We start from the raw sequence: 55,326 nt of genomic DNA on the forward strand, positions 1-55,326 counted from the left end.
CGAAGGTCGAGCGAGCTGGGCGATGGCCCGACGGTCACCGGTGCACTCGAACCAACATCAGCTCGAGTGAGACAAGGGTGCACCAATGAGCGAGCGGATCGTCGAGCTGGCGCTGGCCCACGGCCGGGAGATGACGGTCGACCAGGCCCGGCGGATGGCCGGCAACGCCCTCGACCTGATCGTCTACGTGACCGTCGAGGACGAGACCGCGATCGGCGGGCGCAAGCACCGGTTCGTCTCCCACGTGGAGGAGGTGATCGGGGTCGGCGAGGCCAACCGGATCGTCACCACCTCCGTCTTCGGCCCCGGCCCGGACGGCCGGGCCGTCCCCCGCCACCTGCCGGAACGCATCCGCGACCAGCTGCTGCGGGTCGGCTACGACGCCCGGCTGCTGACCCGCTTCATCGAGGCCGGCACCGGCGCGTGGTGCCGCCCCCGGCACAGCCGACTCGGCCCGGCGGTGCGCCGGTGAGCGCGAGGAGTGAGCCGGGGTTGCGAGCCCCGCAGTCGCGAACGGAGACGGTCCGGTGAGCGCGAGGAGTGAGCCGGGGTTGCGAGCCCCGCAGTCGCGAACGGAGACGGTCCGGTGACGAACGTCGAGCTGATCGCCGTCGTCTCCGGGGCGGCCTGCGTCGCCGGGCTGGTGCTGGCCGTGGTCGCGCTGGTCGGCACCCGGGCGCCCGCCCGTAGACCGCCAGGGGCCGGGCACGGGCTGCGCCGGCTCTGGCTCGGCACGGGCGCGGGCCGCCGCGAGCGGCGGGCGTACCGGCTCCGGCTGGCCGTGGCGGTGGCGGCCGGCGCGCTGGCCTTCCTGCTCACCGGGCTGCCGGTGGTGGGGCTGATCGTGGCGGTGGCCGTGCCCGGGGTGCCCTGGCTCTTCTCGGTGGGCCGGGCCGAGGAGCTGACGATCGCCCGGATCGAGGCGGTCGGCGAATGGACCCGCCGGCTGAAGGACGTCTCCGCCACCGGACAGGGCCTCCAGCAGTCGATCATCGGGACCATCGCCTCCGTCCCGGAGGAGATCCAGGAGGAGGTACGGCTGCTCGCCGCCCGCCTCCAGGCCGGCTGGACGGCCCGCACCGCGCTGCTCGCCTTCGCCGACGAGATCGGCGACCCGGTCTGCGACCAGGTGGTGGCCGCGCTGATCCTGCACCTGACCGACCGGGGCGAACGCCTCGGCGACGTGCTCGGCTCGATCGCCTCGGCCGCCGCCGCCGAGGTCGCCACCCGGCGCGAGGTGGAGGCCAAGCGCACCCAGCCCCGGTTCGCGGTCCGCTTCCTCACCGGGATGACCCTGGCCGTGCTGGCGTACGGGCTGTTGAACACCGAGTACGTCCGCCCGTACGGCACCGTGTTCGGGCAGCTGGTGATGGCGGTGCTCGGCGCGGCCTTCGTCGGGCTGCTGGTCTGGGTGCGGTCGATGAGCCAGCCCCCGCCGCCGGCCCGCTTCCTTCCCGCCCCCGACCCGGAGGAGGCGATCGCGTGATCGTCAACTGGCACCTCGCGATCGCCGTGCTCGGCGGGGCCACGGTGGGGCTGGGCCTGTTCCTGGCGGTCCGGGAGGCGTTGCCGGCCGCCCCGGCGCTCGGCCCCGCGCTGCGCCGGCTGCACCAGCCCCCGGGCACCGTCGCCCCGAGCCGGGGCCCGGACTGGTTGGGCGGATTCTCCCGCTGGCTGAGCCCGCCGCACCGGCAGCTCGCCCTGATCGACCAGACCCCCGAGCAGTACGCCCTGTCGGTGCTGGTCTCCGCCCTGATCGGGCTGGCCACGCCGACCGTGCTGGGGGCGGTGCTCTTTCTGGGCGGGGTGCGGCCGCCGGTGCTCGTACCGGTGCTGGGCAGCATCGGGATGGCGCTGGTCTGCGGGCTGCTGGCCCACCGCGCGGTGCTGGCGAGGGCGGACGCGGCGCGGGACGAGTTCCGCGCGGCCGTCTGCACCTACCTGGACCTGGTGGCGTTGCAGCTGTCCGCGGCGCACGGCCCGGTGCAGTCGCTGGAGCGGGCGGCGGCGGTCTGCGACGGCTGGGTCTTCGACCGGATCCGCGAGTCGCTGCGGATCGCGCAGATGCAGATGCACTCGCCGTGGGACGAGCTTCAGGAGCTGGCCGAGCGGATCGGCATCCCGGAGTTGGGCGACGTCGGGGCGATCATGCGCTCCTCCGGCAGCGAGGGCGCGCAGGTCCACGAGACCCTGCGCAGTCGCGCCGACTCGCTGCGGGACCAGATCCGCACCGACAACCTGACCCGCGCCGAGGGGGTGACCAGCCGGCTGGACATCCCCGGTTCGCTGCTGGTCTTCGTCCTGCTCGGTTTCATGCTCTACCCGTTCGTCGCCCGCCTCTAGGTCCGCACCCCGACAAGGAGCACGCCATGCAACTGATCACCTACCTGCACGTCACGCTGGCCGCACGGTTCGCGGAACTGCGCCGCGAGGGGGACCGGGGCGACAGCCCGGTGCCGACCGCGGTGATCATCTTCGGCCTGGTCGCGGCGGCCATCGCGGTCACCGGTCTGGTGATGACGCGGGCCACCGACTGGATGAGCAGCGTCCCGACCGCGCCGTGATGCTCGCCCTGCATCCCGCGGTGCGGGCCGCGCGGCGACGGCTCGCCGCCGGCGATACGGATCGGGGCGCGAACCCGGTCGAGCTGGCCGTCGTGATGCCGGCGGTTCTGGTGCTGCTCTTCGCCTCGGTCCAGGTGGCCGCCTGGTTCGTCGCCCGGTCCACCGCGCTGAACGCCGCGCAGAGCGGGGTGAACGCGCAGCGGGTGCTCCAGGCGCCGGCCGGGGCGGGCGAGGCCCGGGCCACCCGGTTCCTCGGCGCCGCCGGTGACTGGCTCGTCGGCTGGGACAGCCCTGGGCCGACCTGCGTCACCGGGGCCACCGAGGTCACCTGCACGGTCACCGGCCGGTCCCTGTCGATCATCCCGGGCGTCAGCTTCCGGGTACGGCAGAACGCGCACGGCACCGTCGAACGCTGGTCCAACCCGTGAGCGCCGCCGGGGACCGCCGCGCCCGGGGCTCGGTCTCCATCGAGGTGGCCGTGCTCGCCCCGGCGTTCATCGCGCTGATCGTGCTGGCCGGGGTGACCGGGCGGACCGCGATCGCCGACGAGGCGGTCGAGGCGGCCGCGCACGACGCCGCCCGGGCCGCCTCGATCTCCCGGGACGCCGGTACCGCCCGCGACGCGGCCCGCGACGCCGCCCACCGCCAGCTCGACTGGCGGCGCCTGAACTGCACCGGCGCGCCCCGGATGACCTTCAGCGGCTCGGTACGCGGCCGGTCGACCAGCTTCGACGCGGCGTACCGCAGCCCGGCCGGGCAACCGGCGAGCGTGACCGTCTCGGTGACCTGCGTGGTGTCCCACCGCAACCTGCGGCTGCCGGCGCTGCCCGGAATGCCCCTGCACACCACCGCCTCGGCGACCTTCACCTCCCCGCTGGACCGCTACCGGAGCCGGGGATGACCGCCCGTCGGGTGGGCCGCGACGAGGGGCGGGTCAGCCTGTTCCTGGCCGTCGCCATGACCGGCGTGCTCGCGGTCATCGGCGTCGCGTACGACGGCGCCGGTCAGCTCCGCTCGCTGCAACGCGCCGACGACCTCGCCGCCGAGGCGGCCCGCAGCGGCGGACAGGCCGTCGACCGGGCCCGCGCGATCGAGGGCGGTCCGAAGGAGATCGACGAGGTCGAGGCCCGGGCGGCGGTCCGCGACTACCTGTCCGCGGCGGGCGCGACCGGGCACTCGGTGAGCTTCCCGGTGGTCGGTGGCGAGAAGCAGATCCGGGTACGCGTCACCGTCACCTACCGCCGGCACCTGCTCGGCTTCTTCGGCATGGACGACACCGTCACCGTCTCGGGTGAGGCCACCGCGCGGGCGCTCACCGGGGCACCGTAGGAAGGGAAGGTCGCCATGACCGCACCGCGTGGTTCCGCCGTTCGGCGGACCGGCCAGTTGCTCACCGGGTTCGGTTCGCTGGTCGTACTGGTCGCGCTGCTGGTGGGCGCGCCGGTGGCGCTGCTCGCCTTCGCCGGCAATCCGCTGCCCGATCAGCTGCCCACCCTGTCGGAGGTGGGCGCGGCGCTGATCAGCCGGGACGACGGTCGGCTGTTCCTGCGGGCGCTGGCGGTCGTCGGCTGGTTCGGCTGGGCGACGTTCGCCTTCTCCGTACTGGTGGAGCTGGGGGCGCAGGCGGCACGGCGGCCGGCGCCCCGGCTGCCCGGGATCAGCCGGCAGCAGCGGGCGGCAGCAGCGCTGGTCGGGGCGATCGCGCTGATCATCGCGGCGAGCCCGGCGGCCAACGCGGCGGCGGCCATGACGTACCCGGCGACCGCCACCGGACACCCGGCGACCAGCGCGGCGGCGCTGCCGGCGGCGACGGGCGCGACGGTCGCCTTCGCGGCGCCGCACAACGGGCCGGCGGGTGCGGTGCCGGTGGGCAGCGGCGCCGACGCGGCCCGACCACAGCCGGCGACCGTACCGCCGGTGTACCGGGTGGCGAAGGGCGACTACCTGGGCGAGGTGGCCGAACGCTTCCTGGACGACTTCGACCGCTACCGGGAGGTGGCCCGCGTCAACCGGCTGGCGGACCCGGACCGGATCCGGCCGGGCCAGCTGATCAAGCTGCCGGCGCGGGCGGACGACGGCGGGGCGCGGAAGCACGCCACCGGCCGGCTGGTGGCGGGCCCCTCGACCCCGCGCAAGCCGTCGCCGCATCCCCCGGCCCCGTCCCCCACCGCGCCGAAGGGGTCGCCGGGGAGCACCGGGTCGCCGGTCCCCGACGAGCGGGTCGGGCCAGGCACGCCCGCCGGGCAGGTCGGACCGGCCGCCCCGGGCGGGAACGGCGGGTCGCCGACGCCGGGCCAGCCCGCGCCGCAGACGGTGCCGCCACAGGTGGAGCGGCCGGCGGGGATGCCGCCGGCGATGGCCGCCGGGGCGTCCCGGGCCACCGACGACGACGGGATGAACCGGCCGTTGGCCGTCTCCGCGGTGCTCGCCGTGGCGAGCATCGTCGGCGCGCAGATCGGTGCGGTGCTCGGGCTGCGCGGCCGCCCTTCCCGGGCCGCCGCGGCCGCCCGCGCGCTGGCCTCCGGCCGCCACCGCCGCGACTGACCCCGGGTACGCGCCGATTCCCGGGCATGCCGCCGACGGGGCGGGCGCGCGCAAGGGCCTGAGCGGCGCGAACGCGGGTCAGGGCAGCTTGGTCTGGAGGACTCCGTTGACCACCCGGGTCGGCAGGAGCTGCTGGTCGTTGGCGGACGGGCCGTGCACGACCTCGCCGCCGTTGAGCCGGAACGTGGAGCCGTGCCAGGGGCAGACCACGCAGGCGTGGCCGTCGATCTCCTGCACCTCGCCCTCGCCGAGCGGGCCGCTCTGGTGCGGGCAGCGTTCCAGCATCACGGTGATCTCGTCGCCGTGCCGGTAGAGGATCACCGAGACGTCGTCCACCTCGCGGGTGATCAGCTCGCGCTGTGGCAGCGTGGCCAGGTCGCCGATCGGCTTCCACTCGTCGGCCATCAGATGCAGCTCGGAGATGCTCTGGCTGACCTGCGCACCCTGCTTGTACGCCAGGTGCCCGCCGATGTACGCCCCGGCGCTGGCCGCGCTCAGCCCCAGGTACGCCAGCGCCCGCCCCATGCCGTCCCGGCCGCGTAGCCGGGCGGCGAGCGAGCCGGCGTAGAGCGCCAGCCCGACGGAGTTGGCGGCAGCGTGCACCAGCCCGACCCGGCGCTGGTCCCGGGCGAGGGCGGCCCAGTCGTTCAGCCCGGCGACGGCGGCCGGGACGGCACTCACCGTGCCGACCGCGATCAGGGTGGCCGCGGCCCGGCGCTGGCCGGGCAGCAGGTCCAGCACGGCGGCGCTCATCCATGCGCCCACCGGCACCTGCACCATCGCGGGGTGCAGCGGATGGCCCAGCCAGACGCCGTGCAGCAGGTCACGGACCCGCTGCGGGCGCAGAGTCGACTGGACGGCCCGCTGGAGCCGGTCACCGACCCGGTCCAGCGCGGCGTTCTGCTCGATCTTGTTCATCAGCGCTCGCACGCTCCCCCACTTCCCGGCAGGAGCGGGCGCAAACCGGGCGGCGGGTACGAATTCCGCCACCCGGTCGACGTCAGCGCCAGTCGTCGACCTTCGGGTGCAGGGTGGCGCTGCGGAAGAGGTCGTCCAGGTTCCCGCCGAGGGCCCGCAGGGTGGCCTTGTCGTGGGCAGCCAGCTCCACGTACAGACCCTGGACGCCGTACACCTGGAGGGTGGCACCACCATCCATGGCCGAGCGGCGGCGGGCGGGGTGGCCGTCCAGGGTCGAGTCCGGGTCGCCGGCACCGAGTTGTCGCCGGAGTGCAAGCCCGCGGCATCACGTGCACGGTCAGCGGCCAGTCGCCGTACTTCGTGCGCCTACCGGCGCCGTACGAGACGTCCACGTTCCAGGTGCCGTCCGCTGCTGTGCCGACCACGTAGGCCATCGGCTTCAGGCTGGCCGGGAAACTGGCGAAGTGGACCGGCAGCCGGACCGGTGCCTGCACGCCGTACCGCACGTCGAGGGCGATTCGGCGGGCGAGCGCCCTGGGGTCGCTGCCCTCGGATGCGCCCTGCACGGTCAGCTCGGCCCAGGTGTCCGGGGCATACTCCCAGCGCAGCGCCGCGCCCCGGGGATCGGAAGCGAGCGTGTTCCATCGCGCCGTCCGGCCGTTCACCGGCTCGGCGGGTTCCAGACCCGCGGAGCCGCCCCTGGCGACGGGCACGGCGAAATCGCTGGGCGCGTCGAACGCGATGTCGTGGCCCGCCGACACGATCCGCAGGTCGACCATCGCGCCGCCCCTGCGATCGGGTGAGGCGACGTCCACCAACGGGGACGCGTTCAGGGCGAGCTGGGCGGTCCCGGTCGCGACCATCCGACCGGTCAGGCCGGCAGGGAGCCAACCGAAGTCGGCGTACTGCCGCGCGGGGTCGAAGGCGGCCGGGGCGCGGGCGGGCATCGGCGCGGCGGACGGGGACGGCGTGATCGCGGGGGTGACCGGCGCCGGCCGGTCCGGCCGGCCGAGCAGCGCCGGAGCGGCGGCCAGGACCGCGACCACCGCGAGCCCGGCGGTGGCCGTCGCGGCGACCCGGCGCCGCCGCACCTGCCGGCGCCCGTCGCGTACGGCCCGGTGCAGGTCCACGGCGGACGGCGGGAGCGGCACGTCCCGCAGGGGTGCCAGCAGCTTCTCCTCCATCACTTCCCCTCTCCGGTGATCGCGTAGGCGGCCGTGCCGAGCAGCCGGCGCAGGCTGGCCAGGCCGTGCGAGGTCTGGCTCTTGACCGTGCCGGCGGTGCAGCCGAGGCTGGCGGCCACCTCGTCCACCGGCCGGTCGTGCAAGAAGCGCAGCACCAGCACGGCCCGTTGCCGGGGCGGCACCTGGGCGAGCGCGGCGTGCAGCAGGTCCCGGTCCTCCACCGCGTCGCCGGCCGGGGCGGGCACCGGCTCGGGTGGCGTGTCGACCAGGCAGACCCGGGACCAGAGCCGGCGCTTCTCGTCGAGGAAGACCCGGACCAGCACGGTGCGCACGTACGCGTCGACGTTCTCCGCCTCGTGGGCCCGACGCCAGCCGACGTAGAGCCGGGTGACGGCCGTCTGGACCAGGTCGTCGCCGCGGTGCGTGTCCCCGGTCAGCTGGCAGGCGATCCGGCGCAGCCCCGGCAGCCGCGCCGTGACGTACTCGACGTACTCCTGTTCCAGGTTGTACGCGGCGCAGACTTTCTCATCGACGCGACACGCCTACAGCATGTGGTGTGTTGGCTTTTTGCGACCCACTACATCTAGGATCACTTCGACTGCTGGTGCGACCCTCAGGGTCCGCCAGGCGTCGACGCCCGCCAGGCGTCGCGCCGAACAGGGAACCCGGTGCGAATCCGGGACTGCCCCGCAGCGGTGAGCGGGAACGACCGCCGTCACGAGCACTGGGCCCGACGGGGCCCGGGAAGCGACGGCCAGTAGGCGAACGCGGCGACGCGTCTGCCCGCGAGTCCGAAGACCTGCCAGCACGGCGTGCCCACCGGGCGCGCGTACCACCTCGGGGCCTCGTGGGAGGGCCGTCGAGCCGTACGGAGCACCGCCCGGCACACCGACCGGCGGTCCTCCGGCGTGCCGTCGTGCTCTCCCACGGTCCACACCGACCACCCAGGAGAGCACGTGACGGCGTCATCCACCTTCGCCCCGCCCGCGGTCGGGGCACTGCGGGACCTGCTGCACCGGCACCACCACGACCTGCCCGACACCGACCCGGACCGGATCCTCGCCCTGGTGGAGTCGGGGCGTACCGCCGGCGCCGGCGCCGACGAGCTGACCGGGCTGGCCATCGCGGCGGCGGCCGGGCTGACCGCCGAGGAGCCCGGGTACGCCCGGCTGGCCGCGCGCCTGCTCGCCGGGCGGATCGCCGACGAGACCACCGGCCAGGGCATCGGAAGCTTCAGCGACAGCGTCGCCGCCGCGTACGCCGAAGGGCTGCTGGACCCCGGCTTCGCCGGCTTCGTCGCGACGCACGCCGCCGCCCTCGACGCCCTGGTCGACCACGCCGGCGACGACGCCTTCGAGTACTTCGGGCTGCGCACGCTGCACGACCGCTACCTGCTGCGCCACCCGCGTACCCGGGCGGTGCTGGAACGGCCGCAGCACTTCTGGCTGCGGGTGGCCGTCGGCCTGTCCGACACCGTCGAGGAGGCCGGCGAGCTGTACCGGCTGATGTCCCGGCTGGCCTACCTGCCCAGCTCGCCGACGCTGTTCAACGCCGGCGCCCGGCACCAGCAGCTCTCCTCCTGCTTCCTGGTCGACTCGCCCCGCGATGAGCTGGAGTCGATCTACGAGCGCTACACGCAGGTGGCGAAGCTGTCCAAGTTCGCCGGTGGGATTGGCATCTCGTGGTCCCGGGTGCGCTCGCGGGGGTCGCTGATCCGGGGCACCAACGGCCGCTCCAACGGCATCGTGCCCTGGCTGCGCACCCTGGACGCCAGCGTCGCAGCGGTCAACCAGGGCGGCCGGCGCAAGGGCGCGGCCTGCGTCTACCTGGACACCTGGCACGCCGACGTCGAAGAGTTCCTGGAGCTGAAGGACAACACCGGCGACGAGGCCCGGCGGACCCACAACCTGAACCTGGCCAACTGGGTGCCGGACGAGTTCATGCGCCGGGTCGAGGCGGACGCGGACTGGTCGCTGTTCGACCCGAAGGAGGTGCCGGAGCTGGTCGACCTGTGGGGCGAGGAGTTCGACGCCGCGTACCGGGCGGCGGAGGCCGCCGGCAAGGCGGTGCGGACGCTGCCGGCCCGCACGCTGTACGGCCGGATGATGCGCACCCTCGCCCAGACCGGCAACGGCTGGATGACGTTCAAGGACACGGCGAACCGCACCTGCAACCAGGTCGGCGCCGGTGGCGGCGTGGTGCACCACTCCAACCTCTGCACCGAGATCCTCGAGGTCACCAGCGACGACGAGACGGCGGTCTGCACCCTGGGCTCGGTCAACCTGGCCGCCCACCTGACCGCCGACGGCGTCGACTTCACGGAGTTGTCGCGGACCGTCCGGCTGGCGGTGGGGGCGCTGGACCGGGCGATCGACCGGAACTGGTTCCCCACCGGGCAGGCGGCCACCGCGCACCGGCGCTGGCGGCCGCTGGGGCTGGGCGTGATGGGGGTGGCCGACGTCTTCGCCACGCTCCGGCTGCCGTTCGACTCGCCGGAGGCGCTGGCCCTGTCCACCCGGATCGCGGAGGAGATCGCGTTGGCCGCGTACGACGCCTCCGCCGACCTGGCGGCGACGCGCGGCGCGCACCCGGCGTACCCGCTGACCCGGGCGGCCGGCGGGGTGCTGCACCCGGACCACTGGCCGGACGCCCGGCCGGCCCGGCCGCAGGCGTGGGCGGCGCTGCGGGAGAAGGTGGCCCGGCACGGGCTGCGCAACTCGCTGCTGGTGGCGATCGCGCCGACGGCCACCATCGCCTCGATCGCCGGCTGCGCCGAATGCGTCGAGCCGCTGGTCTCCAACGTCTTCAAGCGGGAGACGCTCTCCGGGGAGTTCCTCCAGGTCAACCGGCACCTGGTCGCCGACCTGAAGCGGCTGGGCCGGTGGACGCCACAGACCCGGGACGCGATCAAGCGGGCGGACGGCTCGGTGCAGGAGCTGGACCTGCCGACGGAGCTGAAGGCGCTGCACCGCACCGCCTGGGAGCTGCCGCAGAAGGCGCTGATCGACCTGGCCGCCGCCCGCGCGCCGTACGTGGACCAGTCGCAGTCGCTGAACCTCTTCCAGGCCAGCCCGACCATCGGCCGGCTCTCCTCCATGTACGCGTACGCCTGGCGGGCCGGGCTGAAGACGACCTACTACCTGCGGTCCCGCCCGGCGACCCGGATCGCCCAGACCACCGTCGCCGCCGCCCCGGCCGCCGCACCCGTGCCGGCGCAGCCGCGACCCGTGCCGGCCCTGTTCACCCTGTCCGCCGGCGAGAGCGACGCGGTCGCCTGCTCGCTGGAGAACCCCGAGATCTGCGAGGCCTGCCAGTGACGATGCTGCTCGACCCCGGTATGGACCTGACCCTGCGGCCGATGCGCTACCCGGACTTCTACGAGCGGTTCCGGGCCGCCATCCGCAACACCTGGACGGTGGAGGAGGTGGACCTGGCCTCCGACGTACCCGATCTGGCGAAGCTCTCCGCCGGCGAACGGCACCTGGTCCACCGGCTGGTGGCGTTCTTCGCCACCGGCGACTCGATCGTGGCCAACAACCTGGTGCTCAACCTCTACCAGCACGTCAACGCGCCCGAGGCCCGCCTCTACCTGTCCCGCCAGCTCTACGAGGAGGCGGTGCACGTCCAGTTCTACCTGACCCTGCTCGACACCTACCTGCCCGACCACGACGAGCGGGCGAAGGCGTTCGCCGCGGTCGAGCACATCCCGTCGATCCGCAACAAGGCGGAGTTCTGCTTCCGCTGGATCGACTCGATCGGCAGGCTGCACCGGCTGGAGACCCGGGAGGACCGGCGGGCGTTCCTGCTCAACCTGATCTGCTTCGCGGCCTGCGTGGAGGGACTGTTCTTCTACGGCGCCTTCGCCTACGTCTACTGGCTTCGTTCGCGCGGGCTGCTCTCCGGGCTGGCCACCGGCACCAACTGGGTGTTCCGCGACGAGTCGATGCACATGGAGTTCGCCTTCTCGGTGGTCGACACCGTCCGCGCCGAGGAGCCTTCGCTGTTCGACGAGTCGATGGCGGACCAGGTGCGGGCCATGCTGGACGAGGCGGTGGCGGCCGAGCTGGCCTTCGCCCGGGACCTCTGCGGGGACGGCCTGCCGGGCATGAACACCGCCGACATGCGTCGCTACCTGGAGTACGTGGCGGACGCGCGGCTCGCCCGGCTCGGCCTGCCGCCGGCGTACGGGTCGGCGAACCCGTTCCCGTTCATGGAGTTGCAGGACGTGCAGGAGCTGACCAACTTCTTCGAGCGGCGGGTGTCCGCGTATCAGGTGGCGGTCGGCGGTGAGGTCAGCCTGGACGACGACTTCTGAGCCACCTAGCCTCGGCCCATGCCTCACCACCAGCTCGACCGGCTCGACGCCCGGCGGATCGCGGTACGCGCGCAACTGCTCGACGCGCACCGGCCGCCGGACCTGCTGACCGTGGTGAACCGGTTGACGTTCCTGCAACTGGATCCGACGGCCGCCGTGGCACCCAGCGCCGACCTCGTCGCGTGGACGCGGCTCGGCGCCGGGTACCGGCCGGACCACCTGCTCCAGGCGGTGGAGCGGGACCGCACCCTGTTCGAGCACCGGGCCATGGTGTGGCCGATGGCGGATCTCGGGCTACACCTCGCCGAGATGGCCGCGTGGCCGGAGGAGGGCTCGCGCAAGCACGCCTGGCTGGCGGCGAACGCCTCGTTCCACCGGTTCGTGCTCGACCTGCTGCGCGACTCCGGCCCGCTGCTGTCCCGGGAGGTGCCGGACCGCAGCGTGGTGCCGTGGCCGTCGACCGGCTGGACGAACAACCGCAACGTCACCCAGATGCTGGAGCTCCTCGCCGCCCGGGGCGAGATCGCCGTCTCCGGCCGGGTCGGGCGGCAGCGCCGGTGGGACCTGGCCGAGCGGGTCTACCCGGCGGACACGACGGTCGTCCCGGCGGACGAGGCCCGCAGGATGAGCGACGAGCGGCGGTTGCGCTCGCTGGGCATCGCCCGGGCGTCGGTCGTCGGGGAGGCCGGTGAACCGGCGGCGGTCGAGGGCACGTCCGGCGGGTGGCGGGTCGACCCGGCCGCCCTCGGCCAGCCGTTCGCCGGGCGTACCGCGCTGCTGTCGCCGTTCGACCGGCTGATCCACGACCGGAAGCGGGCGTGGGAACTCTTCGACTTCGAGTACGTCCTGGAGATGTACGTGCCGAAGGCGAAGCGCCGCTGGGGCTACTTCGCGCTGCCCGTGCTGCACCACGACCAGCTGATCGGCAAGGTGGACGCCACGGCCGACCACCGGGGTGCCACCCTGCGGGTGCAGGCGGTCCACCAGGACGTCCCCTTCACTCCCGCCGTCACCGCGGCGGTGGACGCCGAACTGGAGGCGCTGGCGTCCTGGCTCGGCCTGCCCAAGGTCACCCACGCCGGGTAGCCTGCCGGACGGGTGAAACCCGCATGCGCACCACGGCGACCGCCTCTACAGTGGCGGGTCCGGCCCGGGACGCGGTCGCTCCGACCGCCGAGGCCACCCGCCAGCACCGCCGGTCGCCCCTGGCGTGCCGGCGCCGCCGCGCGGCATGCTGTGCCGATGGCCGTACACGTCACGCACGACGGACCGGTGACCACGGTGATCCTCGACCGGGCGGCGTCACGCAACGCGGTCGACGGTCCCACCGCGCGGGCCCTGGCCGACGCGTTCCGCGCCTTCGAGGCCGACCCGGACGCCCGGGTCGCGGTGCTCTGGGGAGCCGGCGGCACGTTCTGCTCCGGCGCCGACCTCAAGGCGATCGGCACGCCCAGCGGCAACCGGGTCGAGCCGGACGGCGACGGCCCGATGGGTCCCACCCGGATGTCACTGTCCAAGCCGGTCATCGCCGCGATCTCCGGGTACGCCGTGGCCGGCGGCCTGGAACTGGCGCTCTGGTGCGACCTGCGGGTCGCCGAGTCCGACGCGACGCTCGGGGTGTTCTGCCGGCGCTGGGGCGTACCCCTGATCGACGGCGGGACGGTCCGGCTGCCGCGGTTGATCGGCGAGAGCCGGGCGATGGACCTGATCCTCACCGGCCGCCCGGTGCCGGCTGCGGAGGCGTACGCGATGGGGTTGGTGAACCGGCTGGTCGCACCGGATGAGGCGCGGGCGGAGGCCGAGCGGCTGGCCGCCGAGATCGCCCGCCACCCGCAGACCTGCCTGCGCAACGACCGCGCCTCGGTCCTGGCCACCGCCGGCCTGACCGAGCCGGCGGCGCTGGCCACCGAGCTGGCGTACGGCATGGAGTCGCTGGCCAGTGACGGGGCAGCCGGCGCGGCCCGGTTCGCCGCGGGCGCCGGCCGCCACGGCACCGTCAGCTGAGGTCGCGCAGGGCGTCCTCGATCGCCCGGTGGAAGGTCGGGTACGCGTAGATCATGTGCCGGAGGTGGCTCAGCGGCACGGCCGCATGCACCGCCACCACCAGCGCCGACAGCACCTCGCCGCCGGCCGGGCCGACCGAGGTCGCACCGACCAGCACGCCCTGGTCGGCGTCGGCGACCAGCTTGATGAAGCCCTCGTTGCCGGCCTTGTGGATCCAGCCCCGGGCCGACGACGACAGCTGGGCGTAGCCGACCTGCACGTTGATGCCGCGCCGGCGGGCCTGCTGCTCGGTGAGGCCGACCGCGCCGACCTCCGGGTCGGTGAAGGTGACCCGGGGCAGCGCCCGGTAGTCGGCGCGGGGCAGGGTACCGGCGGCACCGCTCGGGCCGGCCGCGGTCATCGCGCCGCCGACCGCGCTGGCCGCGCCCATCGCACCGCCCGTCACGCTGGCGGTCCCGCTGGCGTCGGGGCCACCCTCGGCGTGCCGGATGCGGTCGAGCACGTCGGCTACGACGATCGCCGCCTGGTACATCGCGATGTGGGTGAAGGCGCCCTCACCGGTGACGTCGCCGACCGCCCAGACGCCGTCGGTGACCCGCATCTGCCCGTCGACCGGCAGGTAGCGCTGCGCCGGGTCGACACCGATCGTGTCCAGGCCCAGCTCGTCCAGGTGCGCCCGGCGTCCGGTGACCACCAGCAGCCGGTCCGCGCTGAACGCGTCGTCGCCGGAGTGCAGGGTGAAGGTGGAGCCGTCGTGGCTGATCCGTTCCGCCTGGACGCCGATGCGGAACTCCACCTCGTCGGCACGCAGGGCCGCGGCGGCCACCTCGGAGGACTCGGGCTCCTCGACGGCGAGGACCCGGTCCGCCGCCTCGACCACGGTCACCCGTACGCCGAACCGGGCGAACACCTGCGCCAGCTCCAGCCCGATCGCGCCGCCGCCGAGGACCAGCAGCGAATCCGGCAGCTCCTCGACCTCGATCGCCTGGTGGTTCGTCCAGTAGGGCGTGTCGGCCAGCCCGTCGACCGGCGGCACGGAGGGCCGGGTGCCGGTGCCCAGCACGATCCCGTGCCGGGCCTGGAAGACCTGGTCGCCGACGCGTACCCGGCCGGGGCCGTCGAGCCGGCCGCTGCCGCGCAGGAACCGCCCACCCTTGCCGGTGAACCGGTCGACCGCCACCTTGTCGTCCCAGGTGTCGGTGGCCTCCTCGCGAATCCGCCTGGCCACCGGCGCCCAGTCCGGCTGGACCTGTGCCGAGCCGGCCAGCTCGTTGACCCGCCGCGCCTCGGCCAGCGCGTTCGCCGCCCTGATCATCATCTTGCTCGGGACGCACCCCCAGTACGGGCACTCCCCGCCGACCAGGTCCCGTTCGATGCCGACGACGCTCAGGCCGGCCTCGGCGAGCCGCCCGGCCACCTCCTCGCCGCCGACGCCCAACCCGACCACGACCACGTCCACCACTTCCGGCTCCGCCATGCCGCCAGCATCCTCCAGCCGCCAGACGCCGGCCAGCGGACCGCACCGGAATTCCCGCGCCCGTCATCATTCCCGCCGCCTACGGTGGCCGCATGCCCGATCGCTTCGCCCTGGTCCGCGACTGCTTCCGCGACCTGCTGGCCACCGGCCGGGAGACCGGCGCCGGCCTGACCATCTGGTACGACGGCCACCCGGTGGTCGACCTCGTCGGCGGCACCCGCACCACGCCCGGCTCGCCCGGCGCGCCCGGGGCGGGCCTGGTGGCCGGCGCGCCGGGTGCGGCGTGGCGGCCGGACACCCTGGTGAACGTCTACTCGGTCGGCAAGCCGGTGGCGGCGCTCTGCCTGCTGATGCTCGTCGACCGGGGTCGGCTCGACCTCGACGGCATGGTGGCGACGCACTGGCCCGGGTTCCGCACGCCGGCCACCGTCCGCCAGGTGCTCAGCCACACCGCCGGACTGCCGGCCTTCCCGGTGGCCCGGCCGGCGGAGGCGGTCGCCGACTGGGCCCTGCTCTGCGCCGACCTGGCCGCCGCCGACCCCGAATGGGAGCCGGGCAGCGTCGCGGGCGAGCATGCCTGGACGTACGGGCACCTGGTCGGCGAGCTGGTCCGGCGAGTGGACGGGCGGTCGGTGGGGCGGTTCCTGGCCGAGGAGATCGCCGGCCCGTGGTGCCTCGACCTGGGATTCGGTCTCGGGGCGGCGGACCAGCGGCGGTGCGCCGACCTGTCGTACGGCGACCCGGCCTGGCCGGTACGGATGCTGGGTGAGCCGGGGTCGCTGCGCGCCCAGGCACTGGGCAACCCGCCCGGCGGCCTCGACCCGGCGGTGGTCAACACCCCGCTCTGGCGGGGCGCGCAGGTCCCTGCGGTCAACCTGCACGCCACGGCGTCCGCGCTGGCCCGGCTCTACGCGGGCCTGCTCGCCGGCGGCACCCTCGACGGGGTACGCCTGTTCAGCCCCGAACTGGTGGCCGAGGCCACGAGGGTCCAGTACGACGGCCCGGACCTGGTCCTGGACCGCCGGGCGTGCTGGACGCTGGGCATGCAACGGGAGCCGGACCTGAGCTGGGGCATGGGCGGGATCGGTGGCAGCAGCGCCTGGGCCGACCCGGAGCGCGGCTACACGTTCGCCTACGCCACGGCCCGACTCGCCGACCACGACCGGGTGGACGAGCTGGCCGAAGCCCTGCACTCCTGCCTCTAGTCTCACCGCAGAATCAGCCTCGGCCCGGGTACGGCGACCGGACTGCCGGTCGGGGTGAGCAGGGCCCGGGCGACCACCGCCATCCGGCGTCGCCGCGGCACCAGGGCCCGGCGGACGAACACGTCGTAGCCCTGCGCGGCGACCTCGTCGAGGATCCCGCCGTAGAGCGCGTACGCGGTGCGCATGCACGTCTGCGAGGCGGGGCTGAGCAGGGTGATGCCCGGCGCGGCGGCCTCGTAGTGCGCCTGGGCGCGGGTCACCTCGTACTCGATCAGGTCCCGGATCCGGGCGGTGGTGCGGCCCTGCGCCTTCGCGGCGAGCAGGTCGTCGCGGGTGACGCCGAACTTGGCCAGGTCCTCGTCGGGCAGGTAGGTGCGGCCCCGGTCGAGGTCCTCGGCGACGTCCCGGATGAAGTTGGTGAGCTGGAAGGCGAAGCCGAGCTGGCGGGCCGGCTCGCGGGCCGCCGCCGGGTCGGAGCTGCCGAGGATCGGCAGCATCATGGTGCCGATGACCGCCGCCGAGCCCTCCATGTAGTCGAGCAGGTCGTCGTAGGTCGGGTACGACATCACCGTCAGGTCCAGCGCCATGCTGCCCAGAAACGACGCAAAGTCGGCCCGGTCGAGATCGAAGATGGCGATGGTGTGCAGCACGGCCGGCAGCAGCGGGTCGTCGACCGGCTCGCCGTGCAGCCCGGCGACGAAGCGGGCCGACCACTCGTCCAGCCGGGCGGCTCGTTCCGCGGGCGGCAGGTCCTCGGTGCGGTCGACGATCTCGTCGGCGTGGCGCGTGAATCCGTACAGCGCGTGGACATGCCGCCGTTTCCAGGCGGGAAGCAGGCGGGTGGCGAGATAGTACGTACGCCCGTGGCGTTGGTGCAGTTCCTGGCAGCGGGCGTAGGCGGCGGTGAGATCGGTGTCCACCAGCCCTCCTCCAAGTCCGACGCAGCAATCGACGCAACTCGCAACCCTAGGGTACGCTCGCCGACATGGCCAACGATGCAGTTGCGGCTGATGCGCTCCGCGTCGCGCCGGCACAGCCGGGAGCGACGGACGATCCGGTCCGCGGCGTACTGGCCATGTTCACCAAGGACCTGATCAAAGGGGTGGAGGACACCCTGGCGGCGTTCCTGGCCGCCGAGGTCGGCTCGCTCACCGAGATCGACGCGGCGATGGGTGGTTTCGCGGGCACAGCGCGCGACTGCGTCCTGGCCGGCGGCAAGCGGGTCCGACCGACCTTCGCGTACTGGGGCTGGCGCGGCGTGGTCGGCGGCGCGGAGCCGCTGCCGACGGTGCTGCCGGCCTTCGCCGCCCTGGAGCTGCTGCACACGTTCGCGCTGGTGCACGACGACGTGATGGACGGCTCCGACACCCGGCGCGGCCTGCCCACCGCGCACCGCGCCGCCGCCACCCGGCACGTCGCCGCCGGGTACGCCGGCGACCCGGGCCGGTTCGGCGAGGCGGTGGCGGTGCTCGTCGGCGACCTCTGCCTGGTCTGGGCGGATCGGCTGCTCAGCCACGCCACCCTGCCCCCGGCCCGGGTGTTCGAGGTGCGGCGCTGCTATGACCAGATGCGGATCGAGACGGTCGCCGGGCAGTACCTCGACGTGCTGGGCGAGAACGACGCGGCGAACTGGTCGGTGGACCGGGCACTGCGGGTGGCCCGCTACAAGACCGCCGGCTACACCGTCCAGCATCCGCTGCTCTTCGGCGCCTGCCTGGCCGGCGTCGCCGCCGACGCGCCACTGATCGCCGCGTACACCCGCTACGGCCTGGCTGTCGGCGAGGCGTTCCAGCTCTGCGACGACCTGCTCGGCGTCTACGGCGACCCGACGCTCACCGGCAAGCCGGCCGGCGACGACCTGCGCACCGGCAAGCCGACCGTGCTGCTGATGCTGGCCCGCCAGCTGGCCACCCCCGGCCAGCGGCGGGCGTTGGAGCGGGCCGGCAGGGTCACCGGCGCCCGGGACGTGGCCCGGCTGGCCGAACTGGTCGCCGACACCGGGGCCCTGGCCCGGGTCGAGAGGATGATCTCCGACCGGGTGTCCGAGGCGCTGACCGCGCTGGCCACCGCGTCGATCGACGAGACCGCGCGCACCGCGCTGACCGGTCTCGCCACCGCCGCCACCAGCCGGCGGGCATGATGAGCGGCCTGGGCGAAGGAGGTGGCCGCGTGCGAACCGTGAACGGACGCACGGACCGGGTGGTGGTCGTCGGCGCGGGCCTGGGCGGCCTGGCGTGCGCGCTGCACCTGGCCGGCAGCGGCCGGCAGGTGACCGTGGTGGAGCGCGAGCCGGTGCCGGGCGGCCGGGCCGGCCGGCTGGGCGTCGACGGATACGAGTTCGATACCGGCCCCACCGTGCTCACCATGCCCGACCTGATCGCCGAGGCGCTGGGCGCGGTCGGCGAGGAACTCGACGACTGGCTGGACCTCACCCCGCTGGACCCCGCCTATCGGGCCTGGTACCCGGACGGCTCGACGCTGGACGTCATCACCGACACCACCCGGATGGCCGCCGAGATCGCCAGGGTCTGCGGCCCCCGGGAGGCCGACGGCTACCTGCGCTTCGTGGACTACGCGCGCAACCTGTGGCACTGGGAGCGGGCCGACTTCATCGACCGCAACCTGGACGCCCCGACCGACCTGCTCACCGCCAACCTGGTGAAGCTGCTGGTCAACGGCGCGTTCCGGCGACTCCAGACGAAGATCAACCAGTTCTTCCGGGACCCGCGCACCCAGCGCATCTTCTCCTTCCAGGCGATGTACGCCGGCCTCGCGCCGCACGACGCGCTGGCCATCTACAGCGTCATTGCGTACCTCGACTCGGTGGCCGGGGTCTACTTCCCGCGCGGCGGCATCCACGCGGTCTCCCAGGGCATGGCCGGCGCCGCCGAGAAGCACGGCGTGCAGTTCCGGTACGACACCACGGTGACCCGGGTGGAGACCGCCAACGGCCGGGCCACCGGTGTGCTGACCGCCGACGGCGAACTGATCCCGGCCGACGTGGTGGTGCTCAACCCGGATCTGCCGGTCGCCTACCGTGACCTGCTGCCCCCGACCCGCCGGCGGAAGCTGACCTACTCCCCCTCCTGCGTGGTCCTGCACGTCGGCTCGACGCAGGGGTATGGAAAGATCGCCCACCACAACATCCACTTCGGACGGTCATGGAAGGGCACCTTCGACGAGGTCATCCGGCGCGGCGAGCTGATGACCGACCCGTCGCTGCTGGTCACCAACCCGAGCCGGACCGATCCGGCGGTCGCCCCGGCGGGGCGGCACACCTACTACGTGCTGGCCCCGGTGCCCAACCTGGAGCGGGCCCCGTTCGACTGGCGCGGCGACCTGAGCCGGCGCTACACCGACCAGCTGGTACGGACGCTGGAGGAGCGCGGGTACGTGGGCTTCGGCGCCGGCATCGAGGTGCTGCGTACGATCACCCCCGCCGAATGGGAGGAGCAGGGCATGGCCGCCGGCACGCCGTTCGCCGCCGCGCACAGCCTCTTCCAGACCGGCCCGTTCCGCCCGTCGAACCTGCACCGGCAGCTGTCCAACGTCGTTTTCACCGGCTCCGGCACCCAGCCCGGCGTGGGCGTACCGATGGTGCTGATCTCCGGGAAGCTGGCGGCCAACCGGATCACCGGTGCCGGGCGGTGAGCGCGGGGAGCGCCGCCCGACGGCGCGATCACGGACGGGAGACGGGCGCGATGCACACGCGGAACGGGAGGCGGGTCCGGTGACGTCCCGGGAAGGCCATCTGGTCGAGCTGGTCGACGACCGCGGCAACGTGCTCGGCGAGGCCACCGTGGCCGCGGCGCACCAGGCGCCGGGCCGGCTGCACCGCGCCTTCTCGGTGCTGCTGGTCGACCCGGACGGCCGGGTGCTGCTCCAGCGGCGGTCCCTGGTGAAGACCCGGTTCCCGCAGCGCTGGGCCAACTCCTGCTGCGGGCACCCCGGGCCGGCGGAGTCACTGGTGGAGGCCGCCAACCGGCGGCTGACCGAGGAACTGGGCGCAGCACCGGTCGCGCTGACCGAGGTCGGCGTCTACCTCTACTACGCCGAGGACCCGGCCACCGGTCGGGTCGAGTTCGAGTACGACCACGTGCTGCGGGCCGACGTGCCGGCCGACGTCACCGTGGCGCCGGACCCCGACGAGGTGTCCGAGCTGCGTTGGGTCGATCCGGTACGGCTGATGGCCGAGATCGACGCCGACCCCCGCGCATACGCGCCCTGGCTGGGCGGGGTGGTGAGCCAATTGCTGCGCACCGGCGACCCCGCCGGCACCACCATCCCGTCCGGCGGCCCGGCGGACGATGCGTCGGAGCGGTCGGGTGGCCGATGAGGCGCTGAGCGCGGGGGCCGTCGCGCGCCGGCTGGGCGTAGCGGTCACCACGCTGCGTACCTGGCACCAGCGCTACGGCCTGGGTCCCAGCCAGCACATACCAGGTCACCACCGGCGCTACACGCCGGCCGACCTGACGCGCCTGGAGATCATGCTCCGGCTCACCGCGGAGGGCATCACCCCGGCCGAGGCGGCCCGCTGGGCGAAGCAGAGCCCCGGGGTCGAGCTGCGGCTGCACGTCGGGGCCGGTCGGGCCGGCGGCGGGCAGACCATTTCCGTCGGCCGGGCCGGACCGGTCGCCCGCGGCCTGGCCCGGGCCGCCATGCGACTGGACTCCGCCGCGATCAGCGAGACGATCGCGAACGCCCTCGCCACGGACGGCGTGGTCGCCACCTGGGACGGCCTGCTGCGCCCGGTCCTGGCCGGCATCGGGGAGCGGCACGCCGCGACCGCCGGGCTGATCGAGGTCGAGCACCTGGTGTCCCGGTGCGTCTCCGAGGCGTTCGCCACGGCGGCCCGGTCCGGCACGGCCACCGGCCCGGCCCGGATCCTGCTCTCCTGCGCCGACGAGGAGCAGCACACCCTGCCGTTGGAGGCGCTGGCCGCCGCGCTCGCCGAGGCGGGCGTGGCGTACCGGATGCTCGGCGCCCGGGTGCCGGTGGCGGCGCTGATCGAGGCGGTCAACCGGACCGGACCGGCGGCGGTGGTGGTCTGGTCACACACCCGCGTCACCGCCGACCCGGGGCAGCTCTCCGCCCTGCTCGGGGTGCCCCGACGACCGCTGCTGGTGCTGGCCGCCGGCCCCGGCTGGCGGGCCGACACGCTGCCCGCCGGAGTGGTCCGGCCGGTCGATCTGTCCGAGGCGATCTCGCTGGCGCTGGCCGTCCGGAATTCGCTGGAGCAGTCGGGCGGGGACTGACCGGCCCTGCCGGACCGGCGCGTCGTCCACTACCGTCGGGGTCGTCCGCATTCCCGACCCCCTCGGAGTGACGATGCGTGCACGCCCCGTGCTGGCGGCCGCCTTCGGGATGGTCCTGCTCCTCGCCGGCTGCGGCGAACCGCAGCGGGACCCACGGCAGGCCGCGGCGCCCGCCCCGACGGCGGCGAGTTCGTCGCCGGCGGCGACCCCGCCGCCGACCCCGACGCCGCAGCAGACCACCAGACCCAAACCGCGGTTGCGGCCGAAGCCCACCACCCTCCCCGCCGACCTGCGGCGCGCCACGGGCGTACGCGCGGTGGCGCTGACGTTCGACGACGGCCCGGACCCGGCCTGGACCCCGAAGGTCCTCGACCAGCTGCGGGACGCCCGGGTCAAGGCGACGTTCTGCCTGGTCGGCACCCAGGTACGCAAGCACCCGGAGCTGGTCGCCCGGATCGTCCGCGAGGGTCACCAGCTCTGCAACCACAGCTGGCGGCACGACTTCGACCTGGGCCGCCGGCCGGTGGCCGACATCCGAGCCGACCTGATTCGGACCAACCGGGCCATCCAGGCCGCCGTCCCGGGCGCCAAGGTGCCGTTCTACCGCCAGCCGGGCGGCCGGTGGACCCCGGAGGTGGTGGCGGTGGCCCGGCAGCTCGGCATGCGGTCCCTGCACTGGACCGTGGACCCGCAGGACTGGGCGAAACCGACCGCCGAGACCCTCATCAAGCGGGTCCACGGCTCCGCCCGCCCCGGCGCGATCGTGCTGATGCATGACGGCGGGGGCGATCGCAGCCGCACCCTGGCCGCCTGCCCGCACGTGATCACCGACCTGAAACGGCGCTTCGGCATCGCCCCACCCCGCTGACACCCGCTCTGACCTGCTATTTTGCGAGCGGGTGCGCCACCGGCCATACCGGTTTGGTCGACCGACGGGGCATGGCATATGCTTCTCATGCCTCCGGCGGGGCCGGATGGGAGCAAGTCCGCTTGAAGTTGCGAGTGTGCAATGATGGCGGGGCCGCCCTCATCGTCTAGCGGCCCAGGACGTCGCCCTTTCAAGGCGGTAGCACGGGTTCGAATCCCGTTGGGGGCACGGTCCGGCTCACGCCGGATGCAACATCAGCTAGGTCCTGTGGAGCAGTTGGAGTGCTCGCCGCCCTGTCAAGGCGGAGGTCGCGGGTTCAAGTCCCGTCAGGACCGCCAGCGCCGACGCCGCGTGAACCATTGCGCGGCGTTCTGCGTATCGGAGCATGTGACCCTGCCGGCAAAGATCCCGCCGTCCGGGTAGCATGAGCCGAGCATCACGGCCAGGTAGCTCAGTTGGTACGAGCGTCCGACTGAAAATCGGAAGGTCGGCGGTTCGACCCCGCCCCTGGCCACATAGCCTTTCGCCGGGCTACAAGAACGCCGACCAGCGGAAACGCCGGTCGGCGTTCTACTTTTCGTCCCGGGGGGCCGGCTGTCCGGTCTGCCCCTCGTTGACCCCGGAATCCCGTTGATGGCCGCCCCTTGTTGCACGTGGATTGCACACACGGACCTCGCTGCGCGTAGAGCGTCCGGCGCGGCGACCGAAGAATTATGAGATCAAGTTTGCGGAGCGGGCGACCTGGGCGGATGGGGGTCTGGCAGCGGAGATGCCTCTCGACATCTCACACCGCTCCTCCGCCGTCCGTGGACCTCTGGCGGACTGGATACGGACCGCTCGCCTGCCTAGTACTCCAGCCGTAGATCGTGATCTTGCTGGCGGGGGCTGGTGGGGAAACGGGTACGGCACCGCTGATCATCGGTGTGTGAAGACTGAAGATCATGCGGTGGCCGCAGGTGACAGCGTAGACCCTGGCCGTTGTCGGGCGGCCTCCTGCGCATTCCGCTCCACCATGTCTCGATGGGCGGCCCATGTCGCCGCATCCGACGGCGGCATATTGGTCGACGTGCTGAGAAGGCCGACCGCACCATCGATTAGCTCTCGGACGATGTCGGCATGACCAGCATGGCGCTGCGTCTCAGCAGTCATATGGACCAAGATCTGATGCAGCGTCACCTCGCCGCCATCGCCCCACCACGGCACCCGGCCGACCGCGTCCAGCGGCAGCGCCTCGATCGTCGCGTCCGCATGCGCCCAGGCCTGGCGGTACAGACCGATGATGGACTCGCGCGACTCTGTCGGCAGTGCCCACGTCTCCCAAGCCTGCTCGTCCTCCGGCCATCGCGCGACGGCGTCACTTGGACGCCCGAAGGTTTCGCCGAAGTACCCGAACTCGCCACGTGCCAAATGCTTGACCAGCCCCAGCAGGTTGGTCCCGGTGGGCGTCAGCGGGCGGCGGGCGTCGTACTCGGTCAGCCCGTCGAGCTTCCACAACATCGCACCGCGAGCCCCTTGCAGGTAGTCGAGCAGGTCTGCCTTGGGGTCGGAGATCGTCATGGCGGACATCGTGCCAGCATCCAGCAACCGCACCAGGCGTCCCGAACCCACGGCCTCGGAGCCGAACTGCACCGAAGGTCGACCCGACCCGATACCAGGCCACAGTCACGATCGCCTCGCTCTTGCAATGGCTATGACCCGCTGACGACCCCACCAACGTTGTCGTCCAGAGCCCCGGCCGCCACGACGGCGCCGGAGTCGCGATCACCGCGCTGCCGGGCACGGACGGCACATGCCACGACTAGAACGGTGGCCGTCGCGGCGGCGCCCCAGACGGTCAGCATGACCAACTCCGCCACAGGGCTCTCCGCCGGCGGTGGCAGCACCACCATGTTGAGAGCCGCACCGACGGGAGCGACGAGGGCCGCGAGAACCCCGACTGGTCCCCGACGCCGAATGGTGGCCCCCGCCGCCCCGAGAGGCAATCCCAACACCAGGCTTGCGACCAACCAGAATGGCATCTGCCCCCACCCGAAGCCTTGATGGAACGGGAACAGCATGGGCACGGCGTCGTAGACGATCGTGGCGTCGATGAGCGCGACGCATCCTGCCAGCGCCCCTACGAGCACCCCCACCACCGATCGGAGGCCCCTGCTCACCGAAGAATTACGAGATCAAGTTGCCCGCCCTGATGACCTGGGCGGATGGGCCTCTAGCAGCGAAAACGCCTCTCGACATCTCACGCCGCTCCCCGCCGTCCGTCGACCTCTTGCAGACTAGATGCGGACCACTCGCCCAACTAACGCGGGCGCTGCTCCTCGACCGGCAAGTCGTGAAACCACCGCCGGGACGATGCGGGCACCAGCAACAGGCCGACGATGACTGACGCACCAACGATCTGCAGCAGCCCTGACGCATCAACCCCGGTGAAGGGGACAACGCCATACACAACGCTGGCGGTCGAGAAGACTGTTGTCCAAAACCGGGCCCGCCCGCTGCCACGCCACAGGCCGTAACCCAACGCCAGGACGAGAAGCGCCACTATGAACCCGGTGGCCCTGGATGGACCACTCGTCAACATTTGCGCCGCCGCGATCACGGCCGCCACGAGCAAAATCACCAAGGCTACGGCGACCGGCATAGGGACGCGTCGCTGACTCTGCTCGATTATCGGCTTATGGTAAGCGTGGTTCACGCGGTCCAACAGCGCCACTGGCCGCCGACTTGGACCAGGCGCCAGCAGGCCGGGGCCGGGCCGGCGCCGCCTTGATCCTCTTAAGAGGCTAATTCGGCAGTTCGCTCAGCCAGCGACTCCTAGAGCGGTAGCCGGGCCACCACGGACCACTCGTACACTCGCCGGTCGCGGTGCATCTCGATCAGGTCGACGTGGCTGATCCGAACGGCGGCAGACTCGGGCTCGATGGCCTCGACGGCCCGGATGTCAGACTCCGCCGGCCCGTCTGCCGTCAGGTAGGCGACGCTCACGTGTGGCCGGTACCGGCGGGGATCCTCGGGGACCTGGTCCTCACCCACGACGCGACCAATGGCGATCCGGGTAGCGGCGCGTAGCTGCTGGACGGCCTGGGCGGGCGTCGCCGGCATGGCAATGGCTTCGTCTGGCACGACGATCTCACCGAACTCGACGCCGCACGACTACCCCGGCACATCACGATGCGGAGCCAAACGCATGACCGGTCGCACGGCGGCCTCCGACGAGACCGCTCTTGGCCGCTACGGCCCGGGATCGGGTGGAGCGCACCCGGGGCAGAACGCGGAGCTGAACCGGCGACTGGTGGCTGAGGAGGAGGCGCTGTCCCGGCTTGTGATCACCTGGGAGATGGTTGAGGAGATCCTGGGCGACGCGGCGCCAGGCGGTGCGCGGGACGGCGGGGATGCGACCGTGTGGCGAAACGGGTGGCCAGATCGATCAGGAATCGAGAAGCGCGGGTCACGGAGCCGCACCTAGCCTGATCGTCATGGACATCACCATTCACACGAGCTTCCTCCCGCATGACGACCCGGACGCGTCCCTGGCCTTCTACCGCGACACCCTCGGCTTCGAGGTCCGCAGCGACGTCGGACAGGGCAAGATGCGCTGGATCACGGTCGGCCCCGTCGGCCAGCCCGGCACGTCCATCCTCCTGGCGCCGCCGGCCGCCGACCCTGGGGTCACCGAGGACGAGCGCCGCACCATCGCCGAGATGATGGCCAAGGGCACCTACGGCTGGATCCTGCTGGCCACCCGGGACCTCGACGGCACTTTCGAGAAGGTGCAGGCCGGCGACGCCGAGGTCGTCCAGGAGCCGACCGAGCAGCCGTACGGCATCCGCGACTGCGCCTTCCGCGATCCCGCGGGCAACCTGATCCGCATCCAGGAGCTTCGCTGAGCCGTCCGGTCATCGATTCGGCCATCATGACCGGCGTCGCGACCACCTGCGAAGAACACGGCGGCCAGCGCTTCCAGGCCGCTGTCCTCGACCACCCCCTCGGCATGCGCCCGAGGCGCTCGCGGGCATCGATGAAAAGGAGTTCTCTCATGTGTCACCCCTCATGGGGGCGCGCGCTCGCCGCGGCGCAGCGCCGGAGCGACCTCGCGCGACTGCGCCGCGTCCGCGACCGGATCGACCGGGAGTACGCGCAGCCGCTGAACGTCGAGGCGCTCGCCCGCGGCGTGAACATGTCCGCCGGGCACCTCAGCCGCCAGTTCCGGCTGGCCTACGGCGAGTCGCCGTACGCGTACCTGATGACGCGTCGCATCGAGCGCGCGACGGCGCTGCTGCGTCGTGGCGACCTCAGCGTCACCGAGGTCTGCTTCGCGGTCGGCTGCTCATCGCTGGGCACCTTCAGCACCCGCTTCACCGAGCTGGTCGGCATGCCGCCCAGCGCCTACCGGCGCCGCGCGACGGGCGCTGCGGCGGGGATGCCGCCGTGTGTGGCGAAACAGGTGACAAGACCGGTCAGGAATCAAGAAGCGCTGGTCACCGAGCCGCACCTAGCGTGATGGCCATGGCATCCATCGAATCCGTCACCCTCGACGTGGCCGACCCCACGGCCGCCAACCGCTTCTACACCGCCGCCTTCGGTTTGGACACGCAGATACGTCTGCGGGCCTCGGAGGCACCCACAACCGGCTTCCGTGGGTTCACGCTGGCGCTCACGGTGTCCCAGCCGGCCACCGTCAACGACCTCATCGGCGCCGCCCTCGGCGCCGGTGCCACGCCGCTGAAGCCTGCCACGAAGTCGCTCTGGGGCTACGGCGGTGTCGTACAAGCCCCGGACGGGACGATCTGGAAGGTCGCGACCTCGGCGAAGAAGGACACCGGCCCGGCCACCCGGCGGGTCGACGAGATCGTGCTCCTGCTGGGAGTCATGGACGTGGCCGCGAGCAAGCGGTTCTACGTCGACCAGGGCCTTGCCGTGGCGAAGAGCTTCGGCCGCGTGTACGTCGAGTTCGCTGCTGGGTCGAGTCCCGTCAAGCTGGCGCTGTACAGGCGCCGTGCCCTTGCCAAGGACGCCGGCGTCTCTCCCGACGGCACCGGATCGCACCGGCTCATGATCGGTGGCGATGCCGGGCCCTTCACCGACCCGGACGGGTTTGCATGGGAGGCCCCATCGCCGGCACCCACGCCCTGATGTGTCACTGCCGCCTGCCCTGCCTGGTCGCCGAGCACGAGACAGCCGCCGGGCTCGGGGCGGTGCCGGGTGCCGAGCTGATGCGCCCGCCGCGGCCCGGGTGAACCGACCGATGACCGACGGAGCCCGCCCCCTGAAGGAAGGGCTCTGCACGAAGTAACTGGAGGAAGCATGACGGGCGCGCCGCCGCGTGGACTTGAGGATAGGCTGCGGGACACCCGCGCGAAACTGGAGAGCGATGTCGATCTCTGGGTCGCGACGTCGGGCTCCCCGGGCGGCGTCCACCTCATCCCGCTCTCGTACCTCTGGGACGGGACCGCGTTCCTCATCTCGACGCCGCGCGCCTCGGTCACCGGCCGCAACCTGCTGGCGGACGGCCGGGTGCGACTCAGCCTCGGGCCGACCCGCGACGTCGTCGTCGTCGACGGCACCGCCGAGCCGGTGGACATCGCCGACCTCGCCCCTGAGACGGGCGACGCGTTCGCGAGCAAGACCGGTTTCAACCCGCGCGAGCTCGACGAGCCCTACCAGTACTTCCTGATCCGGCCACGGCGCATCCAGGCCTGGCGTGAGGCGAACGAGCTGCGGGGACGCGACCTCATGCGCGACGGCCGCTGGCTCGGCTGACCCCGCACGGGAACACACCCGCCCCACCCGGCGAGCGGTGCGGTTGAGTACGCGGACTTCCAGCGGTGTCCCGTGCTCTCGGACACCGCCACCTCGCCCACCTGGAGTGGACCATCACCCGCCCGCTGACCGGGTCGGCCCTCGCGTCAGCGATCCCGGCGCTGCTGCCCCTGGCGGCGCTGCGCCATGCCGCCCTGGATCGCCTCCCAGACGCTCCGGCCGGCCTGCTTCAGCGTCTCGCCCGCCTGCCCGGCGAACTGGGACGCCTGCGCGGCCCCGCCCTGCTGCCGCCCGCCTCCGCCCTGGGCCGGTCCACCGCCCTGCGCCGCGTCATCCGCCGGCCTCCCGGCAGCGTCGCCGGACTCGCCGGCCCCGCCCTGAGCGCGATCCGCACCGCCCTGGGCACGATCCGGCCCGCCCTCGGCACCCGCCGGTCCGGACGGCCGCAAGCTCAGCGGCGGCTCCTGAGGGGAGCCCGCCGGCAACGGACCGGCCGGGGACTCCGGACGCGGCCCGGCGGGCCGCTCCGGCGCGGCTGCCACTGGCCGGCCGGCGGCCGGCCCACCTGACGGGCCCTCGGACCGGGAGCCGGCAGACTTCCCGCCCGGGCCTTCGCCGGCCATCCGGTCGGCCGCCGCGCCGCCCTGTTGGCTGGCCTGCTGGCCGGCCTGCTGGCGGACCCGCCCGCCCTGCTGCCCGGTCCGGTCCGGTCCGCGCGCCGCCGTCCCGCTCTCGCTCATGCTCCCCACTCCCTCACCCGAGGCCCGGCCATCGGGCCGCATCAGCGGCGGATACCCGGTTTGCCGATGGCCATCCGTGGCCGGATCGACACCGTCGGTCGCATACCACTGTCGGAAAAGGGGCGCTGCGCGAAGCTGCACAGCGGGGCATCAGCCGGTATGGTCCGGGCCTATGGGACAGGAGATGGCGGACGTCCGGCAGGACGTCGAGCGGTACGCACTCCGCAGCACCCTCCTCGCCCCAGCCACGGCAGAGCAGGCGTTCGCGGTGTTCACCGGGGCGCTGGCCGACTGGTGGGTCCGCGAATACACCTGGTCAGGGCCGGAGGCGCTGGCCGAGCTGGGGATCGAGCCGAGGGCCGGCGGCATGCTCTACGAGATCGGCCCGTACGGCTTCCGGAGCGACTGGGGCCGGGTGCTCACCTGGGATCCGCCGAAGCGGCTCGTCTTCACCTGGCAGATCGGCCCGGACCGGGTGCCGGTGCCGGATCCGGCACAGGCCAGCGAGGTGGAGGTCCGGTTGCTGCCCGACGGGTCGGGGCAGACCCGGATCCAGGTGGAGCACCGGCACTTCGACCGGCACGGCGAGGCCGCCGAGGGCTACCGGGAGGCGCTCACCGCCGGCTGGCACGAGTTGCTCAGCCGCTACCTCGTCACGCTCTCCCGGCACGACGTCGAGCCCGGCTGAGCCACCCCAGCCGAGCCGACCTGACCCACCCGCGCCGAGCCGGCCTGACCCACCCGCACTGCGGCCGGGACGTGCCCGGCGCGACTCACCGCGCGATCCCCCGGCCGCCCGCGCCGTCGACCACTCCGCGACCGCCGAGGTCCGCCCGACGGCCCGCCTCGGCCCCGGCGCCGAAGCCCGTCCCGGCCAACCGGCGGAGCGGCGCGGTGCGCAGCCGCGGGTAGACCTCGGTCACCCGGCGCGCCACCTGGTCCGAGCGGTCGGCGAGGACCAGCGCGACCGACGGGACGTCCCGTTCGGCCGCCGCGCCCGCCTCGGCCTCCCGCAGCCGCTCCCCGACCATCCGGGCGAAGCCGGCCAGCCAGGAGCGGCGGAACGCGGCCGGGTGCTCACCGGCCGGTACGGCCGTCCCGGACAGTCCGTGCGCGGCCTGCACCAGCAGCGAGGTGAAGAGCAGGTCGACCCGCTCCAGGTCGCTGGCGAAGCCGAACAGGTGCAGGGCGAAGCCGTCGCCGCGCGCCCGGCGTACGCTGCGGCAGCGCAGCGGGTCGGCGACGGCCGCGAGCAGCCCCGCCTTGTCCCGCGCGTACGGGGCGAGGACGTCGACCACCCGGTCGCCGACCGGGTCGGTGGCCGGGTCGCGGGCGGCCAGCAGCGCCCGGTCGACGCCGTAGCGGGCGATCAGCTCGGTGGCCTTGGCGGTGAAGGCCGCGGACTCGGCGGGCGTACAGGCCGGATCCTCGGCCTTGGCCAGCAACTTGCGCACCTTGCTCAGCATTGCCTCGGACATGTCACCAGAGCTATCACACCGCTGGGATGGTCCACTGCGGACGGAACGACCGGCAGCATCACCACGCTCGGCACCCCTGCCCGCAACGCAGGGGGCGGGCGCCGCGCCGTCACCCGGCCCGACTGCGCAGGGTGGCCACGGTCGAGCCGGCGAGGGTGAGCAGACAGTCCGGCAGCAGACCGTCGGCGGCCGCCGCCCCGAACAGCGCCTCGCCGGTGTCCGCGTCGTGGTTGGCGTACGCGCTGACGAAGCGGGCCACCCAGCGGGTGTCGTAACCGGCCTCGTCGATCCCGGGAAAGTCCAGCGCGCAGGCGCCGGGCGGCGGCGGGTCGCCGACCATGGTGGCGGCGAGGCACCAGGCCACCCCGTACGCCCCGGCGAGTCCGGACCGGTCGACCACGGCGTCGAAGGTGCCCACCACCGCGTCACCGTCCCCGGCCAGCGCCGAACGGAGCACGGCGGTCGCGTCGTCGAGCGTCTGGTCAGGTACTTCGGTCACCTGCCGCACAGTAGGACGGGAGGTCAAGCAGTGACCCGGGACACCGTGGTGGTGACGGAGCGTACTGGTGACGGATGGCCGACCGCTGCCGGCGGGCTCCACGCTCCCACCCGCCGCCCCGGCGCGCTATGGTGCCCAGCGGAACTTCCCAAAGGTGAGGACGACCATGCTCGTAACACGCGGCCCGCGCGCTGCCATCCTGGCGGCCGGTGCGGCGTTCCTGCTCGTCATCAGCGCCTGCGGGACGACCGACAAGCCCGACGAGACGGCCACCTCACAGGTGCGTCTGTACGGCACCGACGGCAACATGTTCAACTCCTTCCCCACCGAGCTGAAGGAGCGCGCCGACCTGGTCGACGGCATGAAGGGCACCACCCCCCTGACGCCGCTGACGGACGACTTCAAGGAGCGACTGCGGGCGGTCGACCCCACGCTGGCCGACTTCCTCTACGCCGCCGAGTCGTACGACGCGGTGATGATCAGCGCGTTGGCGGCGCAGCTCGCCGGCAGCACCGACCCGGCGGACATCGCCAAGCAGATCGTCGGGGTGACCACCAACGGTCAGCGCTGCTCGGACGCCAGGACCTGCCTGGCGCTGGCCCGCGCCGGGCAGGACGTGGAGTATCGCGGGCCGTCACTGACCCGCGCCGGGTTCACCGACGCGGGCGAGCCGGCCACGGCCAGCTACGCGACGCTGCACTTCGACGCCCAGAAGATCAACGACGCGAAGACCGAGTTCGTCGGCGCCGGAACCGAGGCCGGGGCGAGCACCAAGGCCCCGCCGAAGCCGAAGAAGCAGCGCGGCGGCAAGAACGACCGCAGCGACGGCTCCCCGCTGATCCTCGGCGGCCTGCTGCCGAAGACCGGTGACCTGTCCCTGGCCTATCCGCCGCAAGGGGCGGGCGCGGCGCTGGCGGTCAGGGAGATCAACGCCGCGGGCGGCGTGCTCGGTGAGTCGATGGTCTGGATCGACGGCGACGACGGCACCAACCCGGCGGTCGCCAAGGCCACGGTCGCCTCGCACATCGGCAAGAACGTGCAGGTCATCATCGGCGCCGGCGCCTCGGGCATCTCCAGGGCCGTGCTGCCGGACGTGGTCGCCGCTGGGCGGATCCTGTTCTCCCCGTCCAACACCGACTCCGGGCTGAGCAAGGTCGACGACCAGGGCCTCTACTTCCGGACCGCCCCGCCGGACAGTCTCCAGGGCCGGGCGCTGGCCGACGTGATGCTGCGGGACGGGCCGCACAAGATCGTCTTGGTGGCCCGCAAGGACTCCTACGGTGAGGGCCTGCAGGAGACCGTCCGCGCCGAGCTGGAGAGGGCCGGCTTCGGCGGCGACCGGGTGAAGCTGTTCACCTATGAGCCGCCGGCGGACGCCGCGGCGGACGCGGTGGACTTCAGCGGCACCGCGAAGGAGATCAAGAGCTACGGTCCGGAGGCGGTGCTGATCATCGGCTTCGCCGAGTCCGCCGGACTGATCCGGGCGCTGGACGACGCGGGCGTGTCGATCCGCCACTGAGCACGGGCGACGACGGCCGCACCGGGGCATCCGGTGCGGCCGTCGCGCGTACGGGGTGGGTCAGCGGGAGCGGCGGCGCTCCAGGAACTCGGTCATCCGCCGCTGCTTCTCCTCGTCCTCGAAGAGCACCGCCTGGCTGACCAGGTCGAGGTGCGGGTGGGCGGCCGGCGGCGCGTCCACGGCCAGCTTGGTCAGCCGCAGTGCCAGCGCCGAGCCCTTCGCCATCTCGTCGATCAGCTCGTGCGCGGTGGGCAGCAGCTCAGCGGGCTCGGCCACCACCCGGTTGACCAGGCCGATCCGCAGCGCCTCCTCGGCGTCCACCCGCCGGCCGGTGAAGAGCAGCTCCTTGGCTCGGGCCTCGCCGACCAGCGCGGGGAGCCGGTAGGTCGCACCGGCGCCGGCCAGGATGCCCAACCGCACCTCGGGCTGGCCGAAGACCGCCCGGGCCGTGCACACCCGCAGGTCGCACGCGTACGCCAGTTCGGCGCCGCCGCCCAGCGCCGGCCCGTCCACGGCGGCCACGCTGGGCATCGGCAGGGCCCGGATCCGGGCGAAGGCCGCCTGGTTGATCGCGGCGAGGGCGTCCAGCCGGCCGCGCTCACGCAACTGGCCGATGTCCGCCCCGCCGGCGAAGATGCCCTCCGCGCCGCCGGTGAGCAGCAGCAGCCGGGGGCGGGCCTCCAGCTCGGCGCAGACCGCGTGCAACTCGCCGATCAGGTCGGCGTCGATCGCGTTGCGCTTCTCCGGCCGGTCCAGTGTCACCACCAGCCGGTCGGGCAGCTCCTCGATCCGCAGCCCGCTCATCGCGTCGCCCCGTCCCCGCCGGCCGCCGATGCGGCGACGTCGTCGGCCCTGCGGCCGTCCACCCAGCGGTAGAAGCCCTGGCCGGACTTCTTGCCGAGCTTCCCGGCGGCGACCATCTCCACCAGCAGCGGCGGTGGCGCGAAACGGTCACCGTAGGCTGCCTGGAGGGTGCGCGCGATGTCGAGCCGGACGTCCAGCCCGACCAGGTCGGTGAGTTCCAGCGGGCCGACCGGGTGCCGGTAGCCGAGCACCATCGCCTTGTCGATGTCGGCGGGGCGGGCCACCTCGTCGGCGACCATCCGAATCGCCTCCAGGCCGAGGGTGACCCCGAGCCGGGAGGTGGCGAAGCCGGGCATGTCGCGTACGACGACGGGGTCCTTGCCCAGCCGGCCGGCGAGCGCGACGGCCGCGTCGGTGGTCTCCCCGGCGGTCGCCGGGCCCACCACGATCTCCAGCAGGGGCATCGCCCAGACCGGGTTGAAGAAGTGCAGCCCGAGGAAGCGTTCCGGCCGGGCCAGCGGCTCGGCCAGCTCGGCGATCGGGATGCTGGAGGTGTTGCTGCCCAGCAGCACCGGCCGTAGCCCCTCGGCCTCGCGCAGCACCGCGCGCTTGAGGTCGAGCCGCTCGGGCACCGCCTCCACGACCACGTCCGGCTCCGGCGCCACCTCGCCCAGCGCCGCGCGCAGGGTCACCCGTTCCCGGTGCCCGGCGGCCTCGTCGGCGCGGAGCTTCCCGCGTTGCACCGCCCGGTCCCACAGTTCACCGAGGCGCGCGGCCGCGGCCTCCGACCGGCCCCGGTCCACCTCGACCAGTTCGACGGCGTGTCCCGCCCCGGCGGCGACGTAGACGATCCCGAGCCCCATCGTGCCGGCACCGACGACGACAAAACGACCACTCATGACGCTCCCTCGCTGCGCGCGGCGACGTACGGGTTCTCCGTCGCGCCGTGCCGCTCGCTACTGGGTGCGACCCTATGCAGCAGCGCCCCGGGCGGCATGCGTGGGGGATGGCCGGACCGGGTACAGACGGCCCGCAACGTCAAGGGAAGGACGTAGGACATGAGCCAGGCACCGGAGACCGTGGACGGCACCGGCACCACCGAGGGCGGGGAGACCGTGGAGGCGCGCGGCGACGAGCGCGTCGACCTGCTCCGCGCCGACACCAACAACGACGGGAAGACCGACGTGTGGGTGGTGGACACCGACGGCGACGGCAAGGCCGACCTGTTCCAGTTCGACACCGACGGTGACGGCAAGGTCGACATCACGATGGTCGACATGGACGAGGACGGCACCCCGGACGAGGTGGTCGACGGCGACGGCGGGCTCCCGCCGGAGCAGCTGCCCCCGACCGTGCAGGTCTAGGCCCGCGCCGGGGCCCCCGGTCCGGGGCCCCGGTCCGGGGCCCCGGCGGCGCGCTCAGCCCGCCAGCCGCAGGGTGGCCAGGTAGTACGGGGCGTCCCGGTCGTCCACGTCGGTCAGCCGCCATGCGGTGTCCCGGACCAGCTCGGCCAGCTCCTCGGCGGAGCAGACGAGGTAGTCGAACCAGTCGGTGCCCAGTTCGCGGTAGCGCAGCCGCAGCCGCAGTTGGCCGCCGAGCCGGCCCCGCCGCCGGTTGAGCTCGTGGTAGCCGGTGTGCACCGGGTCCGTCGTGCCGTACGGGTCGGTGCCGTGCGCGATGACCTGCGCCCCGGGAGCTGCCATCGCGGCGAGCGCGGCGAGGAAGGCCGCCGCCCGGTGTCGCCCCTCGATCAGGCCCAGGTTGTTGCCGAGCAGCAGGAACGTGTCGTACCGCCGGCCGTCGGCGACGTGCTCGTCGACCGTGCCGAGGACGAGGTCCCGCACCCCCCGGTGCCGGCACACCCGCAGCGCGCCGATCGAGGTGTCCAACCCGGTCACCGGCACCCCGCGCTCCTGGAGCAGCAGCGCGATCCGCCCGCCCCCGACACCGACGTCGAGCGTCGCGCCCCGGGCCCGGTCCACGGCGCGGTGGTCGTACGGCTGCCAGTCCTGCGGACCGTCGAGGTAGTGCGCGGTGGGCGCCCCGTTGATCAGCCCGTCGTCCCGCTCGATGATCTCGATGACCGGTCGGGGCAGCCGCCCGCCCACCAGCGGCCGGGGGCCGACCCCGGTGTGCACGGCGTACGCGTCGCGCAGCATCTCGCCGAACACGTCGCCGATCTTCGGTTCCCCGGTCACGGGGTTCACGCTATCCGCGCGGCCGGGACCTGTCGCGGCCGTATCCTGGGCGGCGTGACCGACCTGGACCGCCTGGCGGCGGAGAAGTACGTCCTGCTGACGACGTTTCGCAGGGACGGTCGGGCGGTGCCGACCCCGGTCTGGGCGGTGCGCGACGGCGACACGCTGGCGGTCTGGACGGCGGCGGACTCCGGCAAGGTGAAACGGATCCGACGCGACGGTACGGTGACCGTGGCCCCCTGCGACGTGCGTGGCCGGCCGCTCGCCGCGGCGGTCCCCGGGCAGGCCGTGCTCTGCTCCCCGCAGGAGAGCAACCGGGTACGCGACCTGATCAAGCGGAAGTACCGGCTGCTGGGCCGGCTCAGCCTGCTCGGCAGCCGGCTGCGGCGGGGCGAACGCGGCACGATCGGGATCCGGGTCACCGTCCAGGAGTGAGCGTCCGGGCCCGGACATGGTTCAGGGGCGGCTGGATCGTCGCTGTCGCGGCGTCCGCCCGCCCCTGAACCGGAACGCTTCGTTGGTTTCGGTCGGTCAGTCTCCCTGACGCTGCTGCGGGATCTGCCCCTGAAGCAGGGCCCGGACCTCCGACTCACGGTACCGACGGTGGCCGCCCAGAGTCCGGATCGCGCTGAGCTTCCCCGCTTTGGCCCACCGGGTCACCGTCTTCGGGTCGACACGGAACATCGACGCCACCTCGGCCGGTGTGAGTAGCGGCTCTGGTTCGTGCGTTCGCGATGCCATCGGTCACTCCTCCACATGTATAGACATCGGCCGGGGTCCCGCCGGCCGACGCGTCTCCCATGGTCCGGCTAGTCCCCGATGTCCGACATGGGCCGAACGGCCGAAGGTCCCTAGACGGACGGATGAACCATGCCCGATTTATCTGACTTTTGCACGGTAGAAAGTACCTTATTCGGACTCATGATCACGGTTCGTGATGCGTCGACTACGAGGCTGTCTCGCATCCGACAGCAAGACTGGGCGGATTCGTGCTCAGTTGCACCGCTCCAGCAGCTGCACCGCACGCCAGCGGGCCACCAGCCGGTCGTACGCCGCCGACGCCTCCTCCGCCTCGCCCCGGGAGAGCCCGGCCAGGCCGGCGGCGACCAGCTCCGTCGAGTCGTCCGCGGCCAGCGTCTCGTCGGCGAGCAGTTGCACCAGGCCGCCGTAGTCCAGCTCCACCACCGAGCGCGGGTGGAACTCCTCCAGCCAGCGGGCGGCCTCCTCGACCGCCTCGGTGATCGGGGCATCCCCGACAGACTTGCGCAGCACCGACAAGGCCCGGGACGACCGGCGGCGGGCCTTGGAGATTTCCGTGCGGTAGCGCAGCGCCCGCCGCTTCGGGTGGGTGACCAGGTCCCGCTCCGCCGGCTCGAAGAGCACGAACCAACGCAGCGGCACGCCCCAGGTGGCGATCTGCTCGTGCAGCCGCGGGACCCCGTGTTCGAGCACCCGCGCCCCGCTTCGCCAGTCGTCGACCACCGCCTTGGCCTGACCGGCCAGGACCGGCGGGACGAACGCGTCGGCGAGCACCGACGGCACCCCGTCCCGCGCGCTGAGCGCGGCCTCGGCCACCCGGATCCGCAGGTTCCAGGGGCAGACCAGAAGCGTATCGTCGGCCTCCAGGACGTACGCCTCGTCCGGCAGGTCCGGCAGTCGGGTCCAGCCCGCGCCGAGCGCCTCGATCACCGAGGTGCGCTGCCGTCCGGGGCCCTCCAGTGGGGCGACCGCCCGCCCCTCCCGCACGTAGCGCCGCCAGTACGACTGGCGGTCCCGGTCGAAGGCGGTCAGCGGCTCGTAGACGCGCAGGTAAGCAGCGAAGAGCGACGGCACGGCGCGATCCTCCCACGAGACGGGGCCCACCGCCGTCAGCGCCGGCCGGCAGGCACGACGTGGACGACGGTGCGGCGTCGAACGATATTAGGCTCAGCAGGACCGGCAGCATCCCGCCGGCGTCCACCAGGTCCGCGTCCCACAAGGGCGCACACCGATACAGGAGCAAGTCATGGGCGTTTTCGCGAGCACCGACGATCCGGGATCGACCGGTCACGAACAGGTCGTCTTCTGCCAGGACAAGCAGACCGGCCTCAAGGCGATCATCGGCATCTACTCGACCGCGCTGGGCCCCGCGCTCGGCGGCACCCGGTTCTACCCGTACGTCAGCGAGGAGGCGGCGCTGGCGGACGTGCTCGACCTGTCCCGCGGCATGGCGTACAAGAACGCCCTCGCCGGGCTGGACCTGGGCGGCGGCAAGGCGGTCATCTGGGGCGACCCGGAGCAGATCAAGAGCGAGGCGCTGCTGCGCGCGTACGGCCGGTTCGTCGAGTCGCTGGCCGGCCGCTACTACACCGCCTGCGACGTCGGCACCTACGTCGCCGACATGGACATGATCGCCCGGGAGACCCGGTACGTCACCGGCCGCAGCGTGGAGCACGGCGGCGCCGGCGACTCCTCGATCCTCACCGCCTGGGGCGTGTTCCAGGGCATGCGCGCCGCCGCCGAGCACGTCTGGGGCGCTCCGACGCTGGCCGGCAGGCGGGTCGGCGTGGCCGGCCTGGGTAAGGTCGGCAAGTACCTCACCGGGCACCTGCTGGACGACGGCGCCGAGGTCGTGGCGACCGACGTCAACCCGAAGGCTCTGGAGTGGGTGCGCACCACCCACCCGCAGGTCGAGCTGGTCGACGACGCCTCCGCGCTCGTGGCCGCCGACATCGACGTGTACGCCCCGTGCGCGCTGGGCGGCGCCCTCAACGACGACACCGTTCCGGCGCTGCGCGCCAAGGTGGTCACCGGGGCGGCCAACAACCAGCTCGCCCACCCGGGGATCGAGAAGCTGCTCGCCGACCGGGGCATCCTCTACGCCCCCGACTACGTGGTGAACGCCGGCGGCGTCATCCAGGTCGCCGACGAGATCGAGGGCTTCAACTTCGACCGGGCCAAGCTGCGCGCCACGAAGATCTACGACACCACCCGGGAGATCCTGCGGCTCGCCGACGACGAGGGCGTGCCGCCGGCGGTGGCCGCCGACCGGCTGGCCGAGCGCCGGATGGCCGACGTGGGTCGGCTGCGCACGATCCGCCTGCGCTGAAGGCGGCCCCGGGGCGCGGGCATCGGCCCACGCCCCGGGGCACCCCGAGTAAGCTGCATTCGGGGAGCTTCATGACGATTTGCCCGGTGTCACGGCCAGCCCGGTATCCGCTCCTTACCGGGTACACTCGGTGACGGCCGGATCGCTGCGACGCGCAGGGCCGGCTGACGGTAACCCGAGGTGCCGAACGGTGGCATCCCCATGTACCGTAAGAGCTACGAGAGATGCCTAACGTCATCGGGGCCCGCCTTCGGGCTGCCCCGCATTCTGTGCGAGGGGGTCGAGCCATGGGGCGCGGCCGTGCTAAGGCCAAGCAGACGAAGGTGGCCCGGGAGTTGAAGTACCACTCCCCGAACACCGACCTCACCGCCTTGCAGCGCGAACTGGCGGGTGCTGGTAAGTCTGAGCACAACTTCGACGACGACTACAAAGAGTATGTCGACGACGATGATGAGGATCACGCGGACGACGACCCGGACACCTGGGTCCCTCCGACCCGCTGACCTCCGGTCGCATCTGAGCACGCGGTAACTCCCCGCGTGCTCACGCATGTGCCCGGCCAAGCGGCGCCACAAGTCCGACGATCAGGGACCCCACCCCGCCGGAAGACTCCGGCCGGCCGGCAGGGTCCCTGATCTCGGCATGTTCACCGCGGGCGGTTGTTCCAGTTGTAGAACGTCGGGATGTTCTCGAAGTGATTCCACGCGCAGACCGCGCTGGCGCCGTCGGAACCCGACACCTCCGCCCGTGACAGACGCGCGGCCTCGGCCTCGTGGAGCAGGGCGGTCAGCCCGGGGGCGGCCTGCCGGACCCGGTCCACGACCGGATCGGCGACACCTCTCCCGACGTGCTCAGGCTGCCGGTGACTGGTGGTCTCGGGCATGCTCCAACACTCCCTCCAGTAGGCGGATCTTGCTGTTGCGGCAGTGCTCGGTCTCCGTACCGTCGAACCGCCCCTGCTCGAAGTAACGGTTGGCCGCGTGGCCGCCACCGCAGAAGCCGAAGTACGGGCAGGACGACCGGCACGCCTCGACCCCGGTCAGGAACTCGCCGACCCACGGCGTGCCCGCCGCGCCGGCCAGGATCTCGGCCAGCGGGGTCGCCAGCACGTTGCCGCTGCTGAAGTCGCCGTAGCGGAGATCGGTGAAGCCGGCCAGCTCGGGGGAGAGCACGGTCACCGAGCCATCGTGCCCGATGGTGGGGATCGGGTCGAGCTGGCGGGGCAGCAGGTCGTCGGCCGCGCCGTCCAGCACCGCCGCGGCGTAGCGCAACGACCACTCCACCTCCCGCAGGTGGATGCGGGGCGCCCGGCGCCAGGCCGCGACCAGTTCCGCCCAGAACGCGGTCACCGTCGCCGCGTCGTGCGCGTTGCCCCGGGTGTTGACCCCCTCGGTCTCCTCGATGTTGACGCCGAGCACGTCGCAGCCGAGGTCGAGGAAGTAGTCGTACAGCTCGGCGGCGAGGCCCGGACCGGGCCGGCTCACCACGGCCAGCGCCGAGAATGGCAGGCCATGCCGGCGCAGCGCGTCCACGCCGCGCACGATCCGGTCGTACGCCGGCCGGCCGGCCCGGGTCACCCGGTCGCCGTTGCGCTCCCGGGGGCCGTCCACGCTGACGCTCACCCGCACCCCGTGCTCGACGAAGAACGCGCACCAGGCGTCGTCGATCAGGGTGGCGTTGGTCTGGACGTGGTGCTCCACCTCCGGCCCGAACGGGGCGATCAGTGCGGCCAGGTGCTCCCGGCCGGCCGCGAGCGGCTCACCGCCGTGCCACACCACCGAGAACCGTCCCGCCGCCGCCCACGGGTTGACGGAGGCGGCGACCGCCTCCGCCACCGCCACCGGCATCCGCCGGTCGGCCGACCGGAACGGCAGGTAGCAGTAGGCGCAGTCGAGGTTGCACAGGGTCGTCGGCTGCATCACCACGTACGAGGGAACCGGGGCGATGCCCCGCATCCCCGTCACGGACTGTGCCCGAGCAGCCATCGGCCCTCCTCCCCCGCGCCTGAGGCCCTTCAGGCTAGGCGGCGCCGGCCACTCGGGTGAAGCCCTGATCAGGTGCCCGGATGATCAACGGAGCGTCATCACCCGCGGGTGTGCTGGCCGATCATCTGCACGTTGCCGGAACCCTCGATGATCTCGCCGGCCTGCCAGGCGTCGACGCCGCGGCCGGTCAGGGTGGCCAGCGCGCGGTCGGCGTCCTCGGGGGAGACGACCGCGAACATGCCGACGCCCATGTTGAAGGTCGCCTCCATCTCCGGGTCCTCGATCCGGCCCTTGGACTGGATCAGGTCGAAGACCGGCTGCGGCTTCCAGGTGGAGCGGTTGACCACCGCGTCGACGTGCTCGGGCAGGACGCGCACCAGGTTGCCGGGGATGCCGCCGCCGGTGACGTGGGCCAGCGCCCGCACCTCGGCCTCGGCGATCAGCTTGAGGCAGTCCTGCGCGTAGATCTTGGTGGGCGTGAGCAGTTCCTCGCCGAGGGTGCGCTGCCGGCCGAAGTCCTCGATCACCACGTCCAGCCGCATCCGGGCCGCGCCGAGCAGCACGTGCCGCACCAGCGAGTAGCCGTTGGAGTGCAGGCCCGAGGAGCGCATGGCGATCACCACGTCGCCCACCTCGACCCGCTCCGGGCTGAGGATCTCGCTCTCCTCCACCACGCCGACGCCGGTCGCGGAGATGTCGTACTCGTCGGGGCGCAGCACGCCCGGGTGCTCGGCGGTCTCGCCGCCGAGCAGGGCGCAGCCGGCGTACCGGCAGCCGTCGGCGATGCCGGCGCCGATCTCGGCGACCTTGTCCGGCACGACCTCGCCGGTGGCGATGTAGTCGAGCAGGAAAAGCGGCTCGGCGCCGCAGGCCACCAGGTCGTCGACGACCATCGCGACCAGGTCGATGCCGACGGTGTCGTGGATGTCCATCTGCTGCGCGATCACCAGCTTGGTGCCCACGCCGTCGGTGGAGGAGGCCAGGATCGGGTTCTTGTACTTCTTGGTGTCCAGCCGGAACAGGCCGGCGAAGCCGCCGAGGTCGCCCATGACCTCCGGCCGCCGGGTCTGCTTCACCTTGGACTTCAGCAGCTCGACCGCGCGGTCGCCCGCCTCGATCGACACACCGGCGTCCGCGTACGAGACCGAGCGTTTGCGCGCCGCGCGGCCGGCGCCGGCCGTCCAGGGCTGGCGGTCGCCGCCGGCGCCCGTCGGGCTGCTTCCTGCGCCGCTGCGCTCGGACACGTGCGTCACGGTTCTCCCCTTTGTGGTTCTCGGTGCCGCTCGGGGTGCCCGGGCGGCGCCAGGTGGTGCTACGGGTGGACGGTCACGCCGCCCGGAGTGGCGACGAGCGGTGGGGCGGTGTGCGCGAGGTCGTCGGAAGGCGCGCTCATGACCCGCCGCCCCACTCCTTCGAGCACGTGCTTGCCGATCAGGTTCCCCGCCGGCAGCTCGATCGGGTACTCCCCGTCGAAGCAGGCGCGGCAGAGCCGGGTCTTGGGCTGCTCGGTCGCGGCGATGAGACCCGGGAGCGAGACGTAGCCGAGGGTGTCAGCGCCGATGGAGCGCCGGATGCCGTCGTTGTCCAGCCCGTTGGCCAGCAGTTCGGCGCGGGTGGCGAAGTCGATGCCGTAGAAGCACGGCCAGTTGACCGGCGGCGAGGAGATCCTGACGTGCACCTCCAGCGCGCCCGCCTCGCGCAGCATCCGCACGATGGCCCGCTGGGTGTTGCCGCGCACGATCGAGTCGTCGACCACCACCAGCCGCTTGCCCCGCACGTTCTCCCGCAGCGGGTTGAGCTTGAGCCGGATGCCGAGCTGGCGCAGGGTCTGCGACGGCTGGATGAAGGTGCGCCCGACGTACGGGTTCTTCATCAGGCCGGCGCCGTAGGTGATGCCCGACTCCTCGGCGTACCCGATCGCGGCCGGGGTGCCCGACTCCGGCACCGGGATCACCAGGTCGGCCTCGACGGGGTGCTCCTTGGCCAGCTGGCGGCCGATCTGCACCCGGGCGGCGTGCACGTTGCGCCCGGCGATCGTGGCGTCCGGGCGGGCGATGTAGACGTACTCGAAGAGGCAGCCCTTGGGCTCCGGCGCGGCGAACCGGCTGGACCGCAGCCCGTCGGCGTCGATGGCGATCAGCTCGCCCGGCTCGACCTCGCGGACGACGCTGGCGCCGACGATGTCCAGCGCGGCCGTCTCGCTGGCCACCACCCAGCCGCGCTCCAGCCGGCCGAGCACCAGCGGCCGTACGCCGTGCGGGTCACGGGCCGCGTAGAGCGTCGACTCGTCCATGAAGACGAAGCTGAACGCGCCCCGCAGCTGCGGCAGCACCTCCAGCGCGGCGGCCTCCACGGACAGGTCCGGGCGGCTGGCCAGCAGCATGGTCACCAGCGAGGTGTCGTTGGTGGCGCCGTCGGCGACCAGGCCCCGCTCGGCGACCTCCTTCTGCAGCTCGGCGGTGTTGACCAGGTTGCCGTTGTGGGCCAGCGCGATGGTGGTGCCGGAGGTGGTGGACCGGATGGTCGGCTGGGCATTCTCCCAGGTCGAGCCGCCGGTGGTGGAGTAGCGCGCATGCCCGATCGCGACGTGGCCGCGCAGGCTCGCCAGCGTCGGCTCGTCGAAGACCTGGGCCACCAGGCCGAGGTCCTTGTAGACCACCACCCCGGAACCGTCGCTCACCGCGATGCCGGCGGCCTCCTGGCCCCGGTGCTGGAGCGCGTAGAGCCCGAAGTAGGTCAGGTTGGCGACCTCTTCGCCGGGGGCCCAGACACCGAAGACGCCACAGGCGTCCTGCGGGCCGGGCCGTTGGGGATCAAGGTCGTGGCTCAACCGGCCGTCGCCTCGGGGCACCCTGCCGCTCCCTCATGCTGGTCTGGATTGGCCCGGCGGGATCAGAGGTGCTGATCCGCGCTCGTCGGCCGGGACCACTGTCGTCGCCTGACAGTGTACGCGAATGGGAGTCGATACAGAAAGTCACGATCTGGCTCCGTTGCGTCACCGACAACGATCGCGGAGTCGCTGCTAGAGGGGTAACTGTGCGGAGAGGTCCGCCCGGCTCCCGCTCACCCGTACGCGACCCTCGGTGACCGCCTCCGCCCAGGAGAGCCGCCCGGTGGCCAGCGCCAGCCAGGTCGGCGGATCCATCTCGACCACGTTCGGCGGGGTGCCGCGGGTGTGTCGCGGGCCCGGAAGGCACTGAACTGCACCGTAAGGTGGGACACGCACCTCCACCGATCGGCCGGGGGCGCGCGCCGCGAGGGCGGTCAACAAGGCACGGACCGCCTCTCGGTACACCGGCCGTTCGGGCGTACGCCCCTCGTCGAGCGCCGTCAACGCCGCCGCGACCGCGGCGGACTTAATGTGCGGAGAGGACACGACGGGACGATACGACTCGGTCGCACCGACCCCGACGCTGGCCCTGGGTCGCGCCGATCCGGTCAGACAAGGCATAGTTGCCGACGGCGTATTCGTACCGTGATGATCCCGGGCCCACCCGGTCGGGAAGTCAAGTCCGGAAGGCGGTGGACGTGTCAACACACCGACGTGCCTGGAAGCAGCGGGCCGGTGTGGTCGTAGCGCTGGTTGCCGGCGCCCTGCTCACCGTCCCCGCCACAGCGGCCCAAGCCGCCGAGCCGGGAGTCCAGATCACCGGTCTCTCGTCCGGCACTCTCGACTCCGGCCAACGAGCCACGTTGTCGTTCCGAGTGACGAACAACAACGCGAAGCTGCCGCCGCTCAACTCCGACTCCGTCAACATCAAGGTCAGCACCTCGTTCGGGGAGCTGAGCTGCAGCGGGCGCTGCGATTTCACGGAGGAGATCGGTCGCGGCGATTCGAAGAACTACAGCGTCACGCTCGTAGCCGGCGACGTCGCTTCCGGTCAGACGAAGTCCGGCAAGGTCCAGATCAACGCGAGCATCGGCGGTGAGTCAGACAGCGCCGAGCGGGATGTCACCGTTCGTGGCCCGCAGCCGCAGGAAATCCAGACGGTCAAGTATATCTCCGGCAAGGTGGTCGTGGCGGCCAACGGCGAGGCGGTCCCGAACGCCATGGTGATGCTGCGTGACTCGCAGGGCCACCAGTACCAGACCACCAGCGACGGCAGCGGCAACTACCGCTTCACCGGCTCCAGCTCGGATCCGATCAGCCCCGGCCGGATCGACCTCGGCGCCAGCAAGGACAACACCCCCGGGACCAAGACCATCAACGCGAGCGCCGGGCAGAGCCTGACCGGCCAGCGGATCGCCCTGGCGCTCAAGGTCGAGGTGTCTCCGAGCGCCACGCCGTCGGCGAGCGTTGAGGCGCTGCCCACCGAGGAGGTGACCGAGGAAGCCACCGACGAGAGCGCCGAGGCAACTCCCGGGCAGGCCCAGGCCGCGTCCAACGACGAGGGCGGCAGCTCCGGCTCCTTCCTGATCATCCTGCTGGGTGGCCTGCTGGTGGCGGCCGGCGTCGGCACCATCGTGCTGCTCTGGGTGCGGCGCAAGAACGCCGACGAGGACGACGAGGGCGCGCCGGCCGGCGCCGCCGCGGGCGCGGTCCCCGGCGCGCGGGGCGCGTACCGGGGCGCCGACGACCACACCCGCGTGGTCAACCGGGCCGGCGCCGGGCCGGACCCGACCATGGTCGGCGGCACCTCGCTCAGCGACGCGCCAACGATGATGCACCGCCCGGTCGTGGACGACGTCCCGCCGGACCCGTACGGGGCTCCGCCGCAGCCGTACGGCGCCGCGCAGGGCGGCTGGGCCGGGAGCGGCTACGGCAACGAGCCCGCCCAGGGCGGATACGGCCAGCAGGGCAGCTACGGCAACGCACCGTCCTCGGGTGGCGGCTACGGCAACGCACCGTCCGCCGACGCCGGCTACGGCGCGGCCGGCGCGGCTGCGGGCGGCTACGGCAACGCACCGTCCGCCGACGCCGGCTACGGCAGCCGGGACTACGGCGCTCCGGCCGGCGGACCCGGCTACGGCTCCCAGGAGCAGGGTGGCGGCTACGGCGAGCGCTACGACGAGCCCACCGGCCGGTACACCGGGGATAGCACCGGCGCGTACACCCCGGCAGCCGACCCGTACCCGACCAGCACCTACCAGCCGGAACAGGGGCACGGCTACGGCGAGCCCGACCCGGCGCCGTACGGCCGGGGCCAGGAGCCGGCCGGCGGTTACGGCGGCGGCACCGGCTACGGCGGCCAGGGCGGCGGCTACGACGCCAGCCCGCAGCAGCAGGGCCACGACGCCGGGTACAACCAGCGCGGCGGCTACGACCAGCAGGGCGGCGGCTACGGCACCCCGCAGAGCAGCTACGACCAGCAGGGTGGCCACGACCGGCAGGGCGGGTACGACCAGCAGCAGGGCGGCGGCTACGGCGCCGCGCAGGGCGGATACGGCCAGCAGGGCGGGTACGACCAGGAGCCGCCGCAGCAGCGCACCGGCGGCTACGACGACCGCGGCTACGACCAGCAGCAGGGCGGCGGCTACTACGGCGACCAGGCCCAGGCGGGCCGGGGGCGGCCGGACGGGACGCCGCAGCAGGATCGAGGCGGCCGCCGCCTCGACTGGCTGGACGACTGACCCGCAGGACCTGACGTGAAAGGGCCGCCCGGTGATCCGGGCGGCCCTTTCGCCTGGCGTTGTCAGGCGGCGGAGAAGACGCCCTGGCGCAGCACCGGCACCACCTCGGAGACACCCACCCGCACGGCGACCTCCACGTCACCGGCGAAGCCGCCCTCGATCAGCTCCCGGCCGGAGACGCAGCCACGCACCGCCGCCGGGACGTCGGGGGTGCTGGCCAGCGCGGCGAGCGCCATCGCCGCCTCCACCGACAGCCCACCCGGTACGCCGGAGATGGCGTCGAGCACGCTCGCCGCGCCCAGCTGGTCCTCCACGGAGGGGCGCAGCGAGCCGTCCGGCCAGCGTTCACCGGCGGCCACCACGCCCACCGGGGCGTCGGTTGAGCCGTACCCCTGGCGGTGCAGCCACCGCCCAACGGCGCGGGCGTTGCGCAGGCACGCCGCGACCACCGGCAGGCCGGTGGCACTGGCGGCGGCGCTGATCGCGGAGCCGTTCGGTGACGGCAGCACCAGGTCGGCGACGACCGGCGCGGTGCTCAACGCGGCCGGCGAGAGCGACCACGGGTGCTCCGGGGTCGCCCGCCGGCGACCCACCGCGGCGACCGCGCCGACCCGCCGCGCGTAGTCCGCGGCCTGCTCCCCCCAGGGGAACGGGTGGACCCGCATGCCACGACCGACCGCCACCTCCACGGCGGTGGTGAACGAGAGCACGTCCACCACCACCAGCACGGCGCAGACCCGGCCGAGTTCGGCCGCTCCGGTCAGCCCCCAGTCGAACCGGGCACCGGAGCCGGGTTGGGCGTAAACGGCCGCAGCCAACGCCTCAGCGCTTATCGGGCGCGGAGGGCTGCTCGTCGTCACCGGGGTCGGCCGGGGTCGCCAGAGCGTCGGGAGCCGTCGCATCTGCGGGGACCTCCGTGCTCGGGCGCTCATGCTCCGCCGCCTCGGCGACGCTCGCCTCGGGCTCCTCGTCGGTCGGCTCCGGCTGCGCGTCCTCGTCGGTGGCGGCCGGTCCGGCCTCCGCGTCCTCGTCCGCGGCGGTCGGCAGGTCCGCCGGCTGCCCGACGGTGGCCGGCGCGACGGTGGTGGTGCCGGTCCGGGTCGCCTCGACCTCGACCTGGGCGGCCTCCGAGCCGCCGAAGAGCCGGGGCAGGGTCGCGGTGTGCGCGTCGCGCAACTCGTCGAGGCCGATCCGGAACTGGCCGTGCACCTCCAGGGCGCCGCCCGCCGGGTCGGTCACGCCGATCCGCTCCCACGGCACGCCGCGCTCGCCGCACAGGCCGGTGAACGCCTTCTCGTGACCGCGCGGCACCGAGACCAGCACCCGGCCGGCCGACTCACTGAACAGGAACACGAACGGCAGCGAGCCGTCGGCGAACCGCTCCGGCACAGCGATCCGGGCACCGATCCCGCGCCGCAGGCAGGACTCGACCAGGCTCTGGGCGAGACCACCGTCGGAGAGGTCGTGCGCGGAGCTGAGGTGACCGACCCGGGCCGCCTCCGCCATCAGGTCGGCCAGCACCCGCTCGCGGCACAGGTCGACCTGCGGCGGCATGCCGCCCAAGTGCTCGTGGGTCACCCAGGCCCACTCCGAGCCGGAGAGTTCCACGTGCGTGTCACCGAGCAGGAAGAGCTGGTCGTGGTCGCCACCGGGCCGCGGTACGAAGCCCATCGGCACCCGGTCGGCGACGTTGTCCAGCACGCCGAGCACGCCGACCACCGGGGTGGGGTGGATCGGGGCGGCGCCGGTCTGGTTGTAGAAGCTGACGTTGCCGCCGGTCACCGGGATGCCCAGTTCGAGGCAGCCGTCCGCCAGGCCGCGCACGGCCTCGGCGAACTGCCACATCACGCCCGGGTCCTCCGGCGAGCCGAAGTTGAGGCAGTTGGTCACGGCGATCGGCCTCGCGCCGGTCACCGCCACGTTCCGGTACGCCTCGGCCAGCGCCAGCTTCGTCCCGTTGTACGGGTCGAGGCGGGCGTACCGGCCGTTGCCGTCCACCGACAGGGCGACACCGAGGCCGGTGCGCTCGTCGATCCGGATCACGCCGGAGTCCTCCGGCTGGGCGAGCACGGTGTTGCCCAGCACATACCGGTCGTACTGCTCGGTCACCCAGGTCTTGTCGGTCAGGTTCGGCGACGCGATCATGCGGAGCAGGGTCTCCCGCAGCGCCTCCGGCGTGCTCGGCCGGGGCAGCGTCTCGGCCCGGTCGGCCTGGAGCAGGATCAGGTCGGCCGGCTCCCGCATCGGGCGGGCGTAGACCGGGCCGTCGTCCACCAGCGAACCCGGCGGCACGTCGACCACCACGTGGCCGTTCCAGGTGACCAGCAGCCGGCCCGGCCGCCCATCGGCGGACGGCGCGGTGACCTCACCGATCGCGGTGGCCAGCACGCCCCACTTGTCGGCGGTCTTGAGTACCGCCTCCAGCCTGTCCGGGGCGACGACCAGCAGCATCCGCTCCTGGGACTCGCTGGCCAGGATCTCGTGCGGCTCCATCGAGGGCTCGCGCAGCGGCACCCGCTCCAGCCACACCCGCATGCCGGTGCCAGCGGAGGCGGCGGTCTCGGTGAGCGCGCAGGTCAGCCCGGCACCGCCGAGATCCTGGATGCCGACGACCAGCTCGGCGTCGTACAGCTCCAGGCAGGCCTCGATCAGCAGCTTCTCGGTGAACGGGTCACCCACCTGCACGGACGGGCGACGCTGCTCGCTGCCCTCGTCGAAGGTCGCGCTGGCCAGCACCGAGACGCCGCCGATGCCGTCCCGGCCGGTCTTGGCACCCATCAGCACCACGATGTTGCCGGGGCCGGTGGCGTCCTTCTTCTGCAGCCGGTCGACCGGCAGCACGCCCAGGCAGAGCGCGTTGACCAGCGGGTTGCCCTGATAGCAGGGGTCGAAGACGACCTCACCGCCGATGTTGGGCAGGCCGAGGCAGTTGCCGTAGCCACCGACGCCGGCGACCACGCCGGGCAGCACCCGGGCGGTGTCCGGGTGGTCGGCCGCACCGAAGCGCAGCGGGTCCATCACGGCGACCGGACGGGCGCCCATGGCGAGGATGTCCCGGACGATGCCGCCGACGCCGGTCGCCGCGCCCTGATACGGCTCGACGAAGCTCGGGTGGTTGTGCGACTCGACCTTGAAGGTCACCGCCAGCTCGTCGGAGACCCGGACCACGCCGGCGTTCTCCCCGATGCCGGCGAGCAGCCGGTCGCTCGGCGGGGCCTTCTCACCGAACTGGCGCAGGTGCACCTTGCTCGACTTGTAGGAGCAGTGCTCGCTCCACATGATCGAGTACATGGCCAGCTCGGCCTGGGTGGGACGCCGGCCGAGGATGTGCCGGATCCGGTCGTACTCGTCGTCCCGCAGGCCCAGCTCGGCGTACGGCTGGAGCTCCTCGGGGGTGCCGGCGGCCTGCGACACGGTGTCCACGCCGGCGGTCCAGCCGGCGGCCGGCGCCGGGCCGACGTGCCGGCCCGCGTCGGCCGGGCCGCCCTGCGGCACCACCGTGGCCGCGCGCGCCTCTGCCGGGGCGGCCGGGAAGGCGCCCGGTGTCTCCCGTACGGCGGCCGGGTCCGGATGGGTGGTCATGACGTCTCCTCGCTGCGCTCGTGGCCGCCGGTGAGGCGGTGGAGCCGACCGATGGTCCCGCCGCGTACGATCACGCCGGCGTCCCCACCAGGTGCTTGAGCACCGAGGTGAAGAAGCCGAGGCCGTCCAGGGAGGGGCCGGTGAGCGCCTCCACCGCGTGCTCGGGGTGCGGCATGATGCCGACCACGTTGCCGGCGGCGTTGGTGATCGCGGCGATGTCGCGCTGCGACCCGTTCGGGTTGCCGCCGACGTAGCGGGCGACGACGCGCCCCTCGCCCTCCAACTCGTCCAGGGTCGCGGCGTCCGCGACGTAGCAGCCCTCGCCGTTCTTGACCGGGATCAGGATCTCCTGATTGGCCTGGAAGGCGTTCGTCCAGGCGGTGCTGGCCGACTCCACCCGCAGGACCTGGTCCCGGTTGCGGAAGTGCAGGTGCTGGTTGCGAGTGAGCGCGCCGGGCAGCAGGTGGGCCTCGCAGAGGATCTGGAAGCCGTTGCAGATGCCGAGCACCGGCAGGCCGCCCCGGGCCGCGTCCACGATCCGGTCCATCACCGGGGCGAACCGGGCGATGGCCCCGCAGCGCAGGTAGTCGCCGTAGGAGAAGCCACCCGGGAGGACGACGGCGTCCACCCCGTGCAGCTCCGCGTCAGCGTGCCAGAGCCGGACCGGCTCGGCGCCGGCGATCCGTACGGCCCGGGCCGCGTCCCCGTCGTCCAGCGACCCGGGAAAGGTCACCACACCGACGCGGGCGGTCACGGGTGCGTTTCCACGGTCTCGTCCGCCTCGACCACCCGGACGGTGAAGTCCTCGATGACCGGATTGGCGAGCAGCTTGTCGGCGATCTCCCGGGCCCGGTCCAGGTCCGGTGCGCCGGTGAACTCGATCTCGATCCGCCTGCCGATCCGGACAGAGGCGACGTCACTGACGCCGAGCCGCGGCAGCGCGTTTGCGACGGCCTGACCCTGGGGATCGAGGATCTCGGGCTTGAGCATGACGTCGACGACGACGCGAGGCACAGGGCACTCCTGACTGTGTACGCAGTTGGGTGCCGGCCCACTACGGGGCGAGCGCAGCCAGCGTACCTGGCAGATTCCGGTCCGGACGCACCGGCCGGGGGCAGCTCAGGCAGTGATCGACATCACGACCCGTCCGGCTGGAGGGTCGATGCGCGTTCGTTGCCGGGCCGTTGCGGTTTCGTTGCGTGCCGCGCCGGCGGTACGCCAGCACCACCCCGTTGACCAGGGAAATCTCGAACGACGCCCGACAGCCCTGACCAGTTCCCGACAAACGGGGACGAGCGCCTCGCGAGCCCGCCGCGTCACATCCGTTGGATCTCTATTCGCTCTTGTGAACGGGACTCGGGGGCCTGGCATCCATCGGCAGGTGCCGATTCTTTCGACGTCCGTCCGGGTCGGCAGCGGCTACCACGCCTCGGGTGACACCACCCGCACCGTGAGCGCCTCCTACAACGGACCAGCTCGTTGGTGACCTCGATCGGCTGGTAGATCGCGCGGTCGGGGGTCGCCTCCACCGCCGACGGCGTGAGCACCCAGAACTACGGCAGCGTCGCGTACAACCGGCCTGGATCACCTCGGTGGCCGGTGTCTGACGGTTAGCGCCATGGCGGCGCGGATGGGGGCCGAGGTGCCCGCCGTCCGCGCCGCCTCGTTTTGCAGCATCCGATCAGGTGAACACGGCTCGCGAACGGCCCGGGCGCCGACTGACAGCATCGGAACCGTGCTGGTCGTGACGACGGATCAACTACCCGGCTACGAGGTCCGCCAGATCCTCGGCGAAGTGGTCTCATCGATGGCCCGGACGCGGAACCCGTACCGCGAGGGGGTCAAGAACCTGCGCGGTGGCGCGTACGACCCGATGGCGCCGGACAACCTCACCCGATGGCGGACCGACTCGGTGGCCCGGCTCGGCGAGGAGGCCCTCCGGCTCGGCGCGAACGCCGTGGTGGGGATGCGCTTCGACAGCCGCGACTGCGGCGAGATGTGGATGGAGATCTGCGCGTATGGCACGGCGGTGATCGTCGTACCCAAGGTGCCCGACGTCATGCCGCACGACCAGCCGCTGGTCGCCGCGGAGACGGCCCAGGACCCCAGCTTCACCGGGTCCCCCGGCGGCATCGCCGAACCGGCCAGCGCCCCCAACCTCTCCTCCGCCCCCGAAACCCCCACCCGCAACTCCTGACCCACCCACCCGACCCGCCCACGGCGACGCCCGCGCTTGATCGACTCCGTTTGCGGCGTGTCGCGGTATCACCCGACCGGGGACACCGCGACACGCCGCAAACGGAGTCGATCTCCGGCCGGGACAGGCCGAGCCGGGCCCGAGTGGAGGAAGGCCGGGTGGGGGAAGGCCGGGTGGGGGAAGGCGGGACGGGCGTCCGGGGTGGGTCAGAGGATCGGGGGTGGGGAGTAGGTGGCGGCTTCGGGGTGGGCCGTGACGACCGCCGTGATGCGGCAGGTGATCGCGTCGACCTGGGCCTGGGCGGCACCGGTGAAGGTGGTCGGGTCGGCGACCAGGGCGTCGATCTCGGCGCGGGTCAGGCCGAGGCGGCCGTCCGCGGCGAGACGGTCGAACAGGTCGTTCTCGGCGGAGCCCTTCTCGCGCATGGCCAGCGCCACGGCGACCGCGTGCTCCTTGATCACCTCGTGGGCCACCTCCCGGCCGACGCCCCGGCGTACGGCGGCGACCAGGATCTTGGTGGTGGCGAGGAACGGCAGGAACCGCTCCAGCTCCCGGTTGATCACCGCCGGGTACGCCCCGAACTCGTCCAGCACGGTGAGGAAGGTCTGAAAGAGCCCGTCGGCGGCGAAGAACGCGTCCGGCAGGGCGACCCGGCGGACCACCGAGCAGGAGACGTCCCCCTCGTTCCACTGGTCGCCGGCCAGCTCCCCGACCATCGACAGGTAACCCCGGATGATCACCGCGAAGCCGTTCACCCGCTCCGACGAGCGGGTGTTCATCTTGTGCGGCATCGCGCTGGAGCCCACCTGGCCGGGCTTGAAGCCCTCGGTGACCAGCTCCTGGCCGACCATCAGCCGGATCGTGGTGGCCAGCGACGATGGCGCAGCGGCCACCTGGGCCAGCGCGGCGAGCACGTCGAAGTCGATCGAACGCGGGTAGACCTGCCCGACGCTGTCCAGCACCCGGCTGAACCCGAGGTGCCCGGCCACCCGGCGCTCCAGGTCGGCCACCTTCTCCGCGTCGCCATCGAAGAGGTCGAGCTGGTCGGCGGCGGTGCCGACCGGGCCCTTGATGCCGCGCAGCGGGTACCGCGCGATCAGGTCCGCCAGCCGCTCGTACGCGATCAGCAGCTCCTCAGCGGTCGACGCGAAGCGCTTGCCCAGCGTGGTGGCCTGCGCGGCGACGTTGTGCGAGCGCCCGGTCATCACCAGCCCGGAGTGCTCGTGGGCGAGCCGGGCCAGCCGGGCCAGGGCGGCGACGACCCGGTCCCGGATCAGCTCCAGCGAGCGGCGCACCTGGAGCTGCTCGACGTTCTCGGTGAGGTCCCGGGAGGTCATCCCCTTGTGCACGTGCTCGTGCCCGGCGAGCGCGCTGAACTCCTCGATCCGGGCCTTCACGTCGTGCCGGGTGACCCGCTCCCGCTCGGCGATCGAGGCCAGGTCGACGTCGTCGACCACCCGCTCGTACGCCTCGACCACCCCGTCCGGCACGGCCACGCCGAGGTCCCGCTGGGCCTTCAGTACGGCGAGCCAGAGCCGCCGTTCCATCCGTACCTTCTCCTCCGGCGACCAGAGGGCGGCCAGCTCGGGTGAGGCGTACCGGTTGGCGAGCACGTTCGGGATCGTCGTCACGTACCCATTGTCCCGTACGCGCCGGTCACAGCCCCAGCCAGCCCGGCCCGCCGGCAGGTCGGCGGGTCGGGTCCGATCGGGTCGGGTCCGATCGGGTCGGGTTACGTCACACCCGCGGGATGTCGTGCACGGCCGCGCTCACCACGAGGGTCTTCGTCTGCTTGCCGTGGGCGTTGCGGACCGTCAGCAGGTACGTGTGCCGCTGGACGTCGCCCCCGGCTCCCGAGCAGGGAAAGTTCAGGGTCTCGCTGCCGGTGGGCGGGTAGTTGTCGGCGTACACGCCCGGGCCGTCGACGGACAGGGCGACGGAGTCGACGTTGCTGGCCTTCCACTCGATGACGACGGGGGTACCCGCGATCGGGTTGGCGCTCGTTCCGGACGGGCAGGACGGCTTCTGGGCGACCCGGAAGAAGGCGACGGCGGGGCCGGCCGGCCTCGGGGCGCTGGTCGTCGGCTTGGCGCCGGACTGCCCACCGCTGCTGCCGGTGCCGCCGCCCGTCGACCCGCCGCCGGTCGTACCGCTGTCGGCGGGCTTCCCGGTCGTCGTCGCCTCGCCGGTGGCGGGCGCGGCGGATCCGGATGCCGCCGCGTCGCTGGGGGCCTCGGTGACCGAGGTCGTGGCGGTGGATTCCGTGGCGCTCGTACCGCTGGACGCGCAGCCGCCGGCCGCCAGCGCGGCCGCCAGGGCGACGACCGTGGTACGGAGCAGGGCTTGACCGGACATGACCGCTCCCGTCGCAGGTGCCGCCGGTGATGTCCGGGCGGGCTGCCGTCCACGGTAGGGACGGTCGGCAACACGGCACGGAACTCGGCTGACCTGGTACCCGTCCACACCCACCGGGACGGGCCAAACGCCGGCTCCGGTGCCGGTGGCGGTGCCGGATAGGCTGCTCATCCTCCTGAGTCGACAGACAGGATTGGGGAAGCGTGTCCAGACTTACCGGTAGGGTTGCCCTTGTCACTGGCGGGAGCCGCGGTATCGGCGCCGCCGTCGTTCGCCGGCTGGCCGAAGACGGAGCCCACGTCGCGTTCACCTACCGCAAGGCGGAAGACAGCGCGAAGGCTGTGGTCGCCGACATCGAGTCGTACGGCCGCACCGGCCTGGCTATCCGGGCCGACAGCGCCGACGGGACGGCGGTGGTCGGAGCGGTCGAGCGGACCGTCGCCGAACTGGGGCGGCTGGACATCCTGGTCAACAATGCCGGCGTGTTCTCGGCCGGGCCGATCGACAAGGTCAGCCTCGACGACCTCGACCTGGCCATCGCCGTGCACGTACGCGGGGCGTTCCTGGCGACCCAGGCGGCGGTACGCCACATGGGCGACGGCGGGCGGATCGTCAACATCGGCAGCAGCTTCGCCAGCCGCGTCCCGGACCCGGGAGTCAGCGTCTACGCCATGACCAAGAGCGCGGTCAACGGCCTGACCAGGGCCCTCGCTCGCGAACTCGGCCCACGCGGGATCACCGTCAACGTGATCCTTCCCGGTTCCACCGACACCGACATGAACCCGTCGGACAGCGCCAGCGCCGACGCGCAGCGGTCCCACATCGCCCTCGGCCGGTACGGGACGCCGGCCGACGTGGCGGCAACGGTCAGCCACCTGGTGGGCGAGGGCGGCCGGCACATCACCGGCGCGACGATCGCCATCGACGGCGGCGCCACCGCCTGACCCGGTCACCGGTTGCGGGTCCCGGGTGAGCGGCGGAGGAACCAGAAGTCGGGCGGGACCGGCACGTGCTCTTGCGGCTGCGACGGAACTGGCGCTGAACAGGGAAAACAGGAAACCAAAAAGATCTTGAAGGTTGTTTGTCGGATCCGGGTCGCCCCGTTCGAGGCCTAGGTAGAGACCTCGAACAGGGAGACGAGACATGAGCTCGAACTGCACGCCGGCCGCCCGGATCACTAGGTCGCTGCTGGGCTACGGCATCATCGCCGGCCCGCTCT

General features: G+C 72.9%; 58 protein-coding genes, 3 tRNA genes, 1 pseudogene and 1 riboswitch (1 of these 63 only partly in view). Of the genes and pseudogenes, 35 read left to right on the forward strand and 27 right to left on the reverse strand.

The window, feature by feature from the left end:
• Positions 1-91: 91 nt before the first annotated feature.
• From ABZ807_RS25310 to ABZ807_RS25345, 8 genes and pseudogenes are all read left to right on the forward strand, one after another.
• Positions 92-472 (forward strand): annotated as a pseudogene (locus ABZ807_RS25310) (CpaF family protein); the annotation flags it as partial.
• A 114-nt stretch (positions 473-586) separates the two neighbouring features.
• Entirely contained in the window at positions 587-1,486 is a 900-nt protein-coding gene (locus tag ABZ807_RS25315; RefSeq protein WP_357162780.1) for a type II secretion system F family protein, read from the forward strand.
• Positions 1,486-2,343 carry a type II secretion system F family protein gene (locus ABZ807_RS25320; protein WP_357162951.1) on the forward strand — a complete coding sequence of 286 codons (858 nt, stop codon included), beginning with the start codon at positions 1,486-1,488 and terminating at the stop codon, positions 2,341-2,343. The genes ABZ807_RS25315 and ABZ807_RS25320 overlap by 1 nt, the downstream gene beginning before the upstream one ends.
• Positions 2,344-2,369: 26 nt before the next feature.
• Positions 2,370-2,564, forward strand: coding sequence for a hypothetical protein (locus ABZ807_RS25325; RefSeq protein ID WP_357162783.1), 195 nt, complete (start codon positions 2,370-2,372; stop codon positions 2,562-2,564).
• On the forward strand, positions 2,564-2,992 hold the full coding sequence (locus tag ABZ807_RS25330; protein WP_357162786.1) for a TadE family protein: 429 nt from the start codon (positions 2,564-2,566) through the stop codon (positions 2,990-2,992). The genes ABZ807_RS25325 and ABZ807_RS25330 overlap by 1 nt, the downstream gene beginning before the upstream one ends.
• Entirely contained in the window at positions 2,989-3,465 is a 477-nt protein-coding gene (locus ABZ807_RS25335) for a TadE/TadG family type IV pilus assembly protein (RefSeq protein WP_357162789.1), read from the forward strand. Before ABZ807_RS25330 ends, ABZ807_RS25335 begins: the two co-directional genes overlap by 4 nt.
• Entirely contained in the window at positions 3,462-3,893 is a 432-nt protein-coding gene (locus ABZ807_RS25340) for a hypothetical protein (RefSeq protein ID WP_357162792.1), read from the forward strand. Before ABZ807_RS25335 ends, ABZ807_RS25340 begins: the two co-directional genes overlap by 4 nt.
• Positions 3,894-3,908: 15 nt before the next feature.
• Entirely contained in the window at positions 3,909-5,108 is a 1,200-nt protein-coding gene (locus tag ABZ807_RS25345) for a LysM domain-containing protein (protein WP_357162795.1), read from the forward strand.
• Between the two features lie 78 nt (positions 5,109-5,186).
• On the opposite strand, the gene ABZ807_RS25350 is transcribed toward ABZ807_RS25345, so the two are convergent.
• From ABZ807_RS25350 to ABZ807_RS25360, 3 genes are read right to left on the reverse strand one after another with little or no spacing between them, the layout of a single operon-like run.
• Positions 5,187-6,038, reverse strand: a complete 852-nt coding sequence (locus ABZ807_RS25350; RefSeq protein WP_357162797.1) for a Rieske 2Fe-2S domain-containing protein — start codon at positions 6,036-6,038, stop codon at positions 5,187-5,189.
• Positions 6,026-7,210 (reverse strand): hypothetical protein, encoded by a 1,185-nt coding sequence (locus tag ABZ807_RS25355; protein ID WP_357162800.1) that lies wholly within the window; start codon positions 7,208-7,210, stop codon positions 6,026-6,028. The genes ABZ807_RS25350 and ABZ807_RS25355 overlap by 13 nt, the downstream gene beginning before the upstream one ends.
• Positions 7,210-7,713: a SigE family RNA polymerase sigma factor gene (locus ABZ807_RS25360; protein WP_357162954.1), complete on the reverse strand. Its 504-nt coding sequence runs from the start codon at positions 7,711-7,713 to the stop codon at positions 7,210-7,212. Before ABZ807_RS25360 ends, ABZ807_RS25355 begins: the two co-directional genes overlap by 1 nt.
• A 152-nt stretch (positions 7,714-7,865) precedes the next feature.
• Positions 7,866-8,011: riboswitch (cobalamin riboswitch) on the forward strand.
• A gap of 155 nt (positions 8,012-8,166) precedes the next feature.
• Here ABZ807_RS25360 and ABZ807_RS25365 point away from each other — a divergent pair.
• The 4 genes from ABZ807_RS25365 to ABZ807_RS25380 all read left to right on the forward strand — a co-directional run bounded on the left by ABZ807_RS25365 (position 8,167) and on the right by ABZ807_RS25380 (position 13,529).
• Positions 8,167-10,527, forward strand: coding sequence for a ribonucleoside-diphosphate reductase subunit alpha (locus ABZ807_RS25365; protein WP_357162803.1), 2,361 nt, complete (start codon positions 8,167-8,169; stop codon positions 10,525-10,527).
• Between the two features lie 2 nt (positions 10,528-10,529).
• Entirely contained in the window at positions 10,530-11,525 is a 996-nt protein-coding gene (locus ABZ807_RS25370) for a ribonucleotide-diphosphate reductase subunit beta (RefSeq protein WP_357162958.1), read from the forward strand.
• An 18-nt stretch (positions 11,526-11,543) separates the two neighbouring features.
• A complete protein-coding gene (locus ABZ807_RS25375) occupies positions 11,544-12,611 on the forward strand; it encodes a crosslink repair DNA glycosylase YcaQ family protein (protein ID WP_357162807.1) in 1,068 nt (355 codons plus the stop codon).
• 156 nt (positions 12,612-12,767) lie between these two features.
• The gene (locus ABZ807_RS25380) at positions 12,768-13,529 is read left to right on the forward strand and encodes a crotonase/enoyl-CoA hydratase family protein (RefSeq protein WP_357162810.1); all 762 of its coding nucleotides are present in this window, start codon (positions 12,768-12,770) and stop codon (positions 13,527-13,529) included.
• Here the strand turns inward: ABZ807_RS25380 and ABZ807_RS25385 are convergent.
• Positions 13,522-15,006, reverse strand: coding sequence for an FAD-dependent oxidoreductase (locus ABZ807_RS25385; RefSeq protein ID WP_357162812.1), 1,485 nt, complete (start codon positions 15,004-15,006; stop codon positions 13,522-13,524). The two genes, ABZ807_RS25380 and ABZ807_RS25385, sit on opposite strands and share 8 nt — an antisense overlap.
• 92 nt (positions 15,007-15,098) lie before the next feature.
• Here ABZ807_RS25385 and ABZ807_RS25390 point away from each other — a divergent pair, with 92 nt between their 5' ends.
• Positions 15,099-16,211 (forward strand): serine hydrolase domain-containing protein, encoded by a 1,113-nt coding sequence (locus ABZ807_RS25390; RefSeq protein WP_357162815.1) that lies wholly within the window; start codon positions 15,099-15,101, stop codon positions 16,209-16,211.
• Positions 16,212-16,213: 2 nt separating this feature from the next.
• Here ABZ807_RS25390 and ABZ807_RS25395 read toward each other — a convergent pair whose 3' ends face one another.
• The gene (locus ABZ807_RS25395; RefSeq protein ID WP_357162818.1) at positions 16,214-17,131 is read right to left on the reverse strand and encodes a phytoene/squalene synthase family protein; all 918 of its coding nucleotides are present in this window, start codon (positions 17,129-17,131) and stop codon (positions 16,214-16,216) included.
• Between the two features lie 65 nt (positions 17,132-17,196).
• Between ABZ807_RS25395 and ABZ807_RS25400 the strand changes: the two genes are divergently transcribed.
• The 8 genes from ABZ807_RS25400 to ABZ807_RS25435 all read left to right on the forward strand — a co-directional run bounded on the left by ABZ807_RS25400 (position 17,197) and on the right by ABZ807_RS25435 (position 22,848).
• A complete protein-coding gene (locus ABZ807_RS25400; protein ID WP_357162821.1) occupies positions 17,197-18,351 on the forward strand; it encodes a polyprenyl synthetase family protein in 1,155 nt (384 codons plus the stop codon).
• Positions 18,352-18,380: 29 nt separating this feature from the next.
• Entirely contained in the window at positions 18,381-19,862 is a 1,482-nt protein-coding gene (crtI, locus tag ABZ807_RS25405) for a phytoene desaturase family protein (protein WP_357162824.1), read from the forward strand.
• Positions 19,863-19,941: 79 nt separating this feature from the next.
• A complete protein-coding gene (gene idi, locus ABZ807_RS25410) occupies positions 19,942-20,547 on the forward strand; it encodes an isopentenyl-diphosphate Delta-isomerase (RefSeq protein ID WP_357162827.1) in 606 nt (201 codons plus the stop codon).
• A complete protein-coding gene (locus tag ABZ807_RS25415) occupies positions 20,537-21,466 on the forward strand; it encodes a MerR family transcriptional regulator (protein ID WP_357162830.1) in 930 nt (309 codons plus the stop codon). The genes idi and ABZ807_RS25415 overlap by 11 nt, the downstream gene beginning before the upstream one ends.
• 73 nt (positions 21,467-21,539) lie before the next feature.
• Positions 21,540-22,334, forward strand: coding sequence for a polysaccharide deacetylase family protein (locus ABZ807_RS25420; RefSeq protein ID WP_357162833.1), 795 nt, complete (start codon positions 21,540-21,542; stop codon positions 22,332-22,334).
• 155 nt (positions 22,335-22,489) lie between these two features.
• A tRNA-Glu gene (locus tag ABZ807_RS25425) sits at positions 22,490-22,562 on the forward strand.
• Positions 22,563-22,595: 33 nt separating this feature from the next.
• Positions 22,596-22,672 (forward strand) — tRNA-Asp (locus ABZ807_RS25430).
• 102 nt (positions 22,673-22,774) lie between these two features.
• Positions 22,775-22,848 (forward strand) — tRNA-Phe (locus ABZ807_RS25435).
• Between the two features lie 425 nt (positions 22,849-23,273).
• Here the strand turns inward: ABZ807_RS25435 and ABZ807_RS25440 are convergent.
• The 3 genes from ABZ807_RS25440 to ABZ807_RS25450 all read right to left on the reverse strand — a co-directional run bounded on the left by ABZ807_RS25440 (position 23,274) and on the right by ABZ807_RS25450 (position 25,454).
• Positions 23,274-23,891 (reverse strand): DinB family protein, encoded by a 618-nt coding sequence (locus ABZ807_RS25440; protein WP_357162836.1) that lies wholly within the window; start codon positions 23,889-23,891, stop codon positions 23,274-23,276.
• Positions 23,892-24,630: 739 nt separating this feature from the next.
• The gene (locus tag ABZ807_RS25445) at positions 24,631-24,972 is read right to left on the reverse strand and encodes a hypothetical protein (protein WP_357162840.1); all 342 of its coding nucleotides are present in this window, start codon (positions 24,970-24,972) and stop codon (positions 24,631-24,633) included.
• A 173-nt stretch (positions 24,973-25,145) separates the two neighbouring features.
• Positions 25,146-25,454 carry a 2'-5' RNA ligase family protein gene (locus tag ABZ807_RS25450; RefSeq protein WP_357162843.1) on the reverse strand — a complete coding sequence of 103 codons (309 nt, stop codon included), beginning with the start codon at positions 25,452-25,454 and terminating at the stop codon, positions 25,146-25,148.
• 353 nt (positions 25,455-25,807) lie between these two features.
• On the opposite strand from ABZ807_RS25450, the gene ABZ807_RS25455 reads away from it, so the two are divergent.
• The 4 genes from ABZ807_RS25455 (at position 25,808) to ABZ807_RS25470 (ending at position 28,091) form a co-directional block, all read left to right on the forward strand.
• Positions 25,808-26,218 carry a VOC family protein gene (locus tag ABZ807_RS25455; protein WP_357162846.1) on the forward strand — a complete coding sequence of 137 codons (411 nt, stop codon included), beginning with the start codon at positions 25,808-25,810 and terminating at the stop codon, positions 26,216-26,218.
• A gap of 149 nt (positions 26,219-26,367) precedes the next feature.
• Complete coding sequence (locus ABZ807_RS25460) at positions 26,368-26,832, forward strand: AraC family transcriptional regulator (RefSeq protein WP_357162849.1); 465 nt, start codon at positions 26,368-26,370, stop codon at positions 26,830-26,832.
• Between the two features lie 5 nt (positions 26,833-26,837).
• Positions 26,838-27,464 (forward strand): glyoxalase, encoded by a 627-nt coding sequence (locus ABZ807_RS25465; protein ID WP_357162853.1) that lies wholly within the window; start codon positions 26,838-26,840, stop codon positions 27,462-27,464.
• Between the two features lie 171 nt (positions 27,465-27,635).
• On the forward strand, positions 27,636-28,091 hold the full coding sequence (locus ABZ807_RS25470) for a pyridoxamine 5'-phosphate oxidase family protein (protein ID WP_357162856.1): 456 nt from the start codon (positions 27,636-27,638) through the stop codon (positions 28,089-28,091).
• Positions 28,092-28,237: 146 nt separating this feature from the next.
• On the opposite strand, the gene ABZ807_RS25475 is transcribed toward ABZ807_RS25470, so the two are convergent.
• Positions 28,238-28,831, reverse strand: coding sequence for a hypothetical protein (locus ABZ807_RS25475; protein ID WP_357162859.1), 594 nt, complete (start codon positions 28,829-28,831; stop codon positions 28,238-28,240).
• 172 nt (positions 28,832-29,003) lie between these two features.
• Here ABZ807_RS25475 and ABZ807_RS25480 point away from each other — a divergent pair, with 172 nt between their 5' ends.
• Positions 29,004-29,519: an SRPBCC family protein gene (locus ABZ807_RS25480; protein WP_357162862.1), complete on the forward strand. Its 516-nt coding sequence runs from the start codon at positions 29,004-29,006 to the stop codon at positions 29,517-29,519.
• Between the two features lie 85 nt (positions 29,520-29,604).
• On the opposite strand, the gene ABZ807_RS25485 is transcribed toward ABZ807_RS25480, so the two are convergent.
• The gene (locus tag ABZ807_RS25485) at positions 29,605-30,309 is read right to left on the reverse strand and encodes a DUF2786 domain-containing protein (protein WP_357162865.1); all 705 of its coding nucleotides are present in this window, start codon (positions 30,307-30,309) and stop codon (positions 29,605-29,607) included.
• Positions 30,310-30,418: 109 nt separating this feature from the next.
• Positions 30,419-30,808 (reverse strand): hypothetical protein, encoded by a 390-nt coding sequence (locus ABZ807_RS25490; RefSeq protein ID WP_154940641.1) that lies wholly within the window; start codon positions 30,806-30,808, stop codon positions 30,419-30,421.
• Positions 30,809-30,974: 166 nt separating this feature from the next.
• Between ABZ807_RS25490 and ABZ807_RS25495 the strand changes: the two genes are divergently transcribed.
• Positions 30,975-32,327 (forward strand): ABC transporter substrate-binding protein, encoded by a 1,353-nt coding sequence (locus ABZ807_RS25495; protein WP_357162869.1) that lies wholly within the window; start codon positions 30,975-30,977, stop codon positions 32,325-32,327.
• Between the two features lie 60 nt (positions 32,328-32,387).
• On the opposite strand, the gene ABZ807_RS25500 is transcribed toward ABZ807_RS25495, so the two are convergent.
• Together ABZ807_RS25500 and ABZ807_RS25505 are read right to left on the reverse strand one after the other, a co-directional pair.
• Positions 32,388-33,131, reverse strand: a complete 744-nt coding sequence (locus ABZ807_RS25500) for an enoyl-CoA hydratase/isomerase family protein (protein ID WP_357162873.1) — start codon at positions 33,129-33,131, stop codon at positions 32,388-32,390.
• The gene (locus ABZ807_RS25505; RefSeq protein WP_357162876.1) at positions 33,128-34,030 is read right to left on the reverse strand and encodes a 3-hydroxyacyl-CoA dehydrogenase family protein; all 903 of its coding nucleotides are present in this window, start codon (positions 34,028-34,030) and stop codon (positions 33,128-33,130) included. Before ABZ807_RS25505 ends, ABZ807_RS25500 begins: the two co-directional genes overlap by 4 nt.
• A 159-nt stretch (positions 34,031-34,189) precedes the next feature.
• Here ABZ807_RS25505 and ABZ807_RS25510 point away from each other — a divergent pair, with 159 nt between their 5' ends.
• Positions 34,190-34,495: a hypothetical protein gene (locus tag ABZ807_RS25510; RefSeq protein ID WP_357162879.1), complete on the forward strand. Its 306-nt coding sequence runs from the start codon at positions 34,190-34,192 to the stop codon at positions 34,493-34,495.
• 54 nt (positions 34,496-34,549) lie between these two features.
• Here the strand turns inward: ABZ807_RS25510 and ABZ807_RS25515 are convergent, their stop codons facing one another.
• Positions 34,550-35,329 carry a methyltransferase domain-containing protein gene (locus ABZ807_RS25515; protein WP_357162882.1) on the reverse strand — a complete coding sequence of 260 codons (780 nt, stop codon included), beginning with the start codon at positions 35,327-35,329 and terminating at the stop codon, positions 34,550-34,552.
• Positions 35,330-35,383: 54 nt separating this feature from the next.
• Between ABZ807_RS25515 and ABZ807_RS25520 the strand changes: the two genes are divergently transcribed.
• On the forward strand, positions 35,384-35,764 hold the full coding sequence (locus ABZ807_RS25520; RefSeq protein WP_357162885.1) for a PPOX class F420-dependent oxidoreductase: 381 nt from the start codon (positions 35,384-35,386) through the stop codon (positions 35,762-35,764).
• 96 nt (positions 35,765-35,860) lie between these two features.
• Here the strand turns inward: ABZ807_RS25520 and ABZ807_RS25525 are convergent, their stop codons facing one another.
• Both ABZ807_RS25525 and ABZ807_RS25530 read right to left on the reverse strand, forming a co-directional pair.
• Positions 35,861-36,070, reverse strand: coding sequence for a BldC family transcriptional regulator (locus ABZ807_RS25525; RefSeq protein WP_007073996.1), 210 nt, complete (start codon positions 36,068-36,070; stop codon positions 35,861-35,863).
• A gap of 252 nt (positions 36,071-36,322) precedes the next feature.
• Positions 36,323-37,162, reverse strand: a complete 840-nt coding sequence (locus ABZ807_RS25530; protein ID WP_357162888.1) for a hypothetical protein — start codon at positions 37,160-37,162, stop codon at positions 36,323-36,325.
• Between the two features lie 172 nt (positions 37,163-37,334).
• Between ABZ807_RS25530 and ABZ807_RS25535 the strand changes: the two genes are divergently transcribed.
• Both ABZ807_RS25535 and ABZ807_RS25540 read left to right on the forward strand, forming a co-directional pair.
• Positions 37,335-38,417 (forward strand): Glu/Leu/Phe/Val dehydrogenase, encoded by a 1,083-nt coding sequence (locus ABZ807_RS25535; RefSeq protein ID WP_357162891.1) that lies wholly within the window; start codon positions 37,335-37,337, stop codon positions 38,415-38,417.
• Between the two features lie 287 nt (positions 38,418-38,704).
• Positions 38,705-38,920 carry a DUF3073 domain-containing protein gene (locus tag ABZ807_RS25540; RefSeq protein ID WP_088976875.1) on the forward strand — a complete coding sequence of 72 codons (216 nt, stop codon included), beginning with the start codon at positions 38,705-38,707 and terminating at the stop codon, positions 38,918-38,920.
• A 143-nt stretch (positions 38,921-39,063) separates the two neighbouring features.
• On the opposite strand, the gene amcA is transcribed toward ABZ807_RS25540, so the two are convergent.
• The 5 genes from amcA to ABZ807_RS25565 form a co-directional block, all read right to left on the reverse strand.
• A complete protein-coding gene (amcA, locus tag ABZ807_RS25545; protein ID WP_357162894.1) occupies positions 39,064-39,300 on the reverse strand; it encodes a multiple cyclophane-containing RiPP AmcA in 237 nt (78 codons plus the stop codon).
• Complete coding sequence (amcB, locus tag ABZ807_RS25550) at positions 39,269-40,372, reverse strand: cyclophane-forming radical SAM peptide maturase AmcB (RefSeq protein WP_357162961.1); 1,104 nt, start codon at positions 40,370-40,372, stop codon at positions 39,269-39,271. Before amcB ends, amcA begins: the two co-directional genes overlap by 32 nt.
• A gap of 128 nt (positions 40,373-40,500) precedes the next feature.
• The gene (gene purM, locus ABZ807_RS25555; RefSeq protein ID WP_357162897.1) at positions 40,501-41,655 is read right to left on the reverse strand and encodes a phosphoribosylformylglycinamidine cyclo-ligase; all 1,155 of its coding nucleotides are present in this window, start codon (positions 41,653-41,655) and stop codon (positions 40,501-40,503) included.
• Positions 41,656-41,714: 59 nt separating this feature from the next.
• The gene (purF, locus tag ABZ807_RS25560) at positions 41,715-43,253 is read right to left on the reverse strand and encodes an amidophosphoribosyltransferase (protein ID WP_357162900.1); all 1,539 of its coding nucleotides are present in this window, start codon (positions 43,251-43,253) and stop codon (positions 41,715-41,717) included.
• A gap of 171 nt (positions 43,254-43,424) precedes the next feature.
• Positions 43,425-43,778: a sterol carrier family protein gene (locus tag ABZ807_RS25565; RefSeq protein ID WP_357162903.1), complete on the reverse strand. Its 354-nt coding sequence runs from the start codon at positions 43,776-43,778 to the stop codon at positions 43,425-43,427.
• Between the two features lie 152 nt (positions 43,779-43,930).
• Between ABZ807_RS25565 and ABZ807_RS25570 the strand changes: the two genes are divergently transcribed.
• Entirely contained in the window at positions 43,931-45,973 is a 2,043-nt protein-coding gene (locus ABZ807_RS25570; protein ID WP_357162906.1) for a carboxypeptidase-like regulatory domain-containing protein, read from the forward strand.
• Positions 45,974-46,035: 62 nt separating this feature from the next.
• Here ABZ807_RS25570 and ABZ807_RS25575 read toward each other — a convergent pair whose 3' ends face one another.
• The 4 genes from ABZ807_RS25575 to purS all read right to left on the reverse strand — a co-directional run bounded on the left by ABZ807_RS25575 (position 46,036) and on the right by purS (position 50,569).
• The gene (locus ABZ807_RS25575) at positions 46,036-46,791 is read right to left on the reverse strand and encodes a 2-phosphosulfolactate phosphatase (protein ID WP_357162909.1); all 756 of its coding nucleotides are present in this window, start codon (positions 46,789-46,791) and stop codon (positions 46,036-46,038) included.
• A 4-nt stretch (positions 46,792-46,795) separates the two neighbouring features.
• Positions 46,796-49,555 (reverse strand): phosphoribosylformylglycinamidine synthase subunit PurL, encoded by a 2,760-nt coding sequence (gene purL / locus ABZ807_RS25580; protein ID WP_357162912.1) that lies wholly within the window; start codon positions 49,553-49,555, stop codon positions 46,796-46,798.
• 70 nt (positions 49,556-49,625) lie between these two features.
• Complete coding sequence (gene purQ / locus ABZ807_RS25585) at positions 49,626-50,309, reverse strand: phosphoribosylformylglycinamidine synthase subunit PurQ (RefSeq protein ID WP_357162915.1); 684 nt, start codon at positions 50,307-50,309, stop codon at positions 49,626-49,628.
• Positions 50,306-50,569 (reverse strand): phosphoribosylformylglycinamidine synthase subunit PurS, encoded by a 264-nt coding sequence (gene purS, locus ABZ807_RS25590; RefSeq protein WP_357162918.1) that lies wholly within the window; start codon positions 50,567-50,569, stop codon positions 50,306-50,308. Before purS ends, purQ begins: the two co-directional genes overlap by 4 nt.
• A 721-nt stretch (positions 50,570-51,290) precedes the next feature.
• On the opposite strand from purS, the gene ABZ807_RS25595 reads away from it, so the two are divergent.
• Entirely contained in the window at positions 51,291-51,752 is a 462-nt protein-coding gene (locus tag ABZ807_RS25595; RefSeq protein ID WP_357162921.1) for a YbjQ family protein, read from the forward strand.
• 206 nt (positions 51,753-51,958) lie between these two features.
• On the opposite strand, the gene purB is transcribed toward ABZ807_RS25595, so the two are convergent.
• Both purB and ABZ807_RS25605 read right to left on the reverse strand, forming a co-directional pair.
• Positions 51,959-53,383, reverse strand: a complete 1,425-nt coding sequence (gene purB, locus ABZ807_RS25600; protein ID WP_357162924.1) for an adenylosuccinate lyase — start codon at positions 53,381-53,383, stop codon at positions 51,959-51,961.
• 106 nt (positions 53,384-53,489) lie between these two features.
• On the reverse strand, positions 53,490-54,107 hold the full coding sequence (locus ABZ807_RS25605) for a hypothetical protein (RefSeq protein WP_357162928.1): 618 nt from the start codon (positions 54,105-54,107) through the stop codon (positions 53,490-53,492).
• 203 nt (positions 54,108-54,310) lie between these two features.
• Here ABZ807_RS25605 and ABZ807_RS25610 point away from each other — a divergent pair, with 203 nt between their 5' ends.
• Positions 54,311-55,051 carry a 3-oxoacyl-ACP reductase family protein gene (locus ABZ807_RS25610; protein ID WP_357162931.1) on the forward strand — a complete coding sequence of 247 codons (741 nt, stop codon included), beginning with the start codon at positions 54,311-54,313 and terminating at the stop codon, positions 55,049-55,051.
• 199 nt (positions 55,052-55,250) lie between these two features.
• On the forward strand, positions 55,251-55,326 hold the 5' end (the start) of the coding sequence (locus ABZ807_RS25615) for a DUF998 domain-containing protein (RefSeq protein WP_357162934.1). The gene runs 572 nt beyond the window's last position; the window shows 76 of its 648 coding nt (coding positions 1-76); its start codon is at positions 55,251-55,253; its stop codon lies beyond the right edge, outside the window.

Source organism: Micromonospora sp. NPDC047548, assembly GCF_040642975.1.
Classification (GTDB): Bacteria; Actinomycetota; Actinomycetes; order Mycobacteriales; family Micromonosporaceae; genus Micromonospora.

Coding starts and splice junctions, on each gene's coding strand:
- ABZ807_RS25345 (WP_357162795.1), top strand. CDS start 3,909: ATGACCGCACCGCGTGGTTCCGCCGTTCGGCGGACCGGCCAGTTGCTC.
- ABZ807_RS25340 (WP_357162792.1), top strand. CDS start 3,462: ATGACCGCCCGTCGGGTGGGCCGCGACGAGGGGCGGGTCAGCCTGTTC.
- ABZ807_RS25465 (WP_357162853.1), top strand. CDS start 26,838: ATGGCATCCATCGAATCCGTCACCCTCGACGTGGCCGACCCCACGGCC.
- ABZ807_RS25380 (WP_357162810.1), top strand. CDS start 12,768: ATGGCCGTACACGTCACGCACGACGGACCGGTGACCACGGTGATCCTC.
- ABZ807_RS25485 (WP_357162865.1), bottom strand. CDS start 30,309: ATGTCCGAGGCAATGCTGAGCAAGGTGCGCAAGTTGCTGGCCAAGGCC.
- ABZ807_RS25525 (WP_007073996.1), bottom strand. CDS start 36,070: ATGGCATCGCGAACGCACGAACCAGAGCCGCTACTCACACCGGCCGAG.
- ABZ807_RS25455 (WP_357162846.1), top strand. CDS start 25,808: ATGGACATCACCATTCACACGAGCTTCCTCCCGCATGACGACCCGGAC.
- amcB (WP_357162961.1), bottom strand. CDS start 40,372: ATGCGGGGCATCGCCCCGGTTCCCTCGTACGTGGTGATGCAGCCGACG.
- ABZ807_RS25535 (WP_357162891.1), top strand. CDS start 37,335: ATGGGCGTTTTCGCGAGCACCGACGATCCGGGATCGACCGGTCACGAA.
- ABZ807_RS25330 (WP_357162786.1), top strand. CDS start 2,564: ATGCTCGCCCTGCATCCCGCGGTGCGGGCCGCGCGGCGACGGCTCGCC.
- ABZ807_RS25505 (WP_357162876.1), bottom strand. CDS start 34,030: ATGAGTGGTCGTTTTGTCGTCGTCGGTGCCGGCACGATGGGGCTCGGG.
- ABZ807_RS25390 (WP_357162815.1), top strand. CDS start 15,099: ATGCCCGATCGCTTCGCCCTGGTCCGCGACTGCTTCCGCGACCTGCTG.
- ABZ807_RS25475 (WP_357162859.1), bottom strand. CDS start 28,831: ATGAGCGAGAGCGGGACGGCGGCGCGCGGACCGGACCGGACCGGGCAG.
- ABZ807_RS25445 (WP_357162840.1), bottom strand. CDS start 24,972: ATGCCGGTCGCCGTAGCCTTGGTGATTTTGCTCGTGGCGGCCGTGATC.
- ABZ807_RS25510 (WP_357162879.1), top strand. CDS start 34,190: ATGAGCCAGGCACCGGAGACCGTGGACGGCACCGGCACCACCGAGGGC.
- ABZ807_RS25495 (WP_357162869.1), top strand. CDS start 30,975: ATGCTCGTAACACGCGGCCCGCGCGCTGCCATCCTGGCGGCCGGTGCG.
- ABZ807_RS25370 (WP_357162958.1), top strand. CDS start 10,530: ATGCTGCTCGACCCCGGTATGGACCTGACCCTGCGGCCGATGCGCTAC.
- ABZ807_RS25540 (WP_088976875.1), top strand. CDS start 38,705: ATGGGGCGCGGCCGTGCTAAGGCCAAGCAGACGAAGGTGGCCCGGGAG.
- ABZ807_RS25460 (WP_357162849.1), top strand. CDS start 26,368: ATGTGTCACCCCTCATGGGGGCGCGCGCTCGCCGCGGCGCAGCGCCGG.
- ABZ807_RS25375 (WP_357162807.1), top strand. CDS start 11,544: ATGCCTCACCACCAGCTCGACCGGCTCGACGCCCGGCGGATCGCGGTA.
- ABZ807_RS25470 (WP_357162856.1), top strand. CDS start 27,636: ATGACGGGCGCGCCGCCGCGTGGACTTGAGGATAGGCTGCGGGACACC.
- ABZ807_RS25605 (WP_357162928.1), bottom strand. CDS start 54,107: ATGTCCGGTCAAGCCCTGCTCCGTACCACGGTCGTCGCCCTGGCGGCC.
- ABZ807_RS25500 (WP_357162873.1), bottom strand. CDS start 33,131: ATGAGCGGGCTGCGGATCGAGGAGCTGCCCGACCGGCTGGTGGTGACA.
- ABZ807_RS25325 (WP_357162783.1), top strand. CDS start 2,370: ATGCAACTGATCACCTACCTGCACGTCACGCTGGCCGCACGGTTCGCG.
- ABZ807_RS25355 (WP_357162800.1), bottom strand. CDS start 7,210: ATGGAGGAGAAGCTGCTGGCACCCCTGCGGGACGTGCCGCTCCCGCCG.
- ABZ807_RS25385 (WP_357162812.1), bottom strand. CDS start 15,006: ATGGCGGAGCCGGAAGTGGTGGACGTGGTCGTGGTCGGGTTGGGCGTC.
- ABZ807_RS25400 (WP_357162821.1), top strand. CDS start 17,197: ATGGCCAACGATGCAGTTGCGGCTGATGCGCTCCGCGTCGCGCCGGCA.
- amcA (WP_357162894.1), bottom strand. CDS start 39,300: ATGCCCGAGACCACCAGTCACCGGCAGCCTGAGCACGTCGGGAGAGGT.
- purL (WP_357162912.1), bottom strand. CDS start 49,555: ATGACCACCCATCCGGACCCGGCCGCCGTACGGGAGACACCGGGCGCC.
- ABZ807_RS25480 (WP_357162862.1), top strand. CDS start 29,004: ATGGGACAGGAGATGGCGGACGTCCGGCAGGACGTCGAGCGGTACGCA.
- ABZ807_RS25420 (WP_357162833.1), top strand. CDS start 21,540: ATGCGTGCACGCCCCGTGCTGGCGGCCGCCTTCGGGATGGTCCTGCTC.
- ABZ807_RS25440 (WP_357162836.1), bottom strand. CDS start 23,891: ATGACGATCTCCGACCCCAAGGCAGACCTGCTCGACTACCTGCAAGGG.